The 57,671-nt window shown below is 55.0% G+C and carries 44 protein-coding genes and 1 pseudogene (1 of these 45 running past the window's edge); 22 read left to right on the top strand and 23 right to left on the bottom strand.

Annotated elements, in window-relative coordinates:
- The 3 genes from RT613_RS03880 to RT613_RS03870 all read left to right on the top strand — a co-directional run.
- Positions 1-408, top strand: partial view of a hypothetical protein gene (locus RT613_RS03880; RefSeq protein WP_313613136.1) — the 3' portion only. 780 nt of this gene lie to the left of the window's left edge; only the last 408 of its 1,188 coding nucleotides appear in the window; the start codon falls outside the window, past its left edge; it ends in the stop codon at positions 406-408.
- A 5-nt stretch (positions 409-413) separates the two neighbouring features.
- A complete protein-coding gene (locus RT613_RS03875; RefSeq protein WP_313613134.1) occupies positions 414-1,517 on the top strand; it encodes a hypothetical protein in 1,104 nt (367 codons plus the stop codon).
- 509 nt (positions 1,518-2,026) lie between these two features.
- On the top strand, positions 2,027-4,096 hold the full coding sequence (locus RT613_RS03870) for a DNA cytosine methyltransferase (RefSeq protein WP_313613132.1): 2,070 nt from the start codon (positions 2,027-2,029) through the stop codon (positions 4,094-4,096).
- Positions 4,097-4,108: 12 nt separating this feature from the next.
- Here RT613_RS03870 and RT613_RS03865 read toward each other — a convergent pair whose 3' ends face one another.
- From RT613_RS03865 to RT613_RS03835, 7 genes are all read right to left on the bottom strand, one after another.
- The gene (locus RT613_RS03865; protein WP_313613130.1) at positions 4,109-5,374 is read right to left on the bottom strand and encodes a 5-methylcytosine restriction system specificity protein McrC; all 1,266 of its coding nucleotides are present in this window, start codon (positions 5,372-5,374) and stop codon (positions 4,109-4,111) included.
- 2 nt (positions 5,375-5,376) lie between these two features.
- The gene (locus tag RT613_RS03860; protein ID WP_313613129.1) at positions 5,377-6,792 is read right to left on the bottom strand and encodes an AAA family ATPase; all 1,416 of its coding nucleotides are present in this window, start codon (positions 6,790-6,792) and stop codon (positions 5,377-5,379) included.
- A 334-nt stretch (positions 6,793-7,126) separates the two neighbouring features.
- Positions 7,127-7,294, bottom strand: coding sequence for a hypothetical protein (locus tag RT613_RS03855; protein ID WP_313613127.1), 168 nt, complete (start codon positions 7,292-7,294; stop codon positions 7,127-7,129).
- A 308-nt stretch (positions 7,295-7,602) separates the two neighbouring features.
- On the bottom strand, positions 7,603-7,740 hold the full coding sequence (locus RT613_RS03850; RefSeq protein WP_313613126.1) for a DUF1127 domain-containing protein: 138 nt from the start codon (positions 7,738-7,740) through the stop codon (positions 7,603-7,605).
- Between the two features lie 192 nt (positions 7,741-7,932).
- Positions 7,933-9,141 carry a TIGR03862 family flavoprotein gene (locus RT613_RS03845; RefSeq protein WP_313613124.1) on the bottom strand — a complete coding sequence of 403 codons (1,209 nt, stop codon included), beginning with the start codon at positions 9,139-9,141 and terminating at the stop codon, positions 7,933-7,935.
- A 183-nt stretch (positions 9,142-9,324) separates the two neighbouring features.
- Positions 9,325-10,809: a hypothetical protein gene (locus RT613_RS03840; RefSeq protein ID WP_313613123.1), complete on the bottom strand. Its 1,485-nt coding sequence runs from the start codon at positions 10,807-10,809 to the stop codon at positions 9,325-9,327.
- A 224-nt stretch (positions 10,810-11,033) separates the two neighbouring features.
- The gene (locus RT613_RS03835) at positions 11,034-11,714 is read right to left on the bottom strand and encodes a GntR family transcriptional regulator (protein WP_313613121.1); all 681 of its coding nucleotides are present in this window, start codon (positions 11,712-11,714) and stop codon (positions 11,034-11,036) included.
- A 269-nt stretch (positions 11,715-11,983) separates the two neighbouring features.
- On the opposite strand from RT613_RS03835, the gene RT613_RS03830 reads away from it, so the two are divergent.
- From RT613_RS03830 to RT613_RS03785, 10 genes are all read left to right on the top strand, one after another.
- Complete coding sequence (locus tag RT613_RS03830; protein WP_313613120.1) at positions 11,984-13,102, top strand: mandelate racemase/muconate lactonizing enzyme family protein; 1,119 nt, start codon at positions 11,984-11,986, stop codon at positions 13,100-13,102.
- A 190-nt stretch (positions 13,103-13,292) separates the two neighbouring features.
- Positions 13,293-13,793 (top strand): RNA polymerase sigma factor, encoded by a 501-nt coding sequence (locus tag RT613_RS03825; protein ID WP_313613119.1) that lies wholly within the window; start codon positions 13,293-13,295, stop codon positions 13,791-13,793.
- A 124-nt stretch (positions 13,794-13,917) separates the two neighbouring features.
- A complete protein-coding gene (locus tag RT613_RS03820; RefSeq protein ID WP_313613118.1) occupies positions 13,918-14,919 on the top strand; it encodes a FecR family protein in 1,002 nt (333 codons plus the stop codon).
- A 146-nt stretch (positions 14,920-15,065) separates the two neighbouring features.
- Positions 15,066-17,837 (top strand): TonB-dependent receptor, encoded by a 2,772-nt coding sequence (locus RT613_RS03815; protein WP_313613117.1) that lies wholly within the window; start codon positions 15,066-15,068, stop codon positions 17,835-17,837.
- A 128-nt stretch (positions 17,838-17,965) separates the two neighbouring features.
- Positions 17,966-18,733, top strand: a complete 768-nt coding sequence (locus RT613_RS03810; RefSeq protein ID WP_313613116.1) for a hypothetical protein — start codon at positions 17,966-17,968, stop codon at positions 18,731-18,733.
- Positions 18,734-18,747: 14 nt separating this feature from the next.
- Positions 18,748-20,595 carry a type I secretion system permease/ATPase gene (locus RT613_RS03805; protein ID WP_313613114.1) on the top strand — a complete coding sequence of 616 codons (1,848 nt, stop codon included), beginning with the start codon at positions 18,748-18,750 and terminating at the stop codon, positions 20,593-20,595.
- On the top strand, positions 20,582-21,895 hold the full coding sequence (locus RT613_RS03800; protein WP_313613112.1) for an HlyD family type I secretion periplasmic adaptor subunit: 1,314 nt from the start codon (positions 20,582-20,584) through the stop codon (positions 21,893-21,895). The genes RT613_RS03805 and RT613_RS03800 overlap by 14 nt, the downstream gene beginning before the upstream one ends.
- Before the next feature lie 166 nt (positions 21,896-22,061).
- Positions 22,062-24,344 (top strand): heavy metal translocating P-type ATPase, encoded by a 2,283-nt coding sequence (locus RT613_RS03795; RefSeq protein ID WP_313613111.1) that lies wholly within the window; start codon positions 22,062-22,064, stop codon positions 24,342-24,344.
- Positions 24,345-24,520: 176 nt separating this feature from the next.
- Entirely contained in the window at positions 24,521-25,525 is a 1,005-nt protein-coding gene (locus RT613_RS03790) for a murein L,D-transpeptidase family protein (RefSeq protein WP_313613110.1), read from the top strand.
- A 14-nt stretch (positions 25,526-25,539) separates the two neighbouring features.
- A complete protein-coding gene (locus RT613_RS03785; protein WP_409558757.1) occupies positions 25,540-26,271 on the top strand; it encodes a L,D-transpeptidase in 732 nt (243 codons plus the stop codon).
- Positions 26,272-26,332: 61 nt separating this feature from the next.
- Here the strand turns inward: RT613_RS03785 and RT613_RS03780 are convergent, their stop codons facing one another.
- Positions 26,333-27,145, bottom strand: a complete 813-nt coding sequence (locus tag RT613_RS03780; RefSeq protein ID WP_313613108.1) for a class I SAM-dependent methyltransferase — start codon at positions 27,143-27,145, stop codon at positions 26,333-26,335.
- A 111-nt stretch (positions 27,146-27,256) separates the two neighbouring features.
- Here RT613_RS03780 and RT613_RS03775 point away from each other — a divergent pair, with 111 nt between their 5' ends.
- From RT613_RS03775 to RT613_RS03760, 4 genes and pseudogenes are all read left to right on the top strand, one after another.
- Complete coding sequence (locus RT613_RS03775) at positions 27,257-28,390, top strand: ABC transporter substrate-binding protein (RefSeq protein ID WP_313613107.1); 1,134 nt, start codon at positions 27,257-27,259, stop codon at positions 28,388-28,390.
- A gap of 100 nt (positions 28,391-28,490) precedes the next feature.
- Positions 28,491-29,627, top strand: a complete 1,137-nt coding sequence (locus tag RT613_RS03770; RefSeq protein ID WP_313613105.1) for an ABC transporter substrate-binding protein — start codon at positions 28,491-28,493, stop codon at positions 29,625-29,627.
- A pseudogene (locus RT613_RS03765) lies at positions 29,627-30,690 on the top strand (FecCD family ABC transporter permease). The gene RT613_RS03770 and the pseudogene RT613_RS03765 overlap by 1 nt, the downstream one beginning before the upstream one ends.
- Positions 30,684-31,436 (top strand): ABC transporter ATP-binding protein, encoded by a 753-nt coding sequence (locus RT613_RS03760; RefSeq protein WP_313613104.1) that lies wholly within the window; start codon positions 30,684-30,686, stop codon positions 31,434-31,436. The pseudogene RT613_RS03765 and the gene RT613_RS03760 overlap by 7 nt, the downstream one beginning before the upstream one ends.
- 51 nt (positions 31,437-31,487) lie before the next feature.
- Here RT613_RS03760 and RT613_RS03755 read toward each other — a convergent pair whose 3' ends face one another.
- The 10 genes from RT613_RS03755 to bcsN form a co-directional block, all read right to left on the bottom strand.
- Complete coding sequence (locus RT613_RS03755) at positions 31,488-32,660, bottom strand: Gfo/Idh/MocA family oxidoreductase (protein ID WP_313613103.1); 1,173 nt, start codon at positions 32,658-32,660, stop codon at positions 31,488-31,490.
- Positions 32,661-32,680: 20 nt separating this feature from the next.
- Entirely contained in the window at positions 32,681-33,733 is a 1,053-nt protein-coding gene (locus RT613_RS03750; protein ID WP_313613102.1) for a sugar phosphate isomerase/epimerase, read from the bottom strand.
- A 73-nt stretch (positions 33,734-33,806) separates the two neighbouring features.
- Positions 33,807-34,760: a substrate-binding domain-containing protein gene (locus RT613_RS03745; protein WP_313613101.1), complete on the bottom strand. Its 954-nt coding sequence runs from the start codon at positions 34,758-34,760 to the stop codon at positions 33,807-33,809.
- Positions 34,761-34,834: 74 nt separating this feature from the next.
- Positions 34,835-35,836, bottom strand: coding sequence for an ABC transporter permease (locus RT613_RS03740; protein WP_313613100.1), 1,002 nt, complete (start codon positions 35,834-35,836; stop codon positions 34,835-34,837).
- A gap of 9 nt (positions 35,837-35,845) precedes the next feature.
- A complete protein-coding gene (locus tag RT613_RS03735; protein WP_409558761.1) occupies positions 35,846-37,366 on the bottom strand; it encodes a sugar ABC transporter ATP-binding protein in 1,521 nt (506 codons plus the stop codon).
- Positions 37,367-37,620: 254 nt separating this feature from the next.
- Positions 37,621-39,906 carry a cellulose synthase gene (locus RT613_RS03730; RefSeq protein WP_313613098.1) on the bottom strand — a complete coding sequence of 762 codons (2,286 nt, stop codon included), beginning with the start codon at positions 39,904-39,906 and terminating at the stop codon, positions 37,621-37,623.
- Complete coding sequence (locus RT613_RS03725) at positions 39,903-40,952, bottom strand: glycosyl hydrolase family 8 (protein ID WP_313613096.1); 1,050 nt, start codon at positions 40,950-40,952, stop codon at positions 39,903-39,905. The genes RT613_RS03730 and RT613_RS03725 overlap by 4 nt, the downstream gene beginning before the upstream one ends.
- A complete protein-coding gene (locus tag RT613_RS03720) occupies positions 40,949-43,429 on the bottom strand; it encodes a cellulose biosynthesis cyclic di-GMP-binding regulatory protein BcsB (RefSeq protein ID WP_313613094.1) in 2,481 nt (826 codons plus the stop codon). The genes RT613_RS03725 and RT613_RS03720 overlap by 4 nt, the downstream gene beginning before the upstream one ends.
- Complete coding sequence (gene bcsA, locus RT613_RS03715) at positions 43,426-45,624, bottom strand: UDP-forming cellulose synthase catalytic subunit (protein WP_313613093.1); 2,199 nt, start codon at positions 45,622-45,624, stop codon at positions 43,426-43,428. Before bcsA ends, RT613_RS03720 begins: the two co-directional genes overlap by 4 nt.
- Positions 45,625-45,714: 90 nt before the next feature.
- On the bottom strand, positions 45,715-46,689 hold the full coding sequence (bcsN, locus tag RT613_RS03710; RefSeq protein ID WP_313613092.1) for a cellulose biosynthesis protein BcsN: 975 nt from the start codon (positions 46,687-46,689) through the stop codon (positions 45,715-45,717).
- Positions 46,690-47,097: 408 nt separating this feature from the next.
- Between bcsN and RT613_RS03705 the strand changes: the two genes are divergently transcribed.
- A complete protein-coding gene (locus tag RT613_RS03705) occupies positions 47,098-48,009 on the top strand; it encodes a flagellin (protein WP_313613091.1) in 912 nt (303 codons plus the stop codon).
- A gap of 126 nt (positions 48,010-48,135) precedes the next feature.
- Here RT613_RS03705 and RT613_RS03700 read toward each other — a convergent pair whose 3' ends face one another.
- The 3 genes from RT613_RS03700 to xylF form a co-directional block, all read right to left on the bottom strand.
- On the bottom strand, positions 48,136-48,918 hold the full coding sequence (locus tag RT613_RS03700; RefSeq protein ID WP_313613090.1) for an ATP-binding cassette domain-containing protein: 783 nt from the start codon (positions 48,916-48,918) through the stop codon (positions 48,136-48,138).
- 21 nt (positions 48,919-48,939) lie between these two features.
- Positions 48,940-50,253, bottom strand: coding sequence for a sugar ABC transporter permease (locus RT613_RS03695; protein ID WP_313613088.1), 1,314 nt, complete (start codon positions 50,251-50,253; stop codon positions 48,940-48,942).
- Positions 50,254-50,406: 153 nt separating this feature from the next.
- Complete coding sequence (gene xylF / locus RT613_RS03690; RefSeq protein ID WP_313613086.1) at positions 50,407-51,447, bottom strand: D-xylose ABC transporter substrate-binding protein; 1,041 nt, start codon at positions 51,445-51,447, stop codon at positions 50,407-50,409.
- A gap of 279 nt (positions 51,448-51,726) precedes the next feature.
- Between xylF and RT613_RS03685 the strand changes: the two genes are divergently transcribed.
- Positions 51,727-52,968 carry an ROK family transcriptional regulator gene (locus tag RT613_RS03685; protein ID WP_313613313.1) on the top strand — a complete coding sequence of 414 codons (1,242 nt, stop codon included), beginning with the start codon at positions 51,727-51,729 and terminating at the stop codon, positions 52,966-52,968.
- Positions 52,969-52,987: 19 nt separating this feature from the next.
- The gene (locus RT613_RS03680; RefSeq protein WP_313613085.1) at positions 52,988-53,227 is read left to right on the top strand and encodes a hypothetical protein; all 240 of its coding nucleotides are present in this window, start codon (positions 52,988-52,990) and stop codon (positions 53,225-53,227) included.
- Here RT613_RS03680 and RT613_RS03675 read toward each other — a convergent pair.
- Positions 53,217-53,669 (bottom strand): hypothetical protein, encoded by a 453-nt coding sequence (locus tag RT613_RS03675; protein ID WP_313613083.1) that lies wholly within the window; start codon positions 53,667-53,669, stop codon positions 53,217-53,219. The genes RT613_RS03680 and RT613_RS03675 overlap by 11 nt on opposite strands.
- A 35-nt stretch (positions 53,670-53,704) precedes the next feature.
- Positions 53,705-54,751, bottom strand: a complete 1,047-nt coding sequence (locus RT613_RS03670) for a LysR family transcriptional regulator (protein WP_313613082.1) — start codon at positions 54,749-54,751, stop codon at positions 53,705-53,707.
- 251 nt (positions 54,752-55,002) lie between these two features.
- Here RT613_RS03670 and chvE point away from each other — a divergent pair, with 251 nt between their 5' ends.
- Positions 55,003-56,067 carry a multiple monosaccharide ABC transporter substrate-binding protein gene (chvE, locus tag RT613_RS03665; protein ID WP_313613080.1) on the top strand — a complete coding sequence of 355 codons (1,065 nt, stop codon included), beginning with the start codon at positions 55,003-55,005 and terminating at the stop codon, positions 56,065-56,067.
- Positions 56,068-56,160: 93 nt separating this feature from the next.
- The coding region (gene mmsA / locus RT613_RS03660; RefSeq protein WP_313613078.1) for a multiple monosaccharide ABC transporter ATP-binding protein at positions 56,161-57,671 on the top strand (1,511 nt) is incomplete at its 3' end.

Raw genomic sequence — 57,671 nt, 5'->3', positions numbered from 1 at the left:
GATCGCGAGGTGTTTCGCGTATACAGCGGCGGCAACAGCGAAAGCGACGGGCCAGACCTCAGCGAAATGACTGACGCCACCAAAGTGATGGTTGCATCTCATTGGCTAGCAGCAGAGAATGTTTTTGTCGCTTTTTTCGCGGCCATTGTGCAGTACGGAAACATTCCAGATAAGCGCCACCGCATTGACGAAGCGTTGAACTCGTTGGTCGCGAGCCTCCGAACCGCTGGATTCGGTGCAGATCCTCTTCATCTTGAAACCTTTGACAAAGTCCGGGCGGGAAGCAATCCCCGTAAAGTCAACGTCGGCATTGCAACGCGTAAACTGCTCACAAACGGCTTCAAGGAGTTCTTTAGAGATGCAGGCGAGACCACCCTCGACCGTTGCTGGCAGCTGGCGGCAGAGTAAGAACCTTGACCCCAGAAGAAATATCAACGCTGGCTGCAGCAGGTAATTTGCCTCAGATAGAGGGAGTTGATCCTGCGACAGCTCAAGATCTCGACGGCTATCTGTGCGTCAGTGACTTGGTGGCAATTGCCGTCGAGGTTGTATCTCCGATGTGGAACCGCGCAGAGGATTGCGAGCTAAAGACGAGCGGCGGACAATCTTTTGGAACACTTTGCTTCACCAAAGATCTCGGGCGGGTAGATCGCGACGAGCTAACGCAATGGCGCTATGCGGCATACTTGGCGGACAGCGAAGTAACGGACGTGACGGAGGCTACTTACGCCTTCAAACGAGACTACATTGTTATCGACGCATCATTTCTCGTCTCTTACCTTTCAGAATACAGGGACGGTGCACCGATTTGGGGAGGCTTTTCCCACGAGAGCTACAATCCTTCATACTGGTCCCGTAGCGGTCCTGAAATCATCGCGAAGAAAAACATTAGCCCGCCGACTGAGGTTCATGCCGTCAATTTTGCTCGACTGACCGCGGCTGGAAACAACTTTGAACGTTACCTAAGAATGTACCATTGCGTCGAACTGCTATTCGACTATGTGATTTTTAAGAAAATAAAGCGGCTCAATGACGATCTCTTCGGCTACGCCGAGGTCATGAAAGAAAACAGCAGAGTAGAGCTCGACAGGCTCAAGATTTTAATCAGAGAATATTGCAAAGATGTCGACAAACTCGCGGATGCGCTGCACGGTGCCGCCGCATTTGAGGTTACCTGCAGAGAGATATTTCAAACTTTCTCAAAAGATGGCAACCCATTAGGGGATGAGGCGCGGTGGTCAAAAGTTTGGCCTTTCATTCTCGGTCAAAACCTCTCACTGACAAATATGCGAACGGCGAGAATCGCAAATGACGCCGATGTGTATGGCAAATTTGTCATCGATTTGGCGGCTTATTGGATCTATCGGGTCCGATGCTCAATTGCGCACAACAGAGTAGGTGAATTTATCATCACTGACGATCACGACGAATTTGTCGGAAAATTTGCTTGTTCACTTTTGGGAACGGTCCTCGAGCAGCTGCTGGCAGACGAAGACTTCCGTTCATTAAACGCTTAGGCCCTTGGAACTCAAACCATAACGCGCATTCTCGTAGATGCGTACGCCACGGAATTCCTCAGACCTGGCAGCGATTTTTATGGCAGCAAGGCCTTAGTGCTCCTAAAGTAGCAGCGCAGGACTGTTTGAAGCCTCGACATCTACCTGAGGCTCGGCTCACCATGGCATTGACGAGCCCTTCCGAGCCAGTGATGATAAGTCGAGATGTCACGGGAAACCAAGCCATAAAACTTTAACGCCCATATCGGGACTGGAAACTCACCACCCCTTCCTAAGTTAGGTCCGGTACGAATGCCGCGCACCTTCGCTCTCATGGGGCCCGGCAAGCGGCGGATGGATTATCGAGCTGACTATGCCACGACAATCACAGAACACAAAGCGTCTGGATCGGATATTATACGCATGCGAGCGGATTGCGGCTTGCGATCTCTGGCCGTACTGTACTAGCTGCGGCGTCCTTTCGAATCAGGGCAGCCGTATAAATGCAGCATGCCTGAGAGTGTACCTATATGCGAGAGCTCAAAGTTGTTGATCTGTTCTGTGGCGCAGGCGGCATTACCTGCGGCTTCGAAGGTGCAGAAACGCGATTGAGCTTCAAGACGGTTCTGGGCCTTGACATCGATCAGAGCGCAATCAGCATTTACAACGATAACTTTGGTAGAAGAGGAGCCACCGAGAAAGTTCAGGTTGGAAGGAAAGTCGACCTTAATTGGTTTGCGCATCCGACCGAGATTAGGCTCTTTTATCTCGCACACCTGGCATACAGTGGCCAGGATGCTAGGCTCGAAAAAGAACTATCCGACATTGGCCTAAACGAGTTTCTCGCTGAGCTAGCGCTCTGTGACGAAAAGTTTTCCGCTGAGTTTTCTAAGATGTCGAACGATGCAGACTACAAGGTCTGCGTAAGCGACATTTTGCAGCGAACCGATGCTACAGCGCTAACCAAGGCATTTATGAACAAGCTGGGACTCAGCTCGTTGACCTCACCACGTCCTGCTACAGCTCAGCTCCCTTGGTGTGAAGAATATCAGAATGTGGAGAAGCGCTCGTTTGCGCTGGCGTCGAAAATTGACGCCGATATCCTAGGTAGCTTCCAAGAGCTTTGGGACAGTAAGGTGAAGGAGCTGTTGGAAGCTTCGCAGAAGGCGGGCCGAGGTAAGCTCAAAGGAAACGCTGCCAAGGTAGCCAATGTCGCTCAGTTCCTACTTTCATCGCAAGGTGTGAAGCTTGGTCATATTTGGATGAATTGGCGCGCAACACGCGAAACTATCCGAGCAAATTTCTGCGTCAGACGACGGGAACAGATCGACCTTCTTTATACTGGTGAAAGGAGGGTCGATATCGTCCTGGGAGGTCCACCGTGTAAGGGCTTTAGTAGGATCGGTCGTCCGGTGATCCAGAGCCTCCGTAATCAGGGCGTGCACGCATGGAGCCACAGAGAATATGGCGATGAACGTAACGCACTCATGTGCCAGTACGTCCTATTCTTGGACGCCCTCCGGCCGGATGCGTTTCTCTTCGAAAACGTCGCAAACTTCCAATCTGCGCTGAAAACACCAAACGGGGTGTTGGATGCCCCCTCTTTGTTAGTAGAGCTCATCGACGCCATATCCGATGGTGCACACTACGCAATAAAGCACAAGGTCCTCAATGCACGCAATTTCGGTGTGCCTCAAGATAGACGGCGCTTCATAATGTTCGGCGTCAGAGGAGCCGGTAGCACTTCAAAAAAAGTGCTTGATAGCTTTTTCGACCTCCCGGTTTACGGGGATGATGTTGCGTTAGCGGTTGCGTTGGACGGACTGGCGCCAGCAATGCCCTTTCAAAGCGGTGCGCGGTCGGAGGGAAAAGTGAGCGTTTATCCAAGGATTGATGAAAGGATGCCTCCGGCTGAGTATCGATACCGGCTTTGGACCTCCGCGCCTCATCCAGTTACCCGCGAGCGTAGTTATACGACTACTGGACACATCTACAGAACTGGTCGGGACGACGATCGTGCGTTCGTTGAGTATGTTGCCCCTGGAATCAGATGGATGGATCTCAAGCCATCCAAGGCACCCACATTAAAAAAAGCACAACAGCTATTGCAGACCTTGCAGGCCAAGACACAGGACAAGAACGACCGAGAATCCCTACATTGGCTGCACTCCATAATGGACGAAAGCCTCGTGCTCCGTTTACTACTGGAACACAACCAGTTGGCCAAGGGGCTGGAAGAGCAACATTTGTTGTTGGAGGGTTACCTAAAAAATGGAGCGTCGATGCACGGCGACTGGTTTGAGCGCCTCTCCGCATCAAAACCATCAAAAACGATCGTCGCCCACATTGGGAAGGATACTTACGGATATTGGCATCCATTCGAAGCCCGCTCCATTTCTATACGGGAGGCTGCGCGAATTCAGTCATTTCCTGACTGGTTCAGAATCGCAGGGGTGGGAGTTGTTGACGCGTATACCGCAATTGGAAACGCAGTTCCGCCACTTATGGCTCAGATGTTTGCCGCACGGCTTTGCGATCTAGACGGCATCTTCGGAATCTTCTCTGACCGGGAAGCGAACCGCCTAGCTGCGGCTGAATGAAGCGAACGCGGTTTAGATGGAGGCAACCACTGCTGCTAGCTTGTCCTCGGCGCTCGCCCTAAGCCCTGGATCCGTTTGCAGCAACTGCAAAATGTCTACCTGCAAGACTGCAACTTTAACTGCCCCTGCAAAGGCTTCGTAGACATTTTTGACGACAACGTCAGAATGCGGTCTACCCAAAGGATAAATGATAAAGCACTTCGCAACGTTCGCAGCACGAGAGTAAGTTAGAATCTGGTAAAGATCATTTTCAGCTGGAACGGGATCTGCCAAACTCCTGAGTCTCTTCCACTTGCTGTCACCAAGAAGCTGGCCACTTCCCAAGTGAATTATGAGATCCGGTTTTAGGTTTACGAAGCTTCCACCGTCGGCGGTTCTCAACACGCAGCCGAGACCATCCTTTCGAACAGTCCCGCCGCATTTTCGTTCTATCCCTCTCGCTAATGCTAGACGCACAGCCTTCTCAAAAAGATGTTCGATCCGGTATAGGATCCCGAGCCCTGCTTCACCTCCAGCCTCCCATGGGTTTGATGTACGCTGCTTGACAAGAAGGTTCGCTAGCGTAAATAGCCACTCCCAGTCCGCGGATCGCACTTCCGCCTTCGCGCCTTCAATTAGCTCCACCGACAGTGGAACGGATCTCACGTCGCTTAGCAGCGACTGCAACTGGCGAGCTTGCCATATCAATTTTCCATCATGAGCTTTTGTCATACTTTCTTCGACGACCGCCCTACAGAGGCGAGAAGTGTTGTTGTCCGCTTGTAGCGGAGCATGGCGAACCATCACGCCCCGCATAGTGCCGGGCATTCGGCTTGCCAGGCTGTTCAAATCCACACGGCCAGCTAGAGAGTCTCGCAGCTCCGTGACTTCAAAGTAACTTCTCGGGAATTCCCAAGAAATCAACTCGGCAAGTCGAGCGAGAAAGTAGGCAAGAATTATATCGATGATTCTATCGGACGAGCTCGCGGCATAGGCCTTACCTGATCCAAAGCGTCCAGCAAGCGCGAGCGGGAAAGTCGCTTGTAGGAACTGCATGCCCCTAGCCACTGAAGCATCTTCGGCTTCGTACACCTTAGGAAGAATTTGGATCTGCACAGAAGGAGTGGATACAAGCCCAACCAATCCTGTCGCGGTCAGTCTCTTTTGGTCCAGCTTCAACGCTGGTCCAAGCTCAGATCTTCCTGCACGGACTAACCTACGTCTGATCCGATCATTATCTAGTGCCGGTGGCAGCGGAACAGGTTGGTGTTCGAAGACATTGATAGAAATGACACGCATGATCAACTAGCTGACATGGAAAGAAGCACGGAAAACTTCTCTGCATCCCACTCGGAACTATCCGGATCCCACCATGCTGGGTAGAAAAATTCTCCCATATCGACCAGGTCTAGTTCATCACCGGCCCGAGAGTAGATCATCTCGTTGTTCACTTCTTCAAATAGACCGCCCTTTCCTTGAGTGAAGTTGCGACCTAATACAAAGTCCGCTTTCTTCCAGTCTCCTTTGAACAAGTCCAACAAAAGCGGCGCGATGGAAGACCGTATAATAGTGGCTACGGCTTTGAGCTCGCCGTCCGTCGTTTTTGGATACGCCCTCTCGTCGCGAACCGCTTCTAACCGCGAGAGTTCGAAGGACACATGCCCTATCTGCCGTTCACGTGTAGCTGTAACCGCGATGGTACGGTTAATCCCCGTCAAGATCGCCCTAAGGTCCAAGCCAGCATACGGAAAGGCGCACCTGGCCGGATCAGGACGCACCTCTTCGAATTCAAAGCGCCGACGTAATGCGGCGTCCATGGTAGATAGAGATTTGTCGGAAGTGTTCATTGTACCGATGATGCTTAGTTCCTGAGGCACACCGAAGAGAGTTTGGGAATAGGGTAGCAATACCCGCCTCTCTTCAGGCGCACCGAGACGCTTGTCTTGCTCAAGCAGCGTGATTAACTCTCCGAACACCCTCGACAGGTCAGCTCTGTTGATCTCGTCGATAACCAATACAACTTTTCGCGGGTCGATCTTGGGAGGCGTGGCCTGTGACACCACTTCCCAAACGGCCCTTAAGGGGCCGGTCATCCCGAACAAGGTTTGTTTATCATATCCTATCTTTTCGGCGATCGCCTTCTTGTCCTCGTGGTCAGAGCCGGAAATTGAAAGATCCCCTGGCTTAAAACCCAATTCATTGAGCTTGCTGACCAACCCGAGTGATACGGGTGTCTGAAGGCCTGCACCTTTTCCCTTTTTGTTGCGCAAGAGGACGCTATCAAGCGACGCGGCTACCACCTCATATTCGTTGCCACTGCTGGACTTGATGTCTTGTCCCACGAAGAACAATTGTCCGACTGGAGCTGATCGGGTGACATTGTCGCAGGCGATTCTGAAGGGACCAGACCTCGGCCTGTAAAGAATGCCGTCTTCCGTGGCCTCAGGTCGGAAGCCTTCGACGAAATCTTCATATGTATAACTTGGATGAAATGTGACCCAAATGATCGCGCCGGACATGACGAGCTCAGCGTGCCTTTCCATAACGTCAGTCTCGGACACAGCCGGGTCGACTATCTTTACGGCCTCTCGGGCAGCTCGCCATGTCTTGCCGGTGCCAGGTGGGCCATACAGAATCTTCATCTTCGAAATAGTCATAATCGCAACGAGTCCAGCTTCTCTTTGCAACACTAAGCCATGATTCGGCTGCAGTTTCATACTCTACTGCGCATAAACAAGAACAATGCGAGATGAATGCCGATGGCTTATCCTAAACGCTGGATAGTGCCGGATGAACTGCATTGACCTATTCAGTTGGAAGCAGTGATCAAAGTTCCACCGCAAATCTAGCGCAGTTCTAGCGCAACCTAGAATCAGAATAATAGAAATCATATAGTTAGAACATAATTCTCCCAATTCCGATTCCAAAGGTCACAGGTTCGAATCCTGTCGGGTGCGCCATAATCTTCAAAAATGATGATTTTTCTGCTGCCGCATGTACACGGTCCACGACCGTTGGGTGGCATTTTTAATGAAGGTGCTGGCGAGGGCTTTAGCCCAACGTGCCGCTTTGGTCGCCTGTCAGGTAATAATAGAAAAACGCGACCAGAAATGCGGCGATGATGGCCAGAATGACAAGCAGACGTTTTTGCCACGGCGGGGTCTGCCGCGGTGGCTTCGGTTGAGGGCGACGCTCGAATTTCAAAACGTTTTCAGACATGCGATTTGCATAGAACAAATCTCTACTGTTGCCAATCATCAGAAATGTAAACCATAACGTGTGGGTTAATTTCCACAAAGCGCGGCTTGCAGCGCGCAGTTAGGCGCGCATCGCAGTTCAGCTATGCAAGCCGGGACTATAAAGCCGCTTTATCTGTCTATCTGGGAATTCTTAGGTGAGGCCGCTTCAAGGAGCGTTGCCTGTCAAAAGCTCGTGTCAGAAGAGCCAAATGGTGCCGGCCTATGGGTGTCCGCCACCATTAATGTGCATTCGTCTCAATGTGCGAGTTGGCGCACATTGGTGTGGGATCAGCGACCCCAAACAGCATGGTTGATCTGCTCACGACGCAGGCCGATATCGTTCAAAGAACGCTCGTCCATCTGGTTCAGTTCGCGAACAGCGCGACGTTTTGCTGTGTAGTTTCTTACGATTTCGCCGAATTTCATTTTCCATCTCCTTGTTTGGTATGACTAAATAATAGGACATCCCGCGCCTAAAATTAATGCATAAGTATAATTGGCAGGCATGCGTTTTTTGCATTCCCTGCCGCTTTACGATGCTGGGTTGCATATCTGCCTGGATTTTGATCGAAATTTCGCTAGCTGCCGCTGCGATCGATAGAGGTGAGCGGTTTTTGCTCAGCTTCTCAAGAATTGCAGCATGCCTTTGGCTGCTGCCTTGCCCGTCGCCAGGCATGCGGTGAGGAGATATCCTCCTGTTGGGGCTTCCCAATCCAGCATTTCACCAGCCACAAAAACGCCCTGCAGGGCACGAAGCTGGTAGTTTTCATCCAGTTGTGACCACTCTATACCGCCGGCAACAGAGATTGCTTCGGTAATCGATCGCGTGGCGGACAGGGGAAGGGCGAGATACTTGATCTTTGCCGCAACGTCCTCGAGAGACAGTGTGGTGATGTCAGGTACTATTTCGCGCAGCAACGCAATCTTCACATCGCTCAGGCCGGTTTTTTTGCGCAACCGGTTTGTGAAGCTGTCCTTCGGATTTGCCTTTGACAGATCGGCGGTCAGCTTCTCCTGGGTTTTGCCGGGCGCAAGATCGAGAAACAGCGTTGCCTTGCCCGTGTCCAGCAATGCGTCACGCAGGACGGCCGAGTGCGCATAGACCAGGCTGCCTTCAATGCCGTGTTTGCTGATGACAAATTCGCCTTGAAAGCTGCCAGCAGCCGAACTTGCCACCACGGATTTGAGGGCGGCACCTGCAAAACGTGAGCGGAAAACATCGCTCCAATTGAGATCAAATCCGCAATTGGCCGGTTTGAAATCGGCAATGGCGATGCCTTTTTCTCTGAGATAGGGCACCCATGCCGCATCGGAGCCAAGACGGGGCCAGCTTGCGCCGCCAACGGCCAGTAGCGTTGCGTCGCTTTCAATTTCAAGCGTGCCTTCTGGTGTCTGGAATGCCAGTCTGTTTTGGTTGAAACCCGTCCAGCGGTGGCGGGTGTGCAAAGTCACACCCTGGTCTTCCAGCCGCTGCAGCCATTTGCGCAGCAGCGGCGACGCCTTCATGACCTCTGGAAACACGCGGCCGGATGATCCGATGAATGTTTGCTGCCCCAGATCCTCCATCCATTGACGAACATCCCTCGGGCCAAAGGTATCCAGTGCTGCCTGCAGATGGGGTGCGGCCGCGCCAAAACGCTGAACGAAGGCAGGGTAGGGTTCTGAATGGGTAATGTTGAGCCCGGATTTTCCGGCCATCAACAGTTTGCGTGCGGCTGTGGGCATCGCTTCGTAGACGCTGACGTCATGGCCGGCCGCCGACAGCACATCGGCAGCCATCAAGCCGGATGGTCCGCCGCCAATGATTGCCACGCGTTTTATTGCCATTCGGTGCGCTGTCCTGCTTTGCCTCTGCTCGAGATAGGGTGTTGTTATCGTAAGTCCGTTCGGTTTTGCACGGGCGCGGCATATATTTTTGCAGAAATTCGCTTACGGCCGAGTGTTTTGTAGTCTGCGAAGGCCCTTATAGCGGGAAATCCCGCCATAAGGGATGTCTGGAATAGATGAATTTCAGAGCTTGCCGGCCCCGGCATTCGCTTTGACATAATCGGGCACGTCTTTGGCCGGGATAGGCTGCTTGCCATAAAGGGTTGGTTTCCAGCCAACGTCAGATGAAATCGGCTTTTTGGGATCGGCATTCAGTACGGTCGCAAAGTCTGCGGCTTCACCATTCACCAGAGAGCCGGCATCAAAGAACCGTGTTCCACCCTGAATGTTTCCAGCGTTGCGGATGCCGCCATTGTTGATTTCAAAAAAATTGTTTTCCGAATAGATGGCGGAGCCCTTGCCGATGCCAAAGGCGCTACGGAAAATAGGGATGCCCTTTGATTGGCTGATGCCCCTTTCGTGATTTTCAAGGACGCTCAAACTGGCATCCGGCGCACCGGAGGCATCGCCGGAGAAATAATTGTTGTAGCTATGGACCTTGCCAAAACGCACGCGCGGCATGCGTTGGCCGGCATTTTCAAACCAGTTGCCTCTGAAGGTTACGTTCAGTTTGCCTTCGTCGGAGGTGAGGCTGTCGCTGCCGCCAATCAGTGATGTCTTGTCGTGGTTTAGAAAGTGATTGTAGGTCAGGGTAACGAAGTCGGCGCCGTTGGTAATGTCCACCTGGCCATCATGGTGCTGCACTTTTTGTTCGACCTGATTGTGCGGGAAGGGGAAGACCGGTGGGAACAGCTTGTCCGGGCGCTCACCATCGGTGAAGGTGTTGTGGTCCAGCCAGACCTTTTTGCCGCCATTGATCGAGATGCTGTCATATTCCGAATTCCAGCGGCCGCCCGGGCATTTTTGTGGGCCAGTATCGGCATTGACGTACGCCGCTTCGCAGCCGGGATAATCCTTGTTCAGAGACCAGGAGTCACCCGGATCCCAGGCTGGAAAATAGTCAAATGCATCTTCAAAGATAATGTTGCGGATGATGACGTTTTCGGTTCCGTCACCGATAAACAGATTGCCTTTGACGATTTTGGCGTCATTGCCGAGACCGATGATTGTGGTGTTGGAGGTGACCCGAATGACGATGCGTTTTTTCTGGTTTTCGGCAGAGCGCTGTCGTGCTTCTTCCTGCGGACCGATCAGATCGCGTTCAGGGCGCTGTTTGTCCGTCAGCCTTACGTTCCAGACCGCAGGGGCATAGGCCGCCTTGTAGGCCTCGAAGTCATAGGCTGGATCAGCGTAATCCTTCTCGGTCAGTTCGTTATTATCATCATCAACCGACAGATTGATCGTGCCCTTTATCTGGATGATTTTAGGTAGGTCTGGTTTTCCGCCAGCCTGTAATGCGTCCAGCAGTTCCTGGCGGTTCGATACGGTGTAGATATTGGCGGCATCTGCTTTTGAGCCGCCATCCGTCCCATCTGCCCAGCCATCTCGAGCGCCGAGGGTCTGCCTTATCATCTCATCCTGTGCATGCGCTGATACTACTGGCAGGGCAGTGCAAGATAAATATACGGCAGCCGTCAGCAGCGCTGCCCTTCGGTATCTGGTTGTCATCTCTGTCTCCTCCTCGAAACGGTGAATCAACTCCCCCAAGATGGATCGTAAGACAATTAGTAGAAAATAACACAATCAATAATTGAATTTATTATTAATGGTTGTGTTTTGTGAATTATTGGACGCTTGGCTGGTCGCCCGAGCGCAGAAACCAGGGCAGGCGTCTTTGTTCTGTCAAGCGACAGTATTGCGTTAAAGGAGAGGGAATAGCGGAGGCCCGGCGATCAGGCGGTGCTTGATTTGCGTGCCTTGAGGATCGCGACCTGCTGAAGCGTGTTGCGTCGGCTCATTTCCAGATGTGTCTTCAGCGCCTGCAGGATTGCTTCTTTGTTGCCTGATGTGATGGCGGTGAGAATATCCTGATGTTCACTGACCGAACGGCTGTAATCTCCCGGTAGTGAAACAAAAACCGTGTGGGTTTGCGCCACGATCCGTGCGTGGGTTTCCGAGATGATTGGCATTTGTGCCGCGTCCACCAACGCACTGTGAAATGCCCTGTCGTGATGAAGGGCTTTCGACAGATCGTCGAGAGAATGCCTTGCCGCGAAATACTTGTGCTGCGCCAATGTGTCGGCGAGTTTTTCCTGCAAGGGGGCATCAAAACGCCCGGCGTCAAAAGCGGCTTCTACGGCACCTTTTTCGATGAGGATGCGTGCGGCGTACAGAGCCTCGACATCGGCTTCATCAAAACTTCTCACCACCATGCCGCGTCGGCTTGAGGTTGTGACCAATCCATCGGCTTCAAGGCGCAGACAGGCTTCCTTGATCGGCGTGGGACTGATGCCGAGATCAACCGCAAGCTCATTGGGAAACAGGCGGAACCCTTCCGGCAACCGGCCCTGAATGATGCGGTTGCGGAGTTCCTGATAGGCCTGCTCGGCCAATGTGGTCTTGATCATGGTCATGCATGCATTTTCTGTCAGATCGAGCACAAGTGCAATTAAAAACAAAAAATAAAAAATTTTTTATTTTCCAGTTTGGATTTCTGGAGTAGATGTCGTGATGAGGAAGGAGAGGAGGCCTTCGCCAATCATCCAGAAATTCATGCGTGGCCCAATGGGCCTGCGCTGTTGAAGCCGAAGGCGGCGCGCTGTGCCGCAAAATTTACCCATGACATTCCAGCCCAAAACGATCCGACTTGCTGTGTGAGAGGATCGATCAGGAGCCAAAGCACATGAAAATTGTCTCAGTTCACCCCTTTATTCTTCACCTTCCGCTGACATCGGATTCCATCTCGGATTCAACGCACAACATTACCCATTGGGGTGTGGTGGGCACCAAGATCGTGACCGATGATGGTCTGGAAGGCTATGGTTTTACCGGCACCCACTCACACTTGCCGTCTGACCGGTTGATCACATCGTGCATTCAGGATTGTTATGCCCCGCTGCTGATCGGCGAAGATGCGTCCGATCATTCGCGTCTTTGGATGAAAATGGCACGTCATCCTGCCCTGCAGTGGGTTGGCCGCGCCGGCATTACCCATCTGGCGCTTGCGGCAGTTGATGTTGCGCTTTGGGATTTGAAGGCCAAAAAGGCAGGTGTGCCGCTGTGGAGTTATCTCGGCGGTGCCCGCACCAAGGGGGTGGAGGCCTATAATACCGACATTGGCTGGCTTTCCTTCACCAAGGAAGAATTGCTGAACGGCTCTGCAAAGGCCGTTGAGGAAGATGGCTTTACGCGCATCAAGCTCAAGGTCGGCCATGACGACCCCAATATCGATATCGAACGCCTGACAGCAGTGCGCAAACGTCTGGGCAGCTCCATTCGTATCGCGATCGATGGCAATGGCAAATGGGATCTGCCAACCTGCCAGCGTTTTTGTGCCTCAGCGCAGGGGCTGGACATTTTCTGGTTTGAAGAGCCGCTTTGGTACGATGATGTTGGCAGCCATGCGACGCTGGCGCGCAACACCACCATTCCGGTGGCACTGGGTGAGCAGCTTTACACTGTCGATGCCTTCCGGTCCTTCATCGAGGCCGGTGCCGTTCAATATGTGCAGCCTGACGTGACGCGTCTTGGCGGCATCACTGAATATATCCAGGTGGCCGACCTTGCACTGGCGCATCGTTTGCCTGTCGTGCCGCATGCTGGCGAAATGAGCCAGGTGCATGTGCATCTCAGTTACTGGCATCCGGCCTCGACCATTCTGGAGTATATTCCATGGATCAAGGACCATTTCGAAGAGCCAATTGCCGTCAAGGATGGTGTCTACGCGCGTCCTGAACGTCCAGGCGCCAGCACCACCATTCTGGCGGAAAGTTTTGCCCGCTATGGCAAAAGCCTGAGCTAAGCCGATTTTTGATCTCAATCTTGATGTGCCCGATCTCAGCGGATCGGGCACATCACATAAAGGTAATCAACGGAAACTATAATTTCATGAGTTTTTCATTCATGTAATTCTGGATCGGAATTGTTCGGGCTGATATACGAGCTTGGAATGGTTCGGGGCCATCCGATATTGATTAGCTGTCTGGGATGAAATGGGCATTCGGGAAGATGACAAGCGTTATGCCGTTTACGCCGCGCATCGCCTTGATCTTATAAAATATGCAACACCCATTCTCGGCTCTCGCGAAGAGGCCGAAGACGTGGTGCAGGAAGCCTTTATCAAATTTGTACCGCAGCAGGCCGAGGCTCCGAGTGCCCTCAAGGCCTATCTCTTCCGTGTTGTCCGCAATCTCGCGCTTGATGTTCGCAAACGTCGTCGTTACGACCTTCGGGAAAGGCCGGATGACACGCCCTTTTGGGGGCTGCCACAGGACCATGGTTCACCCGAAGATCATGCGCTGTTCTGTGATCAGGTTCGTCAGGTCAGCGAAATCCTTAATGATATGCCGACCGACACTCGTGTTGCATTGGAAATGCACCGGTTTGGTGGTTATCGCATGGAGGATATTGCCGCACATCTGGGCGTTTCGGTTGCCACCGCACATCGTCTGGTCAAGACCGGGCTTGCCGAGTTTGTCAGGAAAATGAAATGAACGTCCAAAAAAATGACGTTTCCATGAAAAAAATCTTGCGTTCAATCGTCTCTTTGGAAGGAGAGCATGAAACCGTCATTTTAACCCGAGAGCAGATACAGGCACCACGTCGATGAACGATCCGATGAACGAAGGCACAGGCCATGTGGATGTGTTTGACGAGGCTGCCGACTGGTTTCTGTTGCTCGAAGAAAAGTCGGATGACGCGGATTTACTCAAGAAATTCAGTCAGTGGCTGGAGTTAAGCCCGCAGCACAGGCTTGCTTGGGAAAAGACCTGTCGTGGCTGGGCGGCGTTTGGCGCCGTTGAGCCTGCCTTGCGCCCACAATGGGGCGATGCAAAACGCCACGAAGATAAAAAACGAGGGTCTATACGGCGTTTGGTCATGTCACGGCGCACGTTCTCGCGGGTTGCACTGGGTGGTGTCACCCTTGCCATGCTCTGTCTTGCCGTCATATCTGTGCCTGATATGGCCATCCGGCTGGAGGCTGATTATCGCACGGCTACCGGCGAAAGCCGCACTGTTACGCTTGCCGATGGTAGCACGGCGCTGCTTGCGCCAGAGAGCGCGCTGTCTGTCAACTACCATCAGGGGCGGCGTGACGTTAAGGTTCTTTCTGGCGAAGTTTTCTTTGATGTGGTGCGGGATGAGGCACGACCATTTGTGGTCGATGTTCGCAATCTCAAGGTGGAGGTCCTTGGCACTGCTTTCGATGTTGGGCTTTCCGATCTTGTGACCAGCGTTTCCCTGGAGCGGGGATCTGTAAAGGCAAGCATTACGAATGATCCTTCGGCTGAAACGCAGATCCTTGTGCCGGGGGAGCGGGTGACTATTGACGGTGCAACCAATGTCATGCGCAAGCAGGCTGTTCCAGTAGAGGAAATTGGTGCCTGGCGGCGCGGCGAACTTTACGTGGTCGATGAAACGATCGGTGAGGTGGTCGAAAAGATCGGCACATATCACTCCGCCTGGATCAGCGTGCCTGACCGGTCGCTGGCCAACCGAAAAGTAACCGGCTTCTACAATCTGAACGAGCCGGATCAGGCGCTCGAGGCTTTGGTCACACCCTATGGCGGCAAAATTCGCTCCCTATCGGACGCCATTCGCGTTGTTTCCCGCTTCTGAAATTCTATAACGTAAAAATTTTTTTTTATTTCAGTGTCTTGCTGACTAAATTCTTTTTGGTTGAAAAAAAATCCGAGAGCAATCGTCTTTTTGTTGAATATGAAATTCAACATTTGCCGCTGTAGGCAAAAAAGACGGGCAGGGTAATGGTTTCTTCCAATCAACAAGGCGCACAGCAGTCTGGCATGGGGCAGACGGGCAGGCATGCGCTGCTTCTGGCCAGCACGGCCGTGGCCATTTTTTACGGTGTATCGGCATCACATGCGCAGTCTTCCGGTGGGGCAACACCGGCAACGAATGCTGCTGAGGCTGAACGTCGTGCTTTCAATATTCCGGCACAACAGCTGTCTGCGGCCGTTGGCGCGTTTGGTCGCCAGTCGGGCCTGCAGGTGACGCTTGCCTCTCCGGCCTCCGGCAGCGTGCGGACCAATGCAGTTACTGGCAGTCTGACGATTCAGGAGGCTTTGACGCAATTGCTCGGCGGCACGGGCATTACCTTCCGGTTCACGGGCAACGGCCGGTCGGTGGTTATCGGAGCAGATCAGGCAGCGAGTGATGCGCCACCAGCCGATGGCTCAACCGTACTGGAAACAATTACCATCACTGGCAAAACCGGCAGAAATGCCGCCACAGGTGCTGGTTATCAGGGAACACCTGATTGGGTTTACGAGACACCTGCCAGTGTGAGCGTTGTCAGTCGTGATGCCATTCAGTCTGACCTTGGCGCACGTGATGTTCGTGATCTCTTCGATAATGTGGCTGGTACATACGTCAACAACTCCGTCGCGAACTCCCCGGCTGTTTCGCCCAATGTTCGCGGTGTGCAGGACATGGGTCGAGTGGTGCTTTCCGTTGATGGTGCGCGCCAGAACGCCAATCGTACCATTTCAGCAGGTGGCGACAGCTATATTGGCAGCTCTGGTAAGGGTTATGTTGAAACTTCCTTCATTCGTGCCGTCGAAGTTGAACGCTTAACCGGCGCCAAGTCGGGTCTCGCAGGTTCGCTGGCTGGCGCGGTGACGTTCCGCACAGTTGGTGCCGACGACATCATTCAAGATGGAAAAGACTGGGGTGTCGAGATCGACACAACTGTTGGCACCAACAATCAGCATTTCAACGGTTCCATCCTGGCGTCGAAGCGTATGGGAGATTCTCCCTTTTCGATCACCGGCGGTTTCGCGCGCCAGAAGCTTGGCAATTACAAGATTGGTAGCCAGGGGGTTATTGAGTGGGACGGGGATGAAGACGGTGAAGTCACCTACATGCAACGCGACAATATGTCGTCGCTGTTGAAACTGGAAGGTGATTTCGGAGACGTGACGATCGGCGTCGCATGGACCCATCAGAAGAAAGATTTTGCATGGTTCATGGGTGGCCTCAGCGATGAGAAGGCCACGATTAACACCGTGACAGCCAATCTCGATTGGAACCCAGCAGATAATGACCTGATCGATTTCCGTTCAAAATTTTGGTTGAACGATACGATGGAAGAGACGCTTCGCCACAGCCGAGGAGGGGCTGCAGGCTATCCTGACACGCTGATCAGCGCTGATTTCATGAGCTTTGGTATCAATATCGACAATACCAGCCGTTTTGAAACCGCTGTCGGACCGGCGACACTCAATTATGGCGTCGAAGCATTCCGGGATCACGGAAATTCCAGTGCGTCCAGTACTTCAATTGATGTTTGGCCTGAATTGGCGTCGAACTTCACGTCCTTCAGCCCGGCCGGTCGTCGCGACATGGCAAGCTTATTTGTTAATGGTGACCTTGAACCAACTGATTGGGTCAAACTGTCAGCAGGTCTGCGTTATGACTGGTATAGGCTCAAGGGGTCACCGAAATACTACGACTACAAGGACCGCGTAAACTATACCGCATCCGCCGTAACAACCGAATATGATTACGTCGCGACATACGACCCTGCAAGATTTGCCAGTGCAAACGCCGTTCTGAAGAACATCTGGTCTACCCGCCAGGGCGAGATCTATAACGGTCAATTTTATAGAGCCGGTACAAATATTGAAGCGCTAAGCACTCCAGCCGGTTATCCTGAAAACACCGTGAATATCGACCGCTCCGGTGGTGCATTGTTGCCATCCTTCACTGTGGAATTTACGCCCGTTGAATGGTTGCGACCATATGTCAGCTATTCGCAGAGTTACCGGCCACCGACGGTGACAGAGGCGTTCTTTGCTGGAGACCTGCCGAAAGACTCATCTCCGCTGTCCGTTTATGCACCCAACGAAAGCTTGCGGCCCGAAACGGCGGAAACCTGGGAAATTGGTGCGAACATCAATTTTGACAATGTGTTTACCGATGACGATACGCTTCGCTTGAAGGTGTCGGCATTCAATCGCAAGATCGATGATCTTATTGTGATCGGCTACTTCTATCCATATGCGGGCTCCAGGCAGTTGACCAGCTACGTCAACGCGACTGACACCACGACGATGCGTGGTGTTGAGCTTGAGGGCAACTATGACACCGGCCGTTTCTGGGTCGGCGGCTCTGCCACATGGTTGGATGCGGAGTGGGCGCAAAAGGTGCCCAGCAGTTGGTATGGACAAAACGTTGCTTCAGACAATGTGCAGATGTACTCGAGTGTTGGCGTTCCGCCGAAACTCAAGGCAACTCTCGATGCCGGTGTGCGCTTCCTGGACAATAAATTGGCGATCGGTGGCCGCGTAACACATGCAACGCCGACATTGTCGCAGGTAAAGACCTTTAATCCGGACGGCGGTTACACATCCAATAAATATACGAAACTCGACCTCTATGGGTCCTATCAGTTCAATGAACGCACCACGTTGCGTCTGAGCATCGATAACGTAACCGATATCAATCACGTTCCAGCAGGAAGCCGTTACCCCTCTCCGGGGAGGACATTCTTTGCCAGTCTGAATGTGAGATTGTGATGAATTTTCGAGCCGGTGACAGGCTCGAATGCAAGTTCCCCTGACCGGGCAGTAACCCGGCCAAGGGAGTAACCGTCCTGATTGTTGGATCAGGATAAACCTTAGCAACCAAGCAAAGGAAATTTATCATGGCTACCACTATTTCACTAACGTCTACATCTTCGGATTTCAAATCCTATCTGGAGAATTGGAGCAACACGACTTACAGCTCCACTTACGGTGCGTTCTACGGTAGCGGCCCTGGCCTGCAGACAGATCCTGCAGTTATCGGCGCAAATCCCTCCTGGGATTACACGCAGTGGGGTAATGGCAACACAAGCGGTGGTAATGGTGTACTGGTTGGTGGTGCTTTCGAGTACTCCTTCGGTAACCTGACCGGTACTGTCAGCACGCTGGATTTCGGCACTGGCTACGGTGAATCGTCGTCGGGCATCACGCTGTCGAATGTCGCGCTTTCGATCGATCTCGACCCATCCTTCAACTACAATGGCACGGGTCTCGATGCATTTGACTATGCAATCTACGGCATCACTCGCGGTAACACACTGAGCTACCTCTACTCCTACCTCGGTGCTACCGGCACGGTTATTGAAGACACTGCCAGCGACGATATTCTCGTCGGTTTCAGCGGCGCAGATACCTTCGTGTTCTCGGGTGGCAATGATGTTGTCACCAATGATGGCCCGACAGGTACATATGGTTACCAGGACGGCGTTGACACGCTCGACATCTCTGCTTGGGGGGCCACCAGCTTCGGCGATCTGACGATCTTCGACGACGCTGGAGATGCTTACGTTGCCTATGGCTCCGACTCCATCCAGCTCGTCGGCGTGAACTCCAGTGTTCTGGACGCGTCGGACTTTGTATTCGCAAGCGCAGCTGCTCTGGCCGCTTAAGGGAAGACAACGCTGTGGGCTTTCAAAACCAGCAGCAAACGCCGCCGCAGTCCCTGACTGCGGCGGTCGTTTCGCCCCTCAAGCGCGCCTTCAGCGGTGTTGCGCTCGTCAGCGGCGTGGTCAACATTCTGGCTTTGACCTCACCGATCTTCATGCTGCAGGTCTATGACAGGGTTCTGGCCAGTGGCAGTGTGCCGACCCTTGTTGGCCTGGCTCTACTTACCGTCGGGCTTTATGCCTTCCAGTGCATGCTGGATATCATCCGAGCGCGCGTGCTGATCCGCATCGGTGAACATTTCGACATGCAATATTCCGGTCAGGTGCACGATGCTGTGGTGCGTCTGCCGCTTGTAGCCCGGACGTCTGGTGATGGTTTGCAGCCGCTGCGCGACCTTGACAATGTCAGGACTTTCGTGTCCGGCACGGGACCGACGGCGTTTTTTGATCTGCCATGGATGCCGCTTTATCTCGGCATTTGTTTTCTTTTCCATTTCTGGATCGGTGTGACCGCGTTAAGCGGCGCTATCCTGCTGGTGGCCTTGACCGTTCTCACCAATATTTATTCGCAAAAACCCATTCGCGACACCATCACCGAAAATATGGCGCGCAATCGTTTGCTGGAGGCTTCGCGCCGTAATGCCGAAGTCGTGCAGGCCATGGGGCTTGCCGGGCGGCTTGGCCGGCGCTGGCAGGTGTCTAACGAGGGTTATCTTGCTGCCAATCGCAAGGCCGGTGATGTGGCCGGCAGTCTTGGCAATATCGCCAAATCGCTGCGCATGGTGTTGCAGTCTGCCATTCTGGCGGTCGGTGCCTGGCTGGTGATTGAGCAAGAAGCATCCGGTGGTATCATGATTGCCAGCTCGATCATGATGGGCCGCGCATTGGCGCCTGTTGATCTCGCCATTTCCAACTGGAAGTCTTTTGTCGCAGCGCGCCAAAGCTGGGTTCGCCTGCACACACTTTTCACTCAGGTGCCATCAACTGATACGTCAATGGCTTTGCCGCGTCCGGTCAAGGATTTGCGCGTCGAGAATGTCACCATTGTGCCGCCCGGTGAAAAACGACCAACGGTCGCCGGGGTCGGTTTTGCTGTCGCTGCTGGTCAGGCGCTTGGTATTATTGGACCGTCCGGTTCTGGAAAGTCGACACTGTCCCGTATTCTGACCGGTGCCTGGATACCGGCCGGCGGTAAAGTGCGGATCGATGGTGCCAGCTTTGATCAGTGGGATCGTGAGGCGCTCGGTCGTCACATCGGTTATCTGCCGCAGGGCGTTGAGCTTTTTGACGGCACGATCGCCGAAAACATCTCCCGCTTCGAGGACAATGCCGATCCAGAGGCCATTATTGCAGCGGCCAAAGCAGCTGGTGCGCATGAGCTGATCCTGCGGTTTGAAAAGGGTTACGACAGCAACATTGGCGAGGCTGGTTCGTCGCTGTCCGCAGGTCAACGTCAGCGGATCGGTCTGGCGCGTGCGCTTTACGGCGAGCCTTTCCTTGTCGTTCTGGATGAACCCAATGCCAATCTCGATGCCGAAGGTGAGGCTGCGGTGGTGCGTGCCATGGCGTCGGTGCGGGATCGCAAGGGCATTGTTGTTGTTATCGCTCACCGCCCCAGTGCCATCGGTATCGTTGATTTTGTGCTGATGATGGACGATGGGCGAATGAAGGCCTTTGGGCCGCGTGACGAGATTCTGTCGAAAGTGCTACGTACACCGCCTGCACCACAACAGCCAGCCGGTGGCTACACCGCTTCTGCCCATGCGGTAACACCGCTGCGTGTCGTCGCCAATGCACAGGCTGCACGGCTTGAAAATGCAAGTGAACTGGATGATCGGAAGGAAGAAACTGATGTCAAAGATTGACCAGCGCACTTACGTTTCCGGTTCCATTCGCAAACATCTTGTTATGGCGTTGGTGGTCAGCGTCGCTCTGTTGGGGGGTGTCGGTGGCTGGGCGGCAACAACAAATCTGGCAGGCGCCGTTGTCGCGTCCGGCCATCTGGTGGTGGATTCCTATGTGAAGAAAGTCCAGCATCCAACCGGCGGTGTGGTGGGTGAAATTCTGGTCAGCGAAGGCGATGAGGTCAAGGCCGGTGATATCGTCATGCGGCTGGATGCAACGCAGACAAAGGCCAATCTTGCCATTGTGACCAAGCGGTTGGATGAGCTGATGGCGCGGTTTGTGCGGCTGGAAGCGGAACGCGATGGTTTACCAGAGCTGGTTTTTCCGGCCATGCTTCTGGAGCGTCAGAATGATGCCGATGTTGCTGCCGCCATGCGCAGCGAAACCAAACTGTTTGAATTTCGCAAATCCTTCCGTGAAGGCCGAAAAGCGCAGTTGGCCGAACGCATCGCCCAGTTCGAGCATGAGATCGAGGGGTTGAAGGCGCAGGAAATGGCCTACGAGAAGGGCCTCTCGGTGCTGCAAGCGGAAATCGTTTCGCAGACATCTCTGCGCGAGCAGGGCATCGTGTCCGTCCAGCGCCTGAACAGTTTGCAGACGCAAGCCGCCACGTTTGGTGGCGAGCGCGGTGAAAAGATTGCCTATCAGGCACAGACGGCAGGTCGTATCACCGAAACGAAGTTGCAGATTTTGCAGATCGATCAGGAACTGCGCACAGAAGTCGGACGTGAGTTGCGTGAAATTCAGGCACAGATGGGGGAATATGTCGAACGCAAGGTTGCCGCTGAGGATGAGTTGAAGCGCATCAATATCGTTGCGCCACAATCCGGCATCGTACACCAGATGGCGGTTCATACGGTGGGTGGTGTGGTCACGCCTGCGGACCCGATCATGCTTGTTGTGCCGGAAGGGGATGATCTCGCACTGGAGGTGCAAATTGCGCCGAAGGACATCGATCAACTGCAGCTGGGACAAAAAGCCGTGTTGCGGATGTCCGCCTTCAACCAGCGGGTAACACCCGAGCTTGAAGGGCATATCAGCCGTATTGCCGCTGACCTCACCACAGACCAGCGGACCGGGTTTTCCCATTATGTGGCCCGTATCTCGGTCTCCGCAGGTGAGCGCAGTAAACTCGAAAACGCCACCCTTGTGCCAGGCATGCCGGCGGAAGCCTTTATCAAGACTAGCGAACGCACGGCACTTTCCTATCTGATGAAACCTTTGTCCGATCAGGTAAACCGCGCATTCCGTGAGGAGTGAGACGTATTGATGATATATAGACGGCCTGCAGACCATCCGTTTGCAGGCCGTTTTTCATGCTATTTCATCAGCTTATCATTTTTCGACGAATTACGTGAAAAACCCTCTTGTACCTCTAGTTGCTATAGGTCTTAAAAAAGGAGCGACTGGAAAATGAGGGTTCATTATGGGCACGTCGCACAACACACGTTTCAAGATTGACGGCATGGACTGCGCGTCCTGCGCATCCAAGATCGATACGGCGGTTCGCCGCATGCCGGGTGTGGAGGATGTTTCCGTTTCTGTGACCGCTGGCACGATGACGGTGACGCATGGTGATGCAAGCGATCTCGATGCAATCGGCAAAAAGGTCTCTGGCCTTGGTTACGCGACCAAGCGACTTGGCGACGCCAAAGCAAAGCAGCCACAAAAGGTCGCAGCGGAGCATGTGCACGGCCCAAATTGCTCGCATAACCATCATGATCAGCACCACCACGATCATGGCCATCATTGCCATGATGATCATGACCATTCTCATGGTGCCTCGGCGACGGCTCCTGTAATCCGTGAGGAAGACACGTTGCATGGTCATGACCACGGCGTCAGTGACGGGCCATGGTGGCGCAGCCGCAAGGGCCGTTTGACGATCATGGCCGGACTGGCACTTGTGCTGGCTTACGGCATCGGTCATCTGTTCCCGTCCATCCAGCTTTACGCCTTTACCGCCGCGATGCTGGTTGGCTTGTTTCCGATTGCGCGTCGGGCCATCATGGCAGCCTTTGCGGGCACGCCGTTTTCCATTGAAATGTTGATGACCATTGCGGCTGTTGGTGCGCTGATCATCAATGCAACGGAAGAGGCTGCCGCAGTTGTTTTCCTGTTTCTGGTTGGTGAATTGCTGGAAGGTGTGGCGGCTGGAAAGGCGCGCGCCAGCATCAAGTCGCTTTCGGCTTTGGTGCCCAAAACCGCCTTGTTGGAAGAAAACGGTAAAACCCGGGAAGTGCCGGCCGAAAGCCTTGATGTCGGGTCGGTTATTCTGGTTCGTCCCGGTGACCGCATTTCGGCCGATGGCACTGTTGTTTCGGGTGAAAGCGCCATTGATGAAGCGCCGGTCACAGGGGAAAGTGTGCCTGTTCGTAAAGGTGTCGATGACACCGTCTTCGCCGGCACGGTCAATGGTGACGCAGCGCTGCGGGTGCGTGTGACGGCGGCTGCACAGGATAATACCATTGCCCGTGTGGTCCGGCTTGTGGAGGAGGCGCAGGAAAGCAAGGCGCCGACCGAACGTTTCATCGATCGTTTTTCCAAATATTACACCCCCGGGGTTGTGGTCGTTGCGGCGCTGGTTACCGTTCTGCCGCCGCTGCTGCTCGGGGCGGACTGGAGCGAGTGGATCTACAAGGGTCTTGCCATTCTGCTGATCGGTTGCCCCTGTGCGCTGGTTATTTCAACACCCGCCGCTATTGCCGCCTCGCTATCGTCGGGTGCGCGACGTGGCCTGTTGATGAAGGGTGGTGCTGTGCTTGAAGGGCTTGGCAAACTGACGGCTGTTGCGCTTGATAAAACAGGCACGCTGACCGAAGGCAAGCCGAAGGTCACCGATGTGCTGGCCTTTGAGAAAACTGCGGCCGAAACGCTGCGTCTCGCCGCTGCCCTCGAAACCGGATCAAGCCACCCGCTGGCGCTTGCCATTCTGGCCAAGGCGGAAGAGGACGGCGTTGAAATTCCATCTGTTACCGATGCAAAGGCATTGGGTGGCAAAGGTGTTGCCGCGACAGTTGAAGGGACCGACGTCTTTCTCGGATCACCCAACGCTGCGGCTGAGCGTGTTACGATCTCGCAGGAACGGCTGGATGCGATTGCCGCACTCAACGATCAGGGCAAGACGGTGTCGCTGTTGATTGCCGGTGATGTTTTGTGCGGCGCCATTGCCATGCGTGATGAACCCCGTGCCGATGCGGTCGCTGGTTTGAAGGCGCTGACGGACAGTGGCATCAAGGTTGTGATGCTGACGGGCGATAACAAACGCACCGCGACGGCCATCGGCGCGCAGCTTGGCATTGATGTGCGTGCCGAACTGTTGCCGCAGGACAAGCAGCGCATTGTCGGTGAACTGCAAAAACAAGGTTACATCGTTGGCAAGGTCGGTGACGGCATCAATGATGCACCGGCTCTGGCCGCCGCCAATGTCGGCATTGCCATGGGTGGCGGCACCGATGTGGCGCTGGAAACGGCCGATGCGGCAATTCTTCACAGCCGGGTTGGGGATGTTGCCCAAATGGTGTCGTTGTCTCAGCGTACCATGCGCAACATCTTCCAGAATATCGCCATGTCCCTTGGGTTGAAGGCGGTGTTTCTGGTCACCACAATTGCTGGAATTACCGGTCTCTGGCCTGCAATTCTGGCGGATACGGGGGCAACGGTGCTGGTAACGCTCAATGCGCTGCGGTTGCTGAAAATCTCCAAGTAATGCCCTGGCGGTTCTGACAGACTGCTTCCGGTGATCAACACATTGTGTCCGTATGTTTAACGAATGGGTAATGTGTCCATCGGAAGCTGTGATAAAAGCGGCACTCGAATACGGACTATTATTGCGGAATGTTTTTACCAGGACAAAACCACTGTCTTTCGCTTAAGCGCTCTTTGTTGCCATCGGTTTACAAGCTGGCGGCTGCCGCGCTTGTGGGCATTTCTCTGGCCAGTTGTACGTCTATGGACCTCAGCGCAACGGCCGAAGCCCCAAAGCTTTCCAGCAAAGTGAAGGCCGAAATGGCCAGCAAGGGCATGAAACAGGAAAGCCCTGTTCTTGTTCGTATTTTCAAGCAGGAAAGCGAACTTGAGGTCTGGAAGGTTGATAAGTCTGGTGCTTATGCGCTGTTTAAAACCTACCCAATGTGCCGCTGGTCCGGCAAACTTGGCCCGAAAATGAAATCTGGCGACCGGCAGGCACCGGAAGGTTTTTATCATGTCTCGGCCGGCATGCTGAACCCGAACTCGCAATATTATGTGTCGTTCAATCTTGGTTATCCAAACCGACTTGAATCCGCCCTCGGTTACACCGGCGAGGCGCTGATGGTGCATGGTGCGTGCTCATCGTCGGGATGTTACGCCATGACGGACCAGCAGGTTGGTGAAATTTATGCTGTCGTTCAGAAGGCGCTGGAAAGTGGCCAGAGCCGTTTCCAGGTGCAGGCCTATCCATTCCGCATGACGGCAAAAAACATGGCCATGCACAAGGACGACGAGAACATGCCGTTCTGGCGCACCTTGAAGGAAGGGTATGATTCCTTCGAACTGACCAAACGCCAGCCGAAGGTCTCGGTCTGCGGTCGCCGTTACGTGTTCAACACAGAATTTTCCGGTGGGGAACCTTCTGATCCGTTGGCCGTTTGTCCTCCTGCCGTAAACCAGCCGGATTCGGCACTCATGGCAAAACTGGATTTGGAAAAGCAGAAAGTGGATCTGGCCATCGCGCAAGCGACCTCGGTTCCGGTGATGGCTTATTCCGACGGTGGCATGCATTCGAGCTTCCGCGCAATTCTTGAGAAAAATGGCGCGAAGAAAATGGCAGCCAGCGTATCTAAAACCAAATATCCCGTCAGCCGTCCGGAAGCGGCGCTGGCTGATCCCTTTGCGGGCATAAGAAAATAAACTGAGGACGTCGATTGAAGACCGAGATTATCACAAGACGCTTGTTCCTGTTGGGAACGGCCGGAATGGCAACCACCGTATTGGCTGGCTGCACCACGACCTCCAACCAGACCGTTGCAGCACCGGTTGAACCGTCTGTGGATAATTCCATGCTGGTCAGCATGTATGGCCCAATGCCGATGGAGCAGTTCCCGCTGCCGGCCATTCCGTATCAAAAAATTCCATCGCGTTTTCATCGCCAGATGGTTGCAAATCCTACCAGTGAACGTCCAGGCACCATCATTGTCGATACGAGCAACCACTTCCTCTATCTGACGATGGAAGGTGGCCAGGCCATGCGTTACGGCGTTGGCCTTGGTCGTGCCGGTTTTGAATGGGCGGGCAGGGGTGTTATCCAGTATAAACGCCAGTGGCCGCGCTGGACCCCGCCGGATGAAATGGTGGCCCGCCAGCCTGAGTTGCAGCCTTACAGCATTGCTAATGGTGGCATGGATCCTGGTTTGAAAAACCCGCTTGGTGCACGCGCGCTTTACATTTTCCAGAATAATCAGGATACGCTTTACCGCATCCATGGGTCACCGGAATGGTGGACGATTGGCAAGTCGGTATCGTCTGGCTGCGTGCGCATGCTCAACCAGGACATCATCGATCTCTATAACCGGGTTCCGGGCAAGACACCGATCCTGGTCATGAACCTGTCGGCGCCAATGGCTGCCGTTGATCCGGGTCTTCCGCAGCAGGTTTGATCGTGTTGATCTGAATTTTCAAAAGCCCACGCCTTGTTAAAAGGCGTGGGCTTTTTGTTGTTCAGACATCCGGTTTGGTGGCCACAATGGCGTAACGGTGTTGCAGGCCACGGGCTGTTGCCTTGAAAAATCCGAGGTCCTTGGCTTGCGCCTTGTGGATTTTCCTGAGGTTGGCATCGATTGAAAGTGACTGGAAACCCGTGTCTTTCAGCAAGGCGGCGATGGCATCTGCCCGTGCACCATTCGAGAAATAAACACGAGACAGGATGCTGTTGTGGGTGCTGGCACTGTGGCCCGGGGCATGTGATGTTCCTGCCTTATGGATGCCTGTTTTTTCCAGCAATGCGGCAAGTCTTTTGAGCAGCTTTTCTCCAAGGCTGATATTGACGAAATCCCCGTCGACAACAAGCAGTTTGCCGCCGGGTTTCAAAACGCGAAACCACTCGGCAAAACAGGCCTTTGGGTCCACCAGCGTCCACACCAGATGGCGGGTTATGATGACATCATAGGTGCCATCCGGCTCCATGGTGTTTTCGGCATCAGCCATGTTGAAATGGATTGTACGGCCTCGCGAAATTGCCTTGGCACGCGCCAGTTCCAGCATGTTTTCAGACCAGTCGAGACCGGTGACGGCAAAACCGAGATCATCCATCAGATGGGATATCACGCCGGTGCCGCAGGCAAGATCAAGCGCAACGCGGCCGTTACCCGCACCCAGATGCTTGAGTATCAGCGCGTGCCAGGCGGCGCGCTCCTCATCGGAGAAAATCTCATGGCCGGGTGACAGGTCGAAAGTTGCCGCGCGGGATGACCAATAGGCCTTGATTTCATCACGCAGGGTGAAATTATTCCCGTGTCCGTCTATGCTCGACATTCGATCCAACCCTGACGCTTGCCACTTTGGAAATCGTCTAAAAGATAAAACTTGACGATACCATTCATAAAATAATATGCCCCCGGCAGTTTTCACCGGAGAGCAATTTCAATGCGCATTACAGGCAAATCAACTGTACTTGCAATGGGTCTTCTCGTTTCGACCGTATGGCCGGCATTTGCAGAAAAGATCACCGTCAAGGACGTTACGGGTCGCGACGTCGAGGTGAACGTGCCTGTCAAAAACGTCATTCTCGGCGAAGGCCGTCAGATCTATTTCCTTGCTGCTCTGGACAAGAACAACCCGTTTGAGCACGTGGTTGGCTGGCGCGATGACCTGCCGAAGGCTGACCCTGAAACCTATGAAGCCTATCTCGCCCAATACCCTGACATCGCCAAGCTGCCGACCTTTGGTGGCATGAAGGATGGTACATTCGACGTTGAGCAGGCCGTGGCCCTCAAGCCTGATGTCATCCTGATGAACATCGATGCCAAGACGGCAACGGAAGAGGCTGGTTACATCGAGAAACTTGGCAAGGTCGGCATTCCGCTTGTTTACGTCGACTTCCGTGAAAAGCCGATGGAAAACACCGAGCCAAGCATGCGCGTCATGGGCAAACTGATGGGCAAGGAGCAACTGGCTGAAGACTTCATCAAGTTCCGCTCCGACAGCATCAAGAGCGTTACGGATGTTCTGGAAAAGAACAATCCGAAGAAACCTGTCGTTTTCGTTGAGCGCGCTGGCGGTTACTCCGACGATTGCTGCATGTCTTTCGGCAACGAAAACTTCGGCAAGATGGTTGAGATTGCCGGCGGCATCAACATGGCCAAGGACATCATTCCCGGCACGTTCGGTACGGTTAATCCCGAGCAGGTCATTGCTTCCAACCCTGAACAGATCATCGTGACTGGTGGTAAGTGGGACGCCTACGTTCCTGGTGGTAACTGGGTTGGTGTCGGTTACGGCGCTGATTTAAAAGAAGCCCGCCGCAAGCTGGAAAACCTGACCAAGCGCCCGGCCTTCACCGGTGTTCAGGCGGTCAAGGATGGCAACGTCCACGCCATCTGGCACCAGTTCTACAACAATCCGTACCAGTTCGTTGCCATTCAGGAAATTGCCAAGTGGCTGCACCCTGATCTGTTTAAGGATCTGGACCCTGAAGCAACCTTCAAGGAACTGCACGCTCGCTTCCTGCCGCTGGATTACAAGCCCGGCTACTTCGTGTCGCTGAAGGACGCAGAATAAAAGATGATGGATGACGGTGCATGGGGGTGTGCCGGTTGACCGATAGGCGAGGCTGCAAAATTGCGGCCTCGCCATTTCTGATTAAAGAGAGAGACCACCCATGCGGTTCAAGATGTTTCACCATGTGACGGTGCTTGCCGTTGCGCTTCTGGCAATGCCGGCATTTGCTGCTGAGATTACCGATGTCACGGGACATACAGTCGAGATCGATTTGCCTGCCAAGCGGGTGATTGTTGGCGAGGCCCGCCAGATCCACGTCATCGCTGCACTAAAGGGCGATCAGACCTTCGACAGCATTGTCGGCTGGCGCGATGACCTGATCAAGAAAGATCCTGATAGTTATAAGGCCTATGCCGAGAAGTTTCCGGGATTGGCCGATTTGCCGCGTTTCGGTTACATCCCGCAAGGCGATTTCAGCCTTGAGACCGCAATTTCCCTGACACCTGATGTCATCACGCTGAACCTTGAGGCCGAAAAGGGCGCCAAGGAAAGTGGCTTTGAAGAAAAGGCTGCGGCCGCCGGTATCAAGGTCATCTATCTCGATTTCCGCATTGATCCGGACAAGAACAGCGAAAAGTCGATCCGTATTCTTGGCCAGCTTTTTGGTGCGGAACAGCGGGCAGAAGAATTCATTGCCTATCGCCGCGCAGAAATTGCCCGGGTGACGGACAGGCTGGCTGGCATCAAGGATCTGAAACGTCCTAATGTCTTCATTGAGCGCTCGCCGGGTATTTCAGGTGAGAACACCTGCTGCCGCACATTTGGCCCTGCCAATTTTGGCGCGATGGTTGATCTGGCTGGCGGACACAATGTAGCCGATGGCATCATCAAGACCACCTTTGGTGACCTCAATCCGGAACAGCTTGTGGTGTCGGATCCCGCCTATGTCATCGTGACCGGCTCCAACTGGGCGGCTGAATCCGATATCAACCAGTTTGTGCCCCTCGGTCGTGGTGCCGATATGGGGGTGGCGCGCGAACGCCTTGCCAACCTGATGACGCGCACGCCATTCCCGAACCTGTCTGCCGTCAAGAACGGTCAGGTTCATGGTGTCTGGCACCAGTTTTATGGCGCGCCATATGAGTTTTTCCCAATCCAGAAATTTGCGAAGTGGTTCCATCCGGAGATCTTCGCTGACTTGGAGCCTGAGAAGAATTTTGAGGAGTTTCACAAGAAATTCCTGCCGGTGACCTACAAGCCGGGATATTTCGTCTCACTCGAAAAAGGTTCGAATTGATGGCTTCTTTGATCGAAACCGAAGTCAAAATGTCGGGGCGCGATCAGTATCGCGCCCTTGCCGCACGATTATCATTCTGGTCGGGCTGGTTGTTGCCCTGTGTCTCAGCCTTGCGGCAGACATGGCGCTGGGGCCTGCGCGTTATACCCTGTCCCAGGTCATTGGTGCGATCCTTGATCCGGCTTCTGTAACTGACCAGCTTCGGGTGGTCATCTGGGATATTCGTATGCCGATTGCCCTGATGGCGGTCACTGTGGGTGCGTCGCTTTCGGTTGCCGGGGCACAGATGCAGACCATCCTCTCCAACCCATTGGCCAGTCCGTTTACGCTTGGTATCTCGGCTGCCGCCAGTTTTGGTGCAGCTCTGGCACTGGTGGGTGGCATTGCGATTTTTCCTGGTGCCGTTCACTACATGGTGCCGATCAACGCATTTCTGATGGCGATGCTGGCGGCGATGTTCATCCACTTCGCCTCGACGATGCGTGGTGTCAGTGTCGAGACCATCGTCCTTCTCGGCATCGCCCTGGTGTTCACCTTCAATGCGGCGCTGTCGCTGCTCGAATATCTGGCATCAGAGCAGGCGCTTGCCGCTGTTGTGTTCTGGACCATGGGCAGCCTGACCAAAGCAACCTGGATGAAGGTCTATGTGACCGGTGGCATCATTGTGCTGACGGTGCCTTTGTTCATGAAAAATGCGTGGGCGCTGACGGCACTTCGTCTTGGTGATGACAAGGCTGCCAGCATGGGTGTCAATGTTCGTCGTCTGCGTTTGCAGACCATGCTGACGGTCAGCCTGCTGGCTGCCATTCCGGTGTCCTTTGTCGGGACAATCGGTTTTGTCGGTCTGGTTGGGCCGCATATCGCCAGAATGGTGGTGGGTGAAGATCAGCGCTTCTTCCTGCCAGGTTCACTCATTTGCGGTGCGCTGCTGTTGTCCGTGACTTCGGTTGTCAGCAAGATGCTTATTCCCGGTGCCATCCTGCCGATTGGTGTCATCACCGCGCTGGTTGGCGTTCCCTTCTTCTTTGTTCTGATATTTTCCAACAGGAGACGCGCATGGTAGCCCTTGCTCTCAAGGATGTCGGTGCGTCCTACGGTCGCGTAACCGTTCTTTCAAAGGTCGGCATCGATCTTTTGCAAAGCGGCAATGTAACTGCAGTTATCGGGCCGAATGCGGCTGGCAAATCGACACTGTTCAAGCGTATTGCTGGACTGATTTCCGGCCCCGGTCTGGTGCAGCTTTCCGATACTGAACGTGGTGATCGCACCATTTGTTACATGCCACAGGATACCGGAGCGAACGCGGTTTTGACCGTCTACGAATCCATCCTGCTGTCTGCCAAACAGGGCGGCGGCTGGCGTGTTCAGGATAGTGAGCTCAATGAGATCGATGCCATCTTGAAGGCATTGCGCATTGAAGATCTGGCGTTTCGTGGCCTTGGTGAACTCTCGGGTGGTCAACGCCAGCTGGTGTCGCTGGCGCAGGCGCTGGTACGCAAGCCAGAAGTGCTGCTGATGGATGAGCCGACTTCGGCGCTTGACCTGCATCGCCAGATCGAGGTGCTGGGTTTTGTGGCCGATCTTGCCAAAAAGAACGGCATGATCGTGTTGATCGCCTTGCACGATCTCAACCATGCGCTTCGGTACTGCGAGAGCACCATCGTTATCGCTGGGGGGGAGATGGTCGTCAGCGGCAGCACATCAGATGTGATCAATGCCGATATGCTGCGCGACATCTACAAGATCGAGGCGCGTATCGAAAACTGCTCACTCGGTCGCCCGTTGGTGATCGTTGACGGCGCGCTCTGAACCACCAAGACCGCTTCCGGCCTCTAATCGAAGCCGGAAGCGTTTCTATTCTTACAGCTTCACCCAGGCTGCATTTTTCCGCGATGAAGCAACGCATGCCTCAATGAAGGCGACACCATTTACGCCATCATCAACGGTTGGATAAACCACTGACTTATCAACGCTCTTGCCATTGCGCTTCGCCTCAATGGCAAGGGCCGCTTCAGTGTAGATGGTGGCAAATGCCTCCAGATATCCCTCTGGATGGCCTGCGGGAATGCGGGTCACGCGGGCTGCTGCCGCACCTGCGCCTGCACCACCCCGGGTAATCAACCGTTTTTCCTGCCCAAACGGTGTGAACCACAGCCGGTTTGGATCTTCCTGCGCCCATTCCAGTCCGCCCTTGGTGCCGAATATGCGCAACTTCAAGGAGTTTTCATTGCCCGGAGCAACCTGGCTGCACCACAACATACCCTTGGCACCACCGGCAAAACGCAGCATGACATGGGCGTTGTCGTCCACTTTGCGTCCCTCAACAAAGCTGTCGAGATCAGCTGCCAGACTTTCCAGTGTCAGCCCGGACACAAAGGATGCAAGATTATAGGCGTGGGTGCCGATATCGCCGGTTGAGCCACCAACGCCGGATTGTTTTGGGTCGGTGCGCCATACCGCACCCTTGGCGCCGGTTGCCTCAAGCGCCTCCGTTAGCCAGTCCTGCACATACTCCACCTGCACGATGCGCAGGTCACCCAACTCGCCACCGGCAATCATTTCCCGGGCCTGACGCACCATGGGATAACCTGTGTAATTGTGGGTGAGGATGAACAGAGCGCCGCTTTCGTCCGCCGCCTTTTTCAGCTTTTTGGCATCCGTGAGGGAAGAGGTTAGCGGTTTGTCGCAAATGACGTGCATGCCGCGTTTGAGGAATTCACGTGCCGCCTCATAATGCACGTTGTTAGGCGTGACGATTGCCACGGCCTCGATGCCGTTTTTCAGCCGGGCTTCGCGGATCGCCATGTCCTTGTAGCTGGAATAGACCCGGTCAGGGCTCAGACCTAGTTCATGGCCGGAGGCTATTGCCTTGTCAGGTGAGGAGGAGAGGGCACCTGCGACCAGTTCAAAACGGTTGTCGAGCCGAGCTGCCATGCGGTGCACGCCGCCAATGAACGCGCCGATACCACCACCGACCATGCCCAGACGAATGCGGCTTGTGGCTGTTTCTGTTGTCTTTGCTTCAATAGTCATCATGTTCCTCAATGCGCTTTTTAAAGGCCCAGCATACGGCGGTTGGCAGCATCGTCCGTGCCGCTGGCGGCAAAGTCATCGAAGGCCTTTTCCGTCACGCGGATGATATGGGCTTTGACGAATTCTGCGCCTTCGCGTGCGCCATCTTCGGGATGTTTCAGTGCACATTCCCATTCGACTACGGCCCAGCCATCAAAATCATTGGCGGCCATCTTGGAAAATACTGCACCAAAATCCACCTGTCCGTCACCCAGGGAGCGGAAGCGTCCGGCACGGTTTACCCAGCCCTGATAACCGCCATAAACGCCCTGTCGTCCGGTCGGGTTGAATTCCGCGTCCTTGACGTGGAACATCTTGATGCGGTCCTTGTAGATATCGATGTTGTCGAGATAATCGAGGCATTGCAGCACATAGTGCGAGGGGTCATAGAGCATATTGGCGCGGGGGTGGTTTTTCACACGCTCCAAGAACATCTCATAGGTCACGCCATCATGCAGGTCTTCGCCGGGATGGATTTCATAGGCGATATCGACACCTTGTTCATCGGCGTAGTTCAAAATCGGCGTCCAGCGCCGCGCCAACTCATCAAATGCAGCTTCGACCAGTCCCGCCGGACGTTGTGGCCAAGGGTAAATGAATGGCCATGCCAGGGCGCCTGAAAATGTGGCGTGGGCATTGATGCCGAGATTACGGGAGGCCTTCAGCGCCATCTTGACCTGCTCGACCGCCCATTGCTGGCGCGCCTTGGGGTTGCCACGCACCTCCGGCACCGCAAATCCATCAAAGGCCTCGTCATAGGCCGGGTGGACGGCAACGAGCTGTCCCTGCAAATGGGTAGAGAGTTCGGTGACCTCGATGCCGTTCTGCCGGGCGACGCCGGCAAATTCATCGCAATAGTCTTTCGATTCCGAAGCCTTTTTCAGATCGATCAACTGGCTTGCCCATGTCGGAACCTGAACACCTATATACCCTTTTTCCGCGGCCCATTTCGTTATGCCATCCCAGGTGTTGAACGGGGCGGCATCGCCTGCGAACTGGCCCAGAAACAGAGCGGGTCCTTTGATCGTCTTCATGAAATATCCTCCATTATCGAACATACGGAAAAAAAGGGGGGAGGACGCGCCCGTTGCCGGGCGCATCCGTCTATCAGAACGGAGAATCCGGGAAGTAGAACTGCTCGGCATTGTCCTTGGTGATAAGGGTGGCGTCGAGAATGTACTCGCCGCTGACCGGGACCTGGTCGTAGAAATGCGCGGCGGTCAGCTGCATGGCTGTTGCCACCATTGCTGGCGGATAGAGAACGTCGACAGGGATCAGCTTGTCGCCATCCATGACGCGCTTGATCATGTCCTTGGAGCCGGCACCAGCAACCACGTATTGGATATCGGTGCGCTTTGCCTGCTGAATGGCTTCCAGCACGCCGACGGCCATGTCGTCATCCTGACACCATACGACGTCGATCTTTGGATATTTGGTCAGGTAGTCCTGCATGACACGGAAGGCGTCATCACGGTTCCAGTTGCCATATTGACGGTCGAGAACCTTGACGTTGGATCCTGCAATGCCCTTGTCAAAGCCATCCTGACGCTGCTGGTCAATTGGAATGGGAAGGCCGCGAATAACCACGACTTCTGCATCCGGGGTGGTGGCCTTGATATATTCACCGGCGACCTGACCAAGTGCCGGGTTGTTACCGGCGACATAGAGATCACGAATGGTGTTGTCATTGACGCTTGGTGCACGGTCAACCAGTGCCACGAAGGTGTTCTTGTCCTTGATTTCCTTGATGGCGTTGGTCAGCGGATCCGGGTCGGTCGGCAGAACCACCAGCGCATCCAGCCCCTGCACGGAAAGGTCCTGTAGGGCGTTAGCCTGGCTGGCCGGATCGGCCGATGTCTTGACGATGACGTTGAGGCCCGGATGCTCCTGCATCAGTAGCTTGGCAACACGTTCTGCATGATAGACCACGCCGGCTGTCCAGCCGTGGTCAGCGGCGGGAATGGAAACGCCGATGGTGACCTTCTTGTCCTGCGCATGCACGGTTCCGGCAAATGTTGCAGCCAGTGCTGCAAATGCCATTCCTATTATTCTTGTTCGCATGATCTTTCTCCCAAAAGATTGCGGGGCACGTCTCCTCCTCAACCAGGCTCGCCCCAACGGCCCGGCCAATGTCTTTATTTGCGGGTCAGCGACCTCTGGACCAGCATGGCGATGATGATGATCGCCCCCTGGATGGCGCCAATGAGATATTCGCTGACGAAGTTGGACAGCAGCATGATGTTGCCGACGATCTCGAGAATGAAGGCACCACAGACGGTGCCCCAAATGCGGCCAACACCGCCGCGCAACGCCGTGCCCCCTACGACCACCGCCGTAATGGCCTGCAACTCCCACAATATGCCTGTTGTGGCAGAGGTGGAGCCGAGGCGTGGCACGTAAAGCAAAACCGAGACCGCAACGCACAGACCCTGCACGACATAGGCGATCGTGCGCACCCGGTTGACGGAAATGCCGGAATAACGCGCAACATCCTCACTAGAGCCAACCGCAATCACATGGCGACCGTAGCGGGTGCGGTAAAGCACGAATGCGGCAATGGCAGCAGTGATGAAAATGACCAGAACCGGAACCGGGATACCCAGCACGGAACCGAAATAGACCGGGCGGTACATCGCCTGTATTTCGGAGTTGCGCAGGGTAATGGCACCGCCTTGCGAAAGCCAGGTCGTCAAGCCGCGATAGATCCCCATCGTACCAAGGGTGGCGATGAAAGGTTCGATACGGCCGATCGTGGTGATAAGGCCATTGGCAAGGCCACACATGGCGCCGATGACGATGGCGACAAGCATCGCGGTCAGCAGCATGATCGTTGGGTCGGCAATTACGCCACTGTTGATGAACAGGATCATCAGACTGGCAACGAATGCCACCATCGACCCCACCGACAGATCCAGGCCTCCGGCTGAAATTACATAGGTGGCGCCGATTGCAATGATGGCAATGAAGGCGCTGCGGGTAATGACGTTCAAGAGATTGTCGATGCCGATGAAATTGGGGTTGGCAATGGTGCCAAGCACCAGCAGAAGCGCCAGCGCCACAAAGGGCGCAACGGCGCGCAGATCCCAGTCCTTGGATGTTTTCGGCGCCTTGGTTTTATCGGCAGCGGCGTCTGTCATTCTTCCCCCTTAGGCAACTTTTTCAGAGCTGACGCCTGTTGCCAGCACAACGATTTCATGTTCGGTCATCGCTTCACCTGTTACTTCTCCAGCGATATGGCCGGAGCGCATCACCACGATGCGGTCGCAGATGCCGATCAGTTCGGGCATTTCCGACGACACGACGATGACCGACTTTCCCTGATCTGCCAGGGCGACGATGAAGCGGTAAATCTGCTCCTTGGTGCCGATATCGATGCCACGGGTTGGCTCATCGATGATGACGATCGACGGGTTGAGCATCATCATCTTGGCGAGCAACAGTTTCTGCTGGTTGCCGCCGGAAAGCTGGCCAGCCAACAAATCCTTGCGCCCGGTGCGGATGTCGAAGTCACGGATGGCGTCATCCAGCGCTTGGCGTTCCTTGCTGCCGTCAATTTGCAGACCGCTTGTGAATTGCTTAAGCGATGCAAGCGTGAGGTTGATGCGCAAATCCTTGGTCAGCAGCAGGCCTTTGCCTTTGCGATCTTCGCTGAGGTAGACAATGCCGGCTTTAAGGCTGTCCTGCGCATCGCGGAAACGTGTCGCCTTGCCAATGTGGCTGATGTCGCCGTGACCGGGCCGCAAACCAACAATGCCTTCCATCAACTCAGTTCTGCCCGCACCGACCAATCCGGCAAAGCCCAAGATTTCACCCTTTTGCAAAGTGAAACTGGCGTCACTGACATAACCCGGCACACTGAAATTCTGCACCTTCAGCACGGGGTCTTGTGCCATTGTTGCCTTGCGATCGGGGTACAGCTTGGACACGTCACGGCCAACCATCAGGCGGGCCATATCTGCCGGGTTCAATGCCGCAGCATCATGGGTGCCGATCAATCGCCCGTCACGCAACACCGTCACGCGGTCGGCAATCTCCTTCACCTCAGGCAGTCTGTGCGAAATATAAAGCACGGCCACACCTTTGGCCCTGATGTCGCGGATCACTGCCAGCAGCGCATCTGTTTCGACAGGGGAGAGGGATGCGGTCGGTTCGTCAAAAATCACCAGCCGGTGTGGCACCAGCAGCACCCGTGCAATCTGCACCAGTTGCCGTTGGGCAATTGAGAGACGGCCAACAATGGCGTCAGGATCAATCGTGGCGCCAAGATCGCGGATCGCCTTGGTGGCGCCTTGACGCATGGCGGTGTCATCGACAACGGGACCAAGCGTCAATTCACGACCGAGGTAGATATTCTGCGCCACGGTCAAGTCAGGGGCCAGCAGGATTTCCTGATGCACAAGAACGATACCGTGATGTTCAGCATCGACCGGGCCAGTGAATGTAACCGGTTTCTTGTCAATGCGCAGTTCGCCGTTTGTGGGCCGTTCATTTCCGGCGAACAGCTTCATCAGCGTGGATTTGCCAGCACCGTTCTCACCGATAATGGCGTGAACTTCTCCGGCGCGAACCTGAAGATTGATATCGTGCAGAACCTGAACAGGACCGAAAGACTTGTTGAGGGAGGCGGCTTCGAGAATCAAAGACGCGGAACTTTCGCCATGCGCCATCATGAGGCGCTTCCAGAACGTTGCACGTCTGCTACAGCCGCCAGCACGAGGCTGTACGTCCACCGCTTTTCTGGCTGCACGCGAACTCCTCCCAAAGCTCTGTCCCAGTGACATTTTTCAATGGTCACTTTTGCCTGAGGAGAGGCTAGCCTTCATTGTGAGGTACGTAAAGCAAATTCGTCCGAATAACGCTTTTCGTGAACATCAAAAGCGTTGTGAGGAGAAAATTCTACAACTTTTGCGCAGGAGTAGATTTAGTAATCTGCTCCTGAGGCTGCGGCTCTGGCGCTGCGTGCATTGGCGAGACCCAGCACTGCGTCGCGGTTACCCGTTGCGGCAATGCTTTCGAAAATCTGGATCGCGTCGGCATAGCGTTTCATGTTGAGATAGGCGTAGCCGCGTATCACCATCAAATCGACACGCTCCGTTGCAAACCGCGACCGCTGGTCGAGCATGATCAGCGCTTCCGGATAGCGGCCATTGCGATAGGCTGCCAGGGCACGGTCGGTCAGGATTGCCACCTGCAATTCCGTTGCCTTGCCCTTGTCCATGCCACCCTTGGTGGCCGAGACGGCAGCATTGTCGGTCAATCCCATGCGCAGGTAAGCAAGGCTCTGACCATAGGCGGCGTCGCTGCGAATATTTGACTGGTCGCTGCGCAGGGCAGATTCGAATGCCTTCAAGGCTTCGGCAGGACGGTTGGCCTCCATCAGGCACCAACCCTGTTGCAACGCTGTCTGCGATGACAGGTTTTGCGGATTGGCGTTGAGATTGCATCCGCGGCGCGGACCGGAACTGGCTGCACCATTGCGCGGCTGTCGGTTGGCGATCGCGGCTGAAGGATGCTGATCGACCGCAGCAGGTGCGCGGGTTTCAACCATGCGCGGGACGGTATTGATGACCTGTGTCTGGGCGGTTTGTGTGTTGTAGCCCATCGGCACCTTGCCCATGGGGGCCTGGCCGACCTGTGTGTAGCCTGCTTGTCCCTGCGCCATTTGCTGAGGTTGACCGACCTGGGCAATGCGCTCCGAGCGACCGGCCCATTGCTGCTGGATACGACGGGTTTCTGCCAGATTGCCAAGTTCCTGATTGGTCAGGGCAAGGCCATAGGCCGATGGTTCGTCGTCGTTTTTCCAGTCCAGCGCCGTGGTGAACCATTGTACGGCCAGCTGCGGCTGCTGGAAAGCGCGGGCATACCAGCCAAATTCCTGGGCAGTTGCCGGGTCCTTGGCCTTGACGGTTTCTTCGCCAATGCGTTTCAACACCTCCGCGTCGAGCACGACGGGCGGCTCCAGTGCTAAAAGGTTGGCGGTTGCGGCGAGATATGTCTTTAAGGCATCATCAGAGGCATCACGCCACTCATACATGATCTCTTCTGCCTCCTGCGGTTTGTCACGCGCCAGAAGCGCCAGCGTCAAACCTTGCGAGGCGGAAGCAGAGTTTTCCTTGTCATGTGCCTTGCGGAACCATTTTTCTGCGTCGGTGACATTCTCGCGAACGATGTAATACCAGCCCAGCAGCAGGGCATCGCTGGCCAGTCCATCGGTCTCGGCAACACGCTCAAGACGGCTTACATAGGTTGGCGGCACCGTCAGCTTGGCATCGTTGCCACCATTGGCAATAAACTGCCGGGCAAGGTCATTCTTGACCGGCTCGAATTCCAGCGTGCCGTCAGTCTTGGTTTTTTCCTGCGTCAGCAGCTCTTCAATCATCGCTGGAGGCAGCAGTGCGGATGCTTTCTGCACCGTTGCCAGACGTTCGTTTTCCTGTGTGCAGTTATTCAGCACATACATATAGGCATCACGGGCACGACCATCGCGGTCGGTGCTGGCGAAAGCCTCGGCAACGCGCCACAGCGAATCCACCTCACTGCAGGTCAAAAGGCCGGAATTGGCAGCAGCAATCTCGATAACCGCTGCATATTGTTTCAGGTTCGATGCGTTGACCAGTTTGACGCGGGCTTCTGCAAGGTTGAGCATGTCAAGCAGGTTGGCTGGCGGCTGCCAGTCCGGTTCCGCCTGCTGCCGGTCGACAATCGCCTTGCGAACCTCGGCATAACGGGACTCGGAATAGAGCTTCCACATGTTCTCCAGCTGCGGATCACCGACTGGCGGCACGGCAAGTGGATTTTCCGGTGGAACCCAGTTGGGGTAAAGCGATTTCAGGCGGGCGATTTCAGCCTGCAAACGTGCCGTATCACCCTGTGCTGCGAAATAACGCAGGGCGCTCTCGTCGACATGTGGTGTTGCGGTGGCTGCTGGCTGTGGGGCGGTATTTGTCTGCGGGAGACGTGCCTGGGCTGTTTGTGGCGGCGGCAAATCACTGGAGAGTTGCGCGACTTCGACTGGTTTCTGCCCATTATCGGGCAGGCTGTACGAAGACGGTTGCGGCATCTGCGATTGCAGCGCCAGAAGGCCGCTAGTGGCCGGTTTGCCGTGCGTGCCTGTTACTTGTCCGATGATTTCACTTCGCCATTCCACGGCGACGAAACCGACTGCGGCCAGAAGGGCGGTTGAGACGAGAAGCGGCGTGGTTTTCATAGGCACTCCCGATGTGTCTGCGCGACCGCCGATAATGCCAGCAGGTGCAGGGTCGAGGGATAATAAAGGGTTGGGCTGAAGCTGCGCAGATCATCAGGTATTCTGGTGCCATTGGCTGCGCAGGCGGTTATGGCGGCAACCATACGGTAACCGGGATCAGACAGTGTGTCCTTGACCGTATTCTGACGCAGGTCAACGGTTGCAATACTGCCGTTGTCGACGCTCATGCCGGTCAGCAGACGGGTATAAAGTGTTGTATTGCCAGCTTTTGCCTGCGCGAGGTAAAGCGGGATGCGCACGGCATTATAGCCAAATTCAGGAGCAAAACCTTCGGCCGGTTGGGGCCTGCGTTTCATGGAAACCCAATCGGCTGGCAGTTTGCGATCACCGAAGGAGAAACTCTCGAGCAGGGCAACGCCATCGCGGGTCAGAGCCTGCCAGACGGGCGAGGGCGAAAGCATATCAAAAACCGGGAAGGCTTCAAAAATCAGATAGGACGGATTGATCACCGGCCCGTCATTGCGGTCGGTGGCGGAAAAACCCTCGACGGCAGGCAGCAGCAGGGTGCGGCCGGCATTCTGGATCACGGCCTTTTCAGCAATCGTGTTGATGATGGCACGAGCCGTCTGCTGGTAGTCTGGGCGGTTAAACTCGGCTGCCGCCAACGCGAGCGCGTAGGCAATCAGGATGTCGCCATCGGTTGCATTGTTGATGTCGGTGATGTGCGGATTGGCTTGTGGGTCCCATTTCCAGGCGGCAAGACCGTCATTGCGCACCAAAAGTTCGGTTTTGGTAAACGACCAGATCAGCTCAAAATCGGCAGGATTTCCGGCAAGGACAGCGAGCCACATGCCATAACCCTGACCCTCACTGTGGCTGATATTGCCATTGCCGGTATCAACAATGCGGCCGGTGCTCTCGAGGAAAGCCCCTTTATAGGCGGTCCATGCCTGTTCATCGACGGTGGCGGCAAAGGATTTGCTTGGCAGTGATGCCATCAGCGTCAATCCGGCAATGCGAAGGGCGCGCAAGACAAATGGCGTCATTTGCGCCTTCCCATCATGCGCAGCATCGCTGTGGTGAACACGCCCAGCAGGCAGAGAAAACCGACAAAGGCCAGTGAATAGGACAGGACGTTGGTCGATAACCAGTTGGCGGCAATCAAACGCCAGTTGGAGAAAGAGAACTCCCGCGTTGCATAAAAATGCGGTTGCTGAACGGCAATGCTCTGCACCGTATCAGTTGCTGCATCATAGGTCGTCACGCGCCCGGAAACCTTGCGCCAGCGCGCTTCCTCGGAAACAGCCGCCATGCCGCTGCGCAGGTCAGCGGAGGAGGGCGCCGTTGCCATGGTCCAAACGCCTTCGCCAGACGGGCTCAAGCCTTGGGCAATCATGAAAGAGATATTGCCGGGCGGTGCGTAGGATTCTTCTGCCGAGGGCAGGAACCGTAACGTATCAGGGCTGATGTCGAAGTTGCGCTTCATCCATTCCTCGAAAGAGGAAATCTGGCCTTGCCATTTGCCGTTGTTAACCTTGCGACGCCAGTCATCAAACATCACTTCGGTGTCGTCGCCATTCTGGTTGGCGCCTTGCCCTCCCAACCATGACACCTGGCTAGATGGGGTGATATTGAATTGTGTGAGCAATGCCTGCTGCATCTGGGAGATGGTGCCGACGAAAATCGCATCCCGATCACCCACTGCCGAGGCCGAGGCTACAGTTTCAACCGGTATAGGGTGGCCGGCAGCCATGGCGAGGCGGCTGACCAGAGTGGCTGCCGTAGACAGGCTGTCACTATCTGCACGGTTGAGAGAAATCGCGACTGGGCTATTGTCTGCGCGGTAGGGCTGGCCAACGCCGCTGGTGGCGGCGAGATCCGGTTTTTTTCCGAGAAGAGCAAAATTCGGCATGTGGAATTCTGACGTGTCGAATAGCGCAAATCGGGGCGTGACGCTGGCCGTGGCACCGGGCAGGCAGGCTTTGTCCGCCTCGGTCAATAACACGGCTTCCATGGATATGGCATTGGCGCCGGGTACGAAGTGACGAAGTGTCAGATTGATGGGCAGGTGACGGAAAATGCCGCCACCATTGTTGGAAATCGGCACTGTCGAGGCGATGTTGCCATTGACATAAATGTTGATCTGGCTGCCCGGCAGCACCTCATCCGAATAGGCAGCGTCGAGCAACAAGGTCGCTTCGCCATAGGCATCCGCAAAAAAATCAGAGGGAACACCGATCATGAAATCGGTCTGGAAACGCCGCCCGGAAAACTCGCTGCTTTGAATGCCGAGTTCTGAAAAGGCGATGCGACGATCACTCATCACCAGCGGTGTGTCAGGCCCATGCCATGATTTGGTGTAAAGCGTGCTTCGAACCGACCCTTCTGGTCGCTTCATCGCCGTATACAAGGTGTCGATTGCCGATTGCACGGCCTGTGGTGTCGGGCCGGTGACCAGCAACGGCGCATAGGCGAGATTGCCATCCATTTCAAAACCGGAATAGGCCGCGGCCAGAGCTTCCGGCGGCAGCTCCCTCGCCAGTGGTGTAATTTCGCGTGTGGTGCCGACAACAACGGTCAATGTGCCGGGAGGCTGTGTCGCCGGCATTTCGGTGGTGACGACAATATTCTGGTTCGGCATCTGGGTGCGCAGCGCCAGCGCCTGTGACAGACGTAGCAACTGGTCGGAAAAGGCCGGATTGGACAGTGTCGGCGCGACAATGGTGATGGTGGTTATGCCGGACGCATCAAGACCCGTGGCGCTGATGTCATCGATGCTTTGTATGCGATTGGCGACATCGGCGCCGAAGTTGATGTAGGTTTCGGCCGGGTTGATGTCGGTCCACAGATCATAGGTGGATTGAACCGTGCAGTCGGTACGATGCCGCTGCTGTGCCGTGAAGGTTATGACATTGGCGCCAGCCTGCAGGGCACCAGGCGGAATTGGCATCGAGGCACTGCCTTCGCCATCGGGAGACGCGATGGCGCTGGACGGCAATGTCGTGTTGTTGATGCGCACATTGAGGCTGGAGCTTTCCGGCGCAACGACAATCGAATTCTGATATCCGACACGCAGCGATGTTGCCGTCTGGGCTTGTTCCGGCGTCAGGTAAATAGTCCACTGCTTGCGTTCCGTCTCGCCGGAAAGGCTGAGGCTTTTGAACGGCAGCAGATACCGTTTGCGGTCATCCACGGACGCTGCTGCGGGCGCGGGTCTGGCCTGTGCCGGTTGGGCCGTCTGAGCGCTGGCTGGTGGCTGCACGGGGGCTGGAGAAACCGGCGTTGCCTGCTGGCGCTGCGGCTGGGGTGCAACCGGTTGCGTCACCTGTGATGTTGGCGCCTGCGGCTGTACACTTGGCGCATGCTGAACAGGTGCCGGTTGAGCAGGCGTTGCGGATGGAGGCGTGACGGCCGACGGTGGCGATGCGGGGCGCTCGCCCGACATGTCAAACGGGTTGGTCTGCGCATAGGCAAACGTCGAAACGGACGCCAGAAGCAGTGCAGAGACGATACGGTGCTTCATGACTTGGCACCCTTTGCTTCGGCTGCCGGCAATTGCGGTTCGCGCCGCATGCCACGGAACAGGTAATAGAGGCCGCGGTTGGTCTGGTAGAGCGCGATAGTCAGGAACGACAATGTGCCACGGATGAGGCCGGGATTATAACGTCTGGCGCGCTGGAAGGCTGTCCATTGCTCGGAATTGGCAAAGATCAGATCGGCAATCAGGCGGTGGTCCTGTGCCTGTTGCGGGGCGAAGGTTGCACCGATCGAGCTGTAGCCGTCGTTGCGGACGCTGCGCACGACATTGATCTTCATGGTCGTCGGCACACCTTCCGCATGGGGTTTGACCCGGATAGTGGCGGTGCTGTTCTTTTCAATGACAGGCGGATTGCGGTCGAATATGTTGATCAGCAGGCCGTGCACCGAAACATTGTCGATGATGGCTGGGTGCCAGACATCGCTGTCTCCGATTTGCAGGTCGCAGCGGCGTTTGACCGTGATGCGACGGGATGCAGACCGTTCACCGCGTTCAGAAACCACGCCCAGCGCGCAACCCGCAAAAATCAGGTTAAGCAGGTTCCAGCCGCCGACCACCAGCGTTACGTCAGCCTTGTAGGGCTCGGCGTAGATACGGTAGATCGCGAAGGCCATGGCCACCAGCAGCACGCCAAAAATCACAAAGAAGGGGCGGCTGATTTCGGATAGGCGGCTTTGCTTGATGGACTCGTCCTTGGCCGTCACCTTGAAGGTCGGTTTGCTCGGATTGAAAATCACCGAGACCACGGCGGGCAGCAGATGCACGGTCTGCACATATTCATAAAGTTCTGAAATCCACGGCCAACGGAATTTGCCATAGAGGTAGTTCTGCATCATCAGGTTCACCAGCATGTAGGCTGCGGTGTAGGCAAGGAATTCGCCACCCGATGCAACGAAGATCTGCAGATCAAAGAACAGATAAAACAGTGGTGCGAACAGGAAGATCGTGCGCGGGAATGGAAAAAGCCAGAACAGCGTCGAAGACATGTAGCACAGGCGCTGCGTGAGGCTGAGGCCACGCCGGAACAGGGGCTGACGGAAAATCAGGATCTGCATCATGCCCTGCGCCCAACGGCTACGCTGGCCGATAAAGCTGGCAAAGGTTGCCGGTTGCAGGCCGGCAATCAGCGGCTTGTCGACATACATGCTGTTCCAGCCGCGCGAATGCAGGGCAAGTGCGGTTTCGCAGTCTTCGGTAATGCTGACGCCGCTGAAACCGTCAGTGTCGGACAGTGCAGTACGACGTAACACGGCTGCCGATCCGCAGAAGAACGCGCCGTTCCACTTGTCCAGACCGCGCTGGATGATGCCGTAAAACATTTCGTTTTCGCTCGGCATGGTCTCGAAAGTGTTGAGGTTACGTTCAATCGGGTCAGGATTGATGAAGAAGTGCGGCGTCTGCACCAGAAAGAGTTTCGGGTCGCTCTCGAAATATCCAACCGTTTCGCGCAAGAAATCACGGGCAGGGGCGTGGTCGGCATCAAACACGGTCACCAGTTCGCCGGTCGAGTGGGCAAGACCATTGTTCAGATTGCCGGCCTTGGCGTGTTCGTTACGGGCGCGGGTCAGGTAACGCACATCAAGATCGGCGCAGAGCTTTTGCAACTCCTCATGGCGGCGTAGGGCTGCCTGTGCATCAGGAATATTGTTGGAATTGCGCTTCTGTTCGGTGCCGCCATCATCGAGCAACCACACGGTAAATTTGTCGGCCGGGTAATCCATGTTGCGGGCAGCGGCCAGCGTGTTGGCCAGAAGCTCGGAATCTTCATTATAGGTCGGCACAAACACGTCAACCGTTGGCAGGTAATCTTCGGAACCTGGCCGCGTGGTGCGCGATGGCAGTGGCATCGACACGATGACAAGGCTGAGCCCCAGCATCACAACGCTGTACATTTCAGCGAGGTAAAGCAGGAAGCCAGGAATGAAGTTTTCAAGCTGGTTGACGGGCGGCAGGGTGCTGGTGGTGCGCCAGTAGACGTAACGCAGAACGATCGCAGTGCCGAAGGCGAGGGCAATCAATCGCCAGCGGCCTGTTCCGTCCAGCGTCTTGATCGTACCAAGCAGAATAATCGAAATTGCCGTGGCAACGAGATGTGTCTGAAGGCTTACGGGCAAGGTAATAATTGTCAGAACGCAGACGGATGTCAGCAACCAGACGATGATGGTAATGGCCTTGCTCATCGGCGACCTTCTGTTTTTCGCATGCTCTTTTGAGCTTTTGTAATTATCGCCCTCATTGGGCATTTCTTTACAAAACCTAAACGAAAAAGGTTAACGACATCCTTGCACGCTGCCATTTGTCGACAGGCATTCGGGAGAGGGGATGACGACCGGTTTTTCGGGCTTTACAGCCGTTTCCTGCCTCATCGCCTGCTGTGACTGAGGCAAGGGAGACGGTATGGCGACGTTTACTTTTGGCTGCGCAGGTGCGGTTGCCCCAGGGGCGACTGCTACCGGTGTCTGGTACATAATATTGGCGGACGCACTGACGCGCCGTGATGCAACCGGCGGGGGTAATGGTGCCTGTGATCCAGGCTGCATCGGGAAGGAGGTTGCTGTAACGGGATAAATCGGGTTTCCTGAACGGCCAATGCCGGCATCCGGTGCCTGTGGCGTGCCATAGGGGTTCCAGCTCGGATTGGTATAATTGCCGGTGATGGTGAAATTATACATCAGCGACAACAGTTCCTGTACGGTTGCCGATGGCTGGCAAAGCCGTGCGCGGACATTGATCTTACCGAGATTGCGCAGTCCCTGACGCATGTCCTGCTTCGAGCGAATTTCCTGCCAGCCATAAAGGCAGAGGTCGCTGCCCTGTCCGTTGCCGACTGCATAGGAAAATGCGCCATAGCTGTTCTGCAGATATTCCGGCGACATGGCAATTCGCTTGCCGGGGAACTCTTTGCGGATTTCGCGAGCGATCTGGCTGGCACGTGTGCCTGCGAAACTGAGGCTGTCGGTCACTGTATTACCCTGACTTTGTGGTCCGAACAGCTCTATCTTGAGGTAGTTCTGGCCAGAGGTCGTGCCCTGGGCGCGCAACAGCACATCCTGCTTCACTGCATTGGTATAGTTGTAGTTAATCACGGCCATGATTTCAGGACCGCCAGGTGGCGGAAAAATCATAGCCTGTTCGGCAGCAACCATTTGCGGTGCGCCTGATGTTTGAATTCCACCCTTGTCTGCACAACTCGAAACAGCAACGAGCAACAGCGGAAGTACGCCGAAAACATGCGCTTTCGACACGGCAACTTTTGCCGCAACTAGCGCAGTGGGCAGGCCGCCAGGCACCCGAATCAATTTAGACCAGACCATGCCTATGGAATAAGGAAGGAGCCTGATTTAGCAATCTGAAATTTAACCTGTAAGCGAAGATTTTTATCTTTTGTTCATACGTTTTTTTAATGTTTGAGTTTTTTTGTTAAGTCTTTGTTAACCTTTCTTATTTTCGACGGTGCGTTTTACCCCTGAAATTAAGGAGTTTGAAACGAATGGATGTGAATTTCTTCGCATCCGCAGCAGGTTTGGCTTGGGCGCTTTTTGGGAAGCATTCGGTCGAGTGGCATGATGCCGAACTGCTGTGCTCCGGTAAGATAATATCAGTCCGGTATGTCCCCATAACCAGTATTTCGTAAAAACAGGGACAAAAATAATATGGCCAGCATTATGACCAACGTTTCCGCGATGTCCGCTCTGCAGACGCTGCGCTCGATCAACAACGACCTTGAAAAGACCCAGAACAACATTTCTACGGGTCTGCGCGTTTCTAAGGCTTCCGACAACGCTGCTTACTGGTCGATCGCAACGACCATGCGTTCTGACTCTGGCGCTCTCTCTGCCGTACAGGACGCCATCGGTCTTGGCGCCGCCAAGGTTGATACAGCTTATTCCGGTATGGACTCCGCTATCGAAGTCGTCAAGGAAATCAAGAAGAAGCTCGTTACGGCCCAGGAAGGCTCCGTTGACGGTAAGAAGGTCCAGGAAGAAATCACCCAGCTGCAGGAACAACTGAAGTCGATTGCTGAATCTGCTTCCTTCTCCGGCAAGAACCTGATCGCTGGCTCTGGCACGCAGTCTGTTATCTCGGGCTTCGTTCGCGACAGCAGCGGCAACGTTTCCGTCAAGAAGACCGACTATGTTCTGAAGGACACCGGTACGGACGCGAACGTTCTGTTCGGTACCAACACTGCCGGCGCTCTCGTCACCACCTCGGGTATTCTCGGCGCGACCAGCGGTTCGCTCGGTATCTCGATCAACAACCTCGATGTTACCAACACGTCGACCGGTTACCTTGATCAGGCTCTGAGTGCTGTTGAAACCGCTCTGACTGCCATGACAAGCGCTGGTGCTGAGCTCGGTTCCATCTCGACCCGCATTGATCTGCAGGAAGACTTCATGTCCAAGCTGAATGCTTCGCTTGAGCGCGGTATCGGCCGTCTGGTTGACGCTGACATGAACGAAGAGTCCACTCGCCTCAAGGCTCTGCAGACGAAACAGCAGCTGGCTATCCAGTCGCTGTCGATTGCGAACTCGGACTCGCAGAACATCCTGTCGCTGTTCCGTTAATCGGATCCGATACTTTTATATATAAAGAGAGAAGCCGCGCTCTTCTGAGCGCGGCTTATTCGTAGGCGTTATTGCTTGAAAAGGCCTCTGCGTTTGTTTTGAAAACACACAGGCCGTTCCGTGGTGTCAGTTTTTCATGGCTCCGGGGCCGGGCACTGCGCCAGCCGGCACCTTGCCCAAAATGATCATGCCCAGCACCTCGTCCTTGGTCACGTCCTGGGTTTTGGCATGTCCCACCACTTTGCCGTTCTTCATCACAAATACTCGGTCGGCGAGATCAAACACGTCGTGAATGTCATGGCTGATCAAGAAGATGCCAATGCCTTGCCGCTTTAACTCCTTGATGAGATCGCCGACCTGGGCCGTTTCCTGGGGGCCAAGGGCAGCGGTTGGTTCATCCATGATCAGAATACGAGCGTCGAACAGGATTGCGCGGGCAATGGCGACCGACTGGCGTTGACCGCCGGACAGGGCCTTGACCGGTTCCTTGAAGCGTCGGAAATTCGGGTTGAGACGTCCCATCACTTCACGGGCAGAGGCCTCCATCGCCACATCGTCCAGCGTGCCCCATTTGGTCTTCAACTCGCGACCAAGGTAGAGATTGGCAGCGGCATCAACGTTATCGGCAACTGCCAGCGTCTGGTAGATGGTTTCAATGCCGTATTTCTTGGCGTCGCGCGGGTTGCGGATGTCGGCGGCTTCACCGTTGATAAGAATGTCACCCTGATCACGTCTGTAGGCACCGGACAAGATCTTGATGAGTGTCGATTTTCCCGCACCGTTATGTCCAAGCAAGGCCACGACCTCACCGGGGAAAAGATCGATTGAGGCATTTTCGACTGCATGAATGCCGCCGAAGGAGATGGAGATGTTTTTCATTTCCACCAGGGGAGAGGTTTGTTCCGTCATGTCGGAAGGCTCCTAAATCTCTTACTTGGCGCGGGCGCGGTAAACGGTGTCGAGCCAGACGGCCACCACCAGAACGAAACCGACGACGATACGTTGGAACGGAGTGTCGATTCCGACCAGCACCATGCCGGACTGCAACGATTGCATGACGAGTGCACCAAGCATGGCACCCGCGATTGTACCCACACCACCGGCAAGCGAGGTTCCCCCAATAACCGCCGCAGCAATGGTGTAGAGTTCATCCAGTTCACCCTGAGCGTTGGTTGCAGCGTTCAGGCGTGCGGTGGAAATGGCTGCGGCGATGGCGCAGAGCGCTCCCATCAGTGCAAAGATCTTCACGGTGACCCAGCGTGTCTTGATGCCGGCCAGTTCCGCAGCTTCCGGGTTGCCACCAATGGCAAAAACGTAACGTCCAAACCGCAGGCGGGTGGCGATAAACGTCATGACCGCACCGACCCCCAGTGCAATCAGAACCGGAATGGCAATGCCGTGAGGAATGAACAGACCGCCATCCGGCCATGGAATGCCATTGGCATCGGCATAATTGCGGGCAATGGCAACAGGCCAGGGGTAGCTGTTGGCAACGGCGACAGCGCCAATCACGATGGCGCAGCCAAGACTGCCAAGGAAATATTCCGCCCAGACCGGACGTAGCGGAAAACCGAAGCGCCGACGCTGGTGGCGGGAATTAAGAATAGCAATGATGATGGCAACACAGGCAAGTGCCGCAACGATCCAACTCCACGTCGCGCCGATCGACCCGCTGGTGCCACCGCCCATCAGGCGGAATGAACTGTCCATGGGTGCAACGGTGCGTCCGCTGGTGATAAACCAGGTGCCGCCGCGCCAGACGAGCAGGCCGCCAAGGGTCACGATGAAGGACGGCACGTTCATGAAGGCGATGATCAGGCCATGCAATGTGCCGATAGCTGCGCCAACTGCCAGACCGATGCCGAGCGTGATGATCCATGTGGCGGGATGTTCGAAGCCGAGAAATTTAGGCAGTAGCTCTGCCTGCATCACACCCATGATCATGCCGGAAAACCCGAGAATTGAGCCGACAGAAAGGTCGATATTGCGGGTGACGATGACCAGCACCATGCCGGTTGCCATAACGGCGACCGAAGCTGTCTGTACAGACAGGTTCCACAGGTTGCGGGGCGTTAGGAAAAGTCCGCCGGATAGAAATGAAAACCCGATCCATATCAGGAGAAGGGCACCCACCATGCCGAGAAGCCGGGTGTCCAGTTCCGTTGCCGCAATAAAGCGGGAAATGGCATTGCGGCCTGAATCATTGGCGGGGTGGGACGATTTTGATTGCGTGATGTCGGCCATTGGCTGCCGTTCCTCCTCACATCATGCTGATGTCCGAGCATTGCCGGTTTGCACCGTTGCTCATGACGACCTTTTACAAAGGTCATTTCACTCCGATTGCGCCGCGTAGCACAGGGCTTCGCGGCGCTTTCGAAAGGGTGTTAGTCCGTGCGATCAATCGCAGGCTTTGGTCGAGCCAGCCTTTACGCCTTGGCAAGCGGTTTCCTTCGGAATCCAGCCTGCTTCAATCACCACATTCAGGTTGTCCTTGGTGATGGCAATCGGCTTGAGGAAGACGGACTGCATGGTGACCTTTTTCGGGCCGCCTTCGAAGGTGGTGACACCTGTGATCTCAGTCATCTTCTTGCCACCGGCCAGTTCCAGCGCAATGTTGGCAGCTTCCTTACCCAGGTCACGGCTGTCCTTCCAGACAGATACGGTCTGTGTGCCAAGCGCAACACGGTTCAGGGCGGCAAAGTCAGCGTCCTGACCGGAGACCGGAACAGAACCTGCCATGCCCTGTGCTGCCAGAGCGGCAATCGCGCCACCTGCCGTACCGTCGTTGGATGCAACAACAGCATCAACCTTGTTGTTGTTGGCGGTCAGGAACTGCTCCATGTTCTTCTGGGCATTTTCAGGCTTCCAGCCATCGGTATAGGCTTCGCCAACATTCTTGATCTTGCCAGCATCAATAGCGTCTTTCAGCACTTCCTGCTGGCCTGCAAACAGGAAGTCTGCATTCGGGTCAGACGAGGATCCCTTGATAAAGACGTAATTGCCTTCCGGCTTTACCTTGAACACTTCCTGTGCCTGAAGACGGCCGACTTCCTTGTTGTCGAAGGTGATATAGAAGGCGTCCTTGTTTTCGATCAGGCGGTCATAACCGACAACCGGGATACCTTCTGCAACGGCCTTTTCAACGGCCGGGCCAATCGCATCGCTGTCCTGCGCCAACACGATCAGGGCATTCGCACCCTGCGCGATCAGTGCTTCAACGTCGGTCAACTGCTTTGCAGCCGAGGATTGGGCGTCAGCGGAAATATATTTGGCGCCTGCAGCGTCGAGGGCCTTCTTGATTGCAGCTTCATCGGTCTTCCAGCGTTCTTCCTGGAAGTTTGACCAAGACACGCCGACAACGAGGTCTGCCGCCATGGCGGCACCGTGTAGTGAAACGAGTAGAGCTGTTCCGGCCAACAACTTGGCAAATGATTTCATGATGTCCTCCCGGGTGTGACTGGTAGTCCCCGCACCTCCATGCGTTTTCTACCGTCTAAATTTGCTGTCCGAGAACGCAATTTGCATTTTTTCTCGACAGTCGAGAAATTAAATGGCAGAGATTCTGAAAGCTGTCAACCAGACGTAGTGCTTCGCCTGGCTGGTGAAGGCAGCGAGGTTTCGGGAGGAGCCGGATAACACTTGTACTGTGAAGGCGTCGGCTTTATCTGGCGCTGACGGCGGCATTGTGTTGTCCGAAATGAGGGACGTAATTTGCCGCTGTCGGCCATCTCAAGCACTGAACTGGTTCGTCAGAAGAACAGTCTTCTGGTGATGTCGGCGCTTCGCCATCACGGCAATCTCTCGCATACGGAAATTTCTTCCTTTACCGGGCTAGCATCCGGCACGGTTTCAGCCATCACCGCCGAGCTTGAAAAGACCGGTCTGATACAGCGCACTGAACAACAGTCTGCGCAGGGGCGGGGACGTCCGCGCGTCCTGTTCAGTCCGAACCCGGCCTGCGGGTATCTGGCGGTTGTTATCGTTTCATCCGATGCGGTGCAATATTCGCTGGCTGACTATAACGGCAAACTCATCGACCGGTTTTCCGAACCGCGACAGGAAACGCAACGCGGTGATTTTGTTGCGGCCATCAATGCTGGTCTCGTGCGTCTTGCCACCCGCTCGCGCATTGCCCATGAGGCGATCCTGCATCTGTCGATCAGCAGCAAGGGACTGGTTGACCCGGCCGGCGGGCGTCTGGTGTGGTCGCCCGTGCTGGGTGATGAGCAGGTGGATTTCCAGGATGCGCTGGCCGAGGTGTGGCGCCGTCGTTTTGCAGTGAATAACGAAACGTTGCTGGTGGCTGAAGCGTTGTGGATGCGTGAGCAGACCCGACCGGACCGTGTCTTGACCGGGGGTAAGGGCATGCTGGCAGCGCTGTCGCTTGGCCACAGCATCGGGCTTGGCATTGCGCGCTCGACTGGCAATGGTTTTGAGGTGGTAGCTCCGAATTTCGGCCACATGCTGCATGTCCCCGGTGCTGCGCTGTGTCGCTGCGGCTCCAGAGGTTGCATCGAAGCTTATTGCGGTTTTTACGCCATTCTCAGAACGGCGTTCGAAGTGCCGCCTGATACGATCCCAGCAAAATTCGTGCCTTTGAGCGAACTGGACAAGATTGCCAACAATGCCCGTCATGGCAATCGCATGGCGGCTTTTGCATTCCGGCAGGCGGGTCTTGCGCTCGGCAATGGTCTTGCGCGCCTCTTTAGCCTGCACGGCCATATGTCTGTATTCGTCACAGGACCCGGAACACGTTATTATGATCTGTTGCAGGCGGGCATTCTCGAGGGGCTCTCACAGTCTCAAGCCGTGCGATTTGGCGGTTTGCCGGTCATTCAGGTTGAACTTAATGAACCGGAACTGGTTTTTGAGGGCCATATGGGGCTTGCATTGTCGCGCATGGATGAAGATATGGTCTCCACGGGAATGACAACACCTCCCAATCTGCAGGCGGGGTGAGCAAAAACGGGAGAATTTCATGCAGCTCATTGATACCAATCATCCAATTTACCGTCCGCTCTGGGTACGGCTTTTGATTGTTGTCTCCTGCACCGCGTGGTCTCTCATCGAGTTCTTTATTACACAAGACGCATTCTGGGGTACGATTGTCGGCGGCGTTGCTGCCTATTCTGCTTATATGCTGCTGTTCACATTCAAGCCTGCGCCATTGGTTGAGCAGAAGCCTGCCGTCGCAACCGACGACGACGCTAACGACTGATCAGCTTGATGGCCTGATCGATCAGCAAATTGGCGGCGGTCATGCGGGCATGGGCGTTGGCGCGAAATTCCGGTGACAGCCGGTCGGGGTGGTTGAGCTTGGCGAAGGTGCGGCGTTTTTCCGATAGGCTTTCCACCGTGTCTTTTTCACTGATATCCAGTTCCTTTGACACATCTTCGAGCGATGTCCGCTCCAGATAGGCCGGCATTGGTTCGGGCTCAGGTTCCGGTTCAGGCTCGGGCGGATCGGGTAGAAAATCGAGATAGGCATCGAAGGCCGCGCCAAACCGTTCAGGATCGGGCCGCTCTGTTTCCAAAACGAAGCTTGAGGTGAAGCCGGAAACGATCTTGTGCGATGTTTCGGTTTCGCTTTTCTCCCCGTTTTCGGCTTCCTGTTTCAGCCGTTCGACAACCGATTGAAAGACGGACTGTCCAAAAAGCATGTCTTCCTCCTGGTGTTCGAGCGCTGTTTCAAGCCTTATGCATTGGAAAGATGGCGCAGGGCTTGCAGCGGTGAATAGGTGGCGGATGCCACGTTGCGGCTTTCTTCCAGCACCAGGTCATACAGCAACTGGGCACTTGGCGGCAGGGCGCGGTCCTTGGCGGTAATCAGACTGTAGGGTTTGAGGTTCAGCTCAAAGTCGGTTGGCAAAATACGGATTTCCCCAACCTGTGAGCTTTGTCCGGCGACAAATTCGGCCATGTCATAGGCAAGTGGCGCAATGGCGTTTGTCTTGCAGATAATGGCCAGCGTCAACACGACAGATGGTGTGTTGATGATGTTACGCGGCATTGGCGCGCCATTTGCCACAAAAATCTCTTCCATCGTACGACGCAGCAAAGCGCCCGGCGGCTGGAAAACCCAGTCGAATGTGGAAAGATCCTGCAGGCGGGCAGGGCCATGTTCCAACAGCGGATGTCCCTTGCGGACCAGAAGGCAGGCGCGTTCGATGCCAATTTCATGGGCATTGAACGGTGCCGGGTTCAGATCTTCAGGGATGCGGCCGATGATGAAGTCGAGTCTGGCGGCCAGGAGATCGCGGGCCAGCACGTTGCTGGTTTCCACCTGCACGTTGATTTCGATGCCGGGATAGGTTTCCACGGCGCGGCTGATGGCGGGAACCACCATGCTGATAGCCGGTGCGGTGACCGAGCCAATATAGACCGAGCCGCCACTGCCCGATTTCATCTGGGCAAGTTCACGGCCCGCCTCACGCAGTTCAAGAAGGATCTTGCGAGCGCGCAGTGCCAAAGCCTCACCGAACTGTGTCAAAACCACACCTCTGGAGGCGCGCTGACAGAGCGGACTTTTGACGATCGATTCCATTTCGGAAAGCATTCGGGAGGCCGCAGGTTGGGTCATGTTGAGGGCGGCGGCGGCGGCGCTGACCTGTCCATGATCTTTTATCATCACCAGCATGCGGAGGTGGGCCATCTTTAAACCCGCACGCAGAAGTGGATTATCCTCGACTGCTGAGAAAAAAACGTCGCTATCAGGTGTGTTTTTCTCTCTATGGTTGCTCATAATGGTGTATCTCGCCAAAATCGGGTGTTATATCGATTTAATATAGCATAATTGGTATATGAAATGCGATATATTCTATTTGACAGTTATATGGATTCAGAACAGTTTGCAGCTGTGCCGTGGAGGAGCGGCGGGCAGGCGTACTGATAAGTAAAAAACCGTTCTGTCTAAATCTGTCTCCTTACAATTCTGGCATGGATTTGAAGGCGGCGCCTGGGGCGCGCCTGACAAGGGTTCAAAGGGAGAGATTTATGAAATCCATCGTCTCGTTAATGGCAGCCTGTGCCATCGGCGTTGCAAGCTTTGCTGCGCCTGTATTCGCTCAGGACAAGGGCACCGTCGGCATCGCAATGCCAACGAAGTCTTCTGCACGCTGGATCGACGACGGCAACAACATCGTCAAGCAGCTTCAGGACGCCGGCTACGGCACAGACCTGCAGTATGCGGACGACGACATTCCGAACCAGCTTTCGCAGATCGAAAACATGGTAACGAAGGGCGTCAAGGTCCTGGTTATCGCTTCCATCGACGGCACGACGCTGTCTGACGTTCTGCAGCAGGCTGCAGACAAGGGCGTCAAGGTTATCGCCTATGACCGCCTTATTCGTAACAGCGGCAACGTAGACTACTACGCAACCTTCGATAACTTCCAGGTTGGCGTTCTGCAGGCAACTTCGATCACTGACAAGCTTGGCCTGAAAGATGGCAAGGGCCCGTTCAACATTGAACTGTTCGGTGGTTCCCCAGACGATAACAACGCATTCTTCTTCTACGATGGTGCGATGTCCGTTCTGCAGCCATACATCGACAGCGGCAAGCTGGTCGTAAAGTCCGGCCAGACCGGCATGGACAAGGTTGGTACGCTGCGTTGGGACCCTGCAACGGCCCAGGCTCGTATGGATAACCTGCTCTCCGCTTTCTACACGGACGCAAAGGTTGACGCCGTTCTGTCGCCTTATGATGGTCTGTCCATCGGTATCCTGTCGTCGCTGAAGGGCGTTGGCTACGGTTCTGGCGATCTGCCGCTGCCGGTTGTTTCCGGTCAGGACGCTGAAGTTCCGTCCGTCAAGTCGATCATCGCTGGCGAACAGTACTCCACGATCTTCAAGGACACCCGCGAACTGGCCAAGGTCACCGTTGGCATGGTTAACGCCGTTATGGAAGGCAAGGAGCCTGAAGTTAACGACACCAAGACCTACGAAAACGGTGTGAAGGTTGTTCCTTCCTACCTGCTGAAGCCTGTTGCTGTCACCAAGGACAACTACAAGCAGGTCCTGGTTGACGGTGGTTACTACACCGAAGATCAGCTGAAGTAATCATTTCCTGAATGCCGGGGGGGAAGGCAAAAACTTTGCCCCCGGTTTCTCTTAGAAAAAATTCGCCGGATTAAACCGGCGCTGGATTTTGATATGGACGATACCATTCTCGAAATGCGGAATATCACCAAGACATTCCCTGGCGTAAAAGCGCTGGAGAATGTGAACCTCAAGGTTCGCAAGGGTGAAATTCATGCACTCGTCGGTGAGAACGGCGCAGGAAAATCGACCTTGATGAAGGTACTTTCCGGTGTTTACCCCGCTGGCTCATACGACGGTGAAATTCATTACGAAGGTCAGGTGCGTAATTTTCGCGCCATCAATGATAGTGAAGATATTGGCATCATTATCATTCACCAGGAACTGGCCCTCGTTCCGCTGCTTTCGATTGCCGAGAACATTTTCCTCGGTAACGAAAAGGCGTCGAACGGTGTCATTAACTGGCAGCAGACATTTAGCCGGACGCGCGAGCTTCTGAAGAAGGTCGGGCTGAAGGAATCCCCGGAAACGCTGGTAACGGATATCGGCGTCGGAAAGCAGCAGCTAGTTGAAATCGCCAAGGCGCTTTCGAAGAGCGTGAAGCTGCTCATTCTCGACGAGCCGACAGCTTCGCTCAACGAAAGTGATTCCGACGCGCTTCTCAACCTGCTGATAGAATTCCGCAATCAGGGTTTGACCTCGATCATCATCACGCACAAGCTCAACGAAGTGCGCAAGGTGGCTGATCAGATCACGGTTCTGCGTGACGGCATGACGGTCAAGACGCTTGACTGCCATAAGGAAGAAATCAGCGAAGACGTCATCATTCGCAACATGGTGGGCCGTGATCTGGAAGATCGTTATCCGCCACGCAGCGTGCCGATTGGCGAAACGATTCTTGAGGTCAAGAACTGGAACGCCTTCCACCAGCAGCATCGTGATCGGCAGGTCCTGCATGATATCAACGTCACCGTCCGCAAGGGCGAGGTCGTCGGTATTGCCGGCCTGATGGGTGCTGGGCGCACCGAATTCGCCATGAGCGTGTTCGGCAAGTCTTACGGCCACAAGATCAGCGGAGACGTGCTGATCGATGGAAAGCCGGTGGATGTCAGTACGGTTCGCAAGGCGATCGACGCCGGGCTTGCTTATGTGACGGAAGATCGCAAACATCTTGGTCTGGTGCTGAATGACAATATTCTGCACAATACCACGCTTGCCAATCTCGCCGGTGTTTCCAAGGCATCCGTTATCGACGATATCAAAGAAATGAAGGTGGCAACCGACTTCCGGTCGCGTCTGCGCATTCGTTCCCACGGCATTTTCCAGGAAACGGTCAATCTTTCGGGTGGCAACCAGCAAAAGGTCGTGCTGTCCAAGTGGCTGTTCTCCAACCCCGAGGTTCTTATCCTCGACGAACCGACGCGCGGTATCGACGTTGGTGCGAAATATGAAATTTACACTATCATCAACCAGCTTGCCGCCGACGGAAAAGGCGTTCTGATGATCTCGTCAGAAATGCCTGAGCTCCTCGGTAACTGCGACCGCATCTACGTCATGAACGAAGGACGCATCGTCGCCGAACTGCCGAAGGGAGAGGCGAGCCAGGAAAGCATCATGCGCGCTAT

The organism is Agrobacterium sp. (genome assembly GCF_032092815.1).
In the GTDB taxonomy this organism is placed as follows: domain Bacteria; phylum Pseudomonadota; class Alphaproteobacteria; order Rhizobiales; family Rhizobiaceae; genus Agrobacterium.
This window is presented reverse-complemented; position numbering and strand designations above follow the sequence as displayed.

Coding starts and splice junctions, on each gene's coding strand:
- RT613_RS03870 (WP_313613132.1), top strand. CDS start 2,027: ATGCGAGAGCTCAAAGTTGTTGATCTGTTCTGTGGCGCAGGCGGCATT.
- RT613_RS03865 (WP_313613130.1), bottom strand. CDS start 5,374: ATGCGTGTCATTTCTATCAATGTCTTCGAACACCAACCTGTTCCGCTG.
- RT613_RS03860 (WP_313613129.1), bottom strand. CDS start 6,792: ATGAAACTGCAGCCGAATCATGGCTTAGTGTTGCAAAGAGAAGCTGGA.
- RT613_RS03855 (WP_313613127.1), bottom strand. CDS start 7,294: ATGTCTGAAAACGTTTTGAAATTCGAGCGTCGCCCTCAACCGAAGCCA.
- RT613_RS03850 (WP_313613126.1), bottom strand. CDS start 7,740: ATGAAATTCGGCGAAATCGTAAGAAACTACACAGCAAAACGTCGCGCT.
- RT613_RS03845 (WP_313613124.1), bottom strand. CDS start 9,141: ATGGCAATAAAACGCGTGGCAATCATTGGCGGCGGACCATCCGGCTTG.
- RT613_RS03840 (WP_313613123.1), bottom strand. CDS start 10,809: ATGACAACCAGATACCGAAGGGCAGCGCTGCTGACGGCTGCCGTATAT.
- RT613_RS03835 (WP_313613121.1), bottom strand. CDS start 11,714: ATGACCATGATCAAGACCACATTGGCCGAGCAGGCCTATCAGGAACTC.
- RT613_RS03830 (WP_313613120.1), top strand. CDS start 11,984: ATGAAAATTGTCTCAGTTCACCCCTTTATTCTTCACCTTCCGCTGACA.
- RT613_RS03825 (WP_313613119.1), top strand. CDS start 13,293: ATGGGCATTCGGGAAGATGACAAGCGTTATGCCGTTTACGCCGCGCAT.
- RT613_RS03820 (WP_313613118.1), top strand. CDS start 13,918: ATGAACGAAGGCACAGGCCATGTGGATGTGTTTGACGAGGCTGCCGAC.
- RT613_RS03815 (WP_313613117.1), top strand. CDS start 15,066: ATGGTTTCTTCCAATCAACAAGGCGCACAGCAGTCTGGCATGGGGCAG.
- RT613_RS03810 (WP_313613116.1), top strand. CDS start 17,966: ATGGCTACCACTATTTCACTAACGTCTACATCTTCGGATTTCAAATCC.
- RT613_RS03800 (WP_313613112.1), top strand. CDS start 20,582: ATGTCAAAGATTGACCAGCGCACTTACGTTTCCGGTTCCATTCGCAAA.
- RT613_RS03795 (WP_313613111.1), top strand. CDS start 22,062: ATGGGCACGTCGCACAACACACGTTTCAAGATTGACGGCATGGACTGC.
- RT613_RS03780 (WP_313613108.1), bottom strand. CDS start 27,145: ATGTCGAGCATAGACGGACACGGGAATAATTTCACCCTGCGTGATGAA.
- RT613_RS03775 (WP_313613107.1), top strand. CDS start 27,257: ATGCGCATTACAGGCAAATCAACTGTACTTGCAATGGGTCTTCTCGTT.
- RT613_RS03770 (WP_313613105.1), top strand. CDS start 28,491: ATGCGGTTCAAGATGTTTCACCATGTGACGGTGCTTGCCGTTGCGCTT.
- RT613_RS03760 (WP_313613104.1), top strand. CDS start 30,684: ATGGTAGCCCTTGCTCTCAAGGATGTCGGTGCGTCCTACGGTCGCGTA.
- RT613_RS03755 (WP_313613103.1), bottom strand. CDS start 32,660: ATGACTATTGAAGCAAAGACAACAGAAACAGCCACAAGCCGCATTCGT.
- RT613_RS03750 (WP_313613102.1), bottom strand. CDS start 33,733: ATGAAGACGATCAAAGGACCCGCTCTGTTTCTGGGCCAGTTCGCAGGC.
- RT613_RS03745 (WP_313613101.1), bottom strand. CDS start 34,760: ATGCGAACAAGAATAATAGGAATGGCATTTGCAGCACTGGCTGCAACA.
- RT613_RS03740 (WP_313613100.1), bottom strand. CDS start 35,836: ATGACAGACGCCGCTGCCGATAAAACCAAGGCGCCGAAAACATCCAAG.
- RT613_RS03735 (WP_409558761.1), bottom strand. CDS start 37,366: ATGGCGCATGGCGAAAGTTCCGCGTCTTTGATTCTCGAAGCCGCCTCC.
- RT613_RS03730 (WP_313613098.1), bottom strand. CDS start 39,906: ATGAAAACCACGCCGCTTCTCGTCTCAACCGCCCTTCTGGCCGCAGTC.
- RT613_RS03725 (WP_313613096.1), bottom strand. CDS start 40,952: ATGACGCCATTTGTCTTGCGCGCCCTTCGCATTGCCGGATTGACGCTG.
- RT613_RS03720 (WP_313613094.1), bottom strand. CDS start 43,429: ATGAAGCACCGTATCGTCTCTGCACTGCTTCTGGCGTCCGTTTCGACG.
- bcsA (WP_313613093.1), bottom strand. CDS start 45,624: ATGAGCAAGGCCATTACCATCATCGTCTGGTTGCTGACATCCGTCTGC.
- RT613_RS03705 (WP_313613091.1), top strand. CDS start 47,098: ATGGCCAGCATTATGACCAACGTTTCCGCGATGTCCGCTCTGCAGACG.
- RT613_RS03700 (WP_313613090.1), bottom strand. CDS start 48,918: ATGACGGAACAAACCTCTCCCCTGGTGGAAATGAAAAACATCTCCATC.
- RT613_RS03695 (WP_313613088.1), bottom strand. CDS start 50,253: ATGGCCGACATCACGCAATCAAAATCGTCCCACCCCGCCAATGATTCA.
- xylF (WP_313613086.1), bottom strand. CDS start 51,447: ATGAAATCATTTGCCAAGTTGTTGGCCGGAACAGCTCTACTCGTTTCA.
- RT613_RS03680 (WP_313613085.1), top strand. CDS start 52,988: ATGCAGCTCATTGATACCAATCATCCAATTTACCGTCCGCTCTGGGTA.
- RT613_RS03675 (WP_313613083.1), bottom strand. CDS start 53,669: ATGCTTTTTGGACAGTCCGTCTTTCAATCGGTTGTCGAACGGCTGAAA.
- RT613_RS03670 (WP_313613082.1), bottom strand. CDS start 54,751: ATGAGCAACCATAGAGAGAAAAACACACCTGATAGCGACGTTTTTTTC.
- chvE (WP_313613080.1), top strand. CDS start 55,003: ATGAAATCCATCGTCTCGTTAATGGCAGCCTGTGCCATCGGCGTTGCA.